This is a genomic window from Hanstruepera sp. CR43, assembly GCF_055227665.1.
In genome coordinates, this window is sequence record NZ_CP200078.1 from 173,014 (window position 1) to 230,684 (window position 57,671).

At 34.8% G+C, this 57,671-nt stretch carries 59 protein-coding genes and 1 pseudogene (2 of these 60 only partly in view); 35 read left to right on the forward strand and 25 right to left on the reverse strand.

The genetic code is table 11. The features are described from left to right. The 4 genes in view from ACKXGU_RS00705 to ACKXGU_RS00720 are tightly spaced (at most 3 nt apart) and all read right to left on the reverse strand, a layout consistent with a single transcriptional unit that may run on beyond the window. A protein-coding gene (locus ACKXGU_RS00705) for an O-antigen ligase family protein (protein ID WP_463466166.1) crosses the window boundary here: on the reverse strand, positions 1–553 show its beginning. 563 nt of this gene lie to the left of the window's left edge; the window shows 553 of its 1,116 coding nt (coding positions 1–553); it begins with the start codon at positions 551–553; its stop codon lies beyond the left edge, outside the window. Between the two features lies 1 nt (position 554). Beyond that, complete coding sequence (gene murJ / locus ACKXGU_RS00710; RefSeq protein ID WP_463466167.1) at positions 555–1,901, reverse strand: murein biosynthesis integral membrane protein MurJ; 1,347 nt, start codon at positions 1,899–1,901, stop codon at positions 555–557. Between the two features lie 3 nt (positions 1,902–1,904). Next, positions 1,905–2,876 (reverse strand): glycosyltransferase family 2 protein, encoded by a 972-nt coding sequence (locus ACKXGU_RS00715; RefSeq protein WP_463466168.1) that lies wholly within the window; start codon positions 2,874–2,876, stop codon positions 1,905–1,907. Next, on the reverse strand, positions 2,869–3,966 hold the full coding sequence (locus tag ACKXGU_RS00720; protein WP_463466169.1) for a glycosyltransferase family 4 protein: 1,098 nt from the start codon (positions 3,964–3,966) through the stop codon (positions 2,869–2,871). The genes ACKXGU_RS00715 and ACKXGU_RS00720 overlap by 8 nt, the downstream gene beginning before the upstream one ends. Before the next feature lie 421 nt (positions 3,967–4,387). Between ACKXGU_RS00720 and ACKXGU_RS00725 the strand changes: the two genes are divergently transcribed. Continuing rightward, complete coding sequence (locus tag ACKXGU_RS00725) at positions 4,388–8,704, forward strand: T9SS type A sorting domain-containing protein (protein WP_463466170.1); 4,317 nt, start codon at positions 4,388–4,390, stop codon at positions 8,702–8,704. Positions 8,705–8,784: 80 nt separating this feature from the next. Here ACKXGU_RS00725 and ACKXGU_RS00730 read toward each other — a convergent pair whose 3' ends face one another. From ACKXGU_RS00730 to porX, 5 genes are all read right to left on the reverse strand, one after another. Then, entirely contained in the window at positions 8,785–9,156 is a 372-nt protein-coding gene (locus ACKXGU_RS00730) for a hypothetical protein (protein WP_463466171.1), read from the reverse strand. A gap of 27 nt (positions 9,157–9,183) precedes the next feature. Beyond that, a complete protein-coding gene (locus tag ACKXGU_RS00735; RefSeq protein ID WP_463466172.1) occupies positions 9,184–10,383 on the reverse strand; it encodes an alanine dehydrogenase in 1,200 nt (399 codons plus the stop codon). A gap of 64 nt (positions 10,384–10,447) precedes the next feature. Beyond that, positions 10,448–10,990 carry a hypothetical protein gene (locus ACKXGU_RS00740; RefSeq protein WP_463466173.1) on the reverse strand — a complete coding sequence of 181 codons (543 nt, stop codon included), beginning with the start codon at positions 10,988–10,990 and terminating at the stop codon, positions 10,448–10,450. A gap of 260 nt (positions 10,991–11,250) precedes the next feature. After that, positions 11,251–11,673: a tRNA (adenosine(37)-N6)-threonylcarbamoyltransferase complex ATPase subunit type 1 TsaE gene (gene tsaE / locus ACKXGU_RS00745; RefSeq protein WP_463466174.1), complete on the reverse strand. Its 423-nt coding sequence runs from the start codon at positions 11,671–11,673 to the stop codon at positions 11,251–11,253. A 75-nt stretch (positions 11,674–11,748) separates the two neighbouring features. Beyond that, a complete protein-coding gene (gene porX, locus ACKXGU_RS00750; RefSeq protein ID WP_463466175.1) occupies positions 11,749–13,302 on the reverse strand; it encodes a T9SS response regulator signal transducer PorX in 1,554 nt (517 codons plus the stop codon). A gap of 36 nt (positions 13,303–13,338) precedes the next feature. On the opposite strand from porX, the gene ACKXGU_RS00755 reads away from it, so the two are divergent. From ACKXGU_RS00755 to ACKXGU_RS00810, 12 genes are all read left to right on the forward strand, one after another. Continuing rightward, on the forward strand, positions 13,339–14,568 hold the full coding sequence (locus ACKXGU_RS00755) for an HD domain-containing protein (RefSeq protein ID WP_463466176.1): 1,230 nt from the start codon (positions 13,339–13,341) through the stop codon (positions 14,566–14,568). Positions 14,569–14,593: 25 nt separating this feature from the next. Beyond that, complete coding sequence (gene lpxD, locus ACKXGU_RS00760) at positions 14,594–15,622, forward strand: UDP-3-O-(3-hydroxymyristoyl)glucosamine N-acyltransferase (RefSeq protein WP_463466177.1); 1,029 nt, start codon at positions 14,594–14,596, stop codon at positions 15,620–15,622. Next, a complete protein-coding gene (locus tag ACKXGU_RS00765) occupies positions 15,609–17,015 on the forward strand; it encodes a bifunctional UDP-3-O-[3-hydroxymyristoyl] N-acetylglucosamine deacetylase/3-hydroxyacyl-ACP dehydratase (protein ID WP_463466178.1) in 1,407 nt (468 codons plus the stop codon). Before lpxD ends, ACKXGU_RS00765 begins: the two co-directional genes overlap by 14 nt. Positions 17,016–17,109: 94 nt before the next feature. Then, positions 17,110–17,895, forward strand: coding sequence for an acyl-ACP--UDP-N-acetylglucosamine O-acyltransferase (gene lpxA, locus ACKXGU_RS00770; RefSeq protein WP_463466179.1), 786 nt, complete (start codon positions 17,110–17,112; stop codon positions 17,893–17,895). A 3-nt stretch (positions 17,896–17,898) separates the two neighbouring features. Continuing rightward, positions 17,899–18,465, forward strand: a complete 567-nt coding sequence (efp, locus tag ACKXGU_RS00775; protein WP_463466180.1) for an elongation factor P — start codon at positions 17,899–17,901, stop codon at positions 18,463–18,465. Between the two features lies 1 nt (position 18,466). After that, a complete protein-coding gene (locus ACKXGU_RS00780) occupies positions 18,467–19,402 on the forward strand; it encodes a UDP-3-O-(3-hydroxymyristoyl)glucosamine N-acyltransferase (RefSeq protein WP_463466181.1) in 936 nt (311 codons plus the stop codon). Continuing rightward, on the forward strand, positions 19,403–19,792 hold the full coding sequence (locus tag ACKXGU_RS00785; RefSeq protein WP_463466182.1) for a nuclear transport factor 2 family protein: 390 nt from the start codon (positions 19,403–19,405) through the stop codon (positions 19,790–19,792). It begins immediately after the preceding gene. Positions 19,793–19,875: 83 nt separating this feature from the next. Beyond that, the gene (sucD, locus tag ACKXGU_RS00790) at positions 19,876–20,748 is read left to right on the forward strand and encodes a succinate--CoA ligase subunit alpha (RefSeq protein ID WP_463466183.1); all 873 of its coding nucleotides are present in this window, start codon (positions 19,876–19,878) and stop codon (positions 20,746–20,748) included. Positions 20,749–20,856: 108 nt separating this feature from the next. After that, positions 20,857–21,603, forward strand: a complete 747-nt coding sequence (gene fabG / locus ACKXGU_RS00795) for a 3-oxoacyl-[acyl-carrier-protein] reductase (RefSeq protein WP_463466184.1) — start codon at positions 20,857–20,859, stop codon at positions 21,601–21,603. Between the two features lie 264 nt (positions 21,604–21,867). Continuing rightward, entirely contained in the window at positions 21,868–22,926 is a 1,059-nt protein-coding gene (locus ACKXGU_RS00800; RefSeq protein ID WP_463466185.1) for a hypothetical protein, read from the forward strand. Then, on the forward strand, positions 22,919–23,656 hold the full coding sequence (locus ACKXGU_RS00805; RefSeq protein WP_463466186.1) for a hypothetical protein: 738 nt from the start codon (positions 22,919–22,921) through the stop codon (positions 23,654–23,656). Before ACKXGU_RS00800 ends, ACKXGU_RS00805 begins: the two co-directional genes overlap by 8 nt. Positions 23,657–23,670: 14 nt before the next feature. Continuing rightward, positions 23,671–24,486, forward strand: a complete 816-nt coding sequence (locus ACKXGU_RS00810) for a prohibitin family protein (protein ID WP_463466187.1) — start codon at positions 23,671–23,673, stop codon at positions 24,484–24,486. A gap of 75 nt (positions 24,487–24,561) precedes the next feature. Here the strand turns inward: ACKXGU_RS00810 and ACKXGU_RS00815 are convergent, their stop codons facing one another. After that, positions 24,562–24,993: a hypothetical protein gene (locus ACKXGU_RS00815; protein ID WP_463466188.1), complete on the reverse strand. Its 432-nt coding sequence runs from the start codon at positions 24,991–24,993 to the stop codon at positions 24,562–24,564. Between the two features lie 197 nt (positions 24,994–25,190). Here ACKXGU_RS00815 and ACKXGU_RS00820 point away from each other — a divergent pair, with 197 nt between their 5' ends. From ACKXGU_RS00820 to ACKXGU_RS00845, 6 genes are all read left to right on the forward strand, one after another. Further along, positions 25,191–25,874 carry a tRNA pseudouridine synthase A gene (locus ACKXGU_RS00820; protein WP_463466189.1) on the forward strand — a complete coding sequence of 228 codons (684 nt, stop codon included), beginning with the start codon at positions 25,191–25,193 and terminating at the stop codon, positions 25,872–25,874. 171 nt (positions 25,875–26,045) lie between these two features. Next, a complete protein-coding gene (locus tag ACKXGU_RS00825) occupies positions 26,046–26,552 on the forward strand; it encodes a Dps family protein (protein WP_463466190.1) in 507 nt (168 codons plus the stop codon). 102 nt (positions 26,553–26,654) lie between these two features. Then, a complete protein-coding gene (locus tag ACKXGU_RS00830; RefSeq protein ID WP_463466191.1) occupies positions 26,655–26,819 on the forward strand; it encodes a DUF1328 domain-containing protein in 165 nt (54 codons plus the stop codon). A 42-nt stretch (positions 26,820–26,861) separates the two neighbouring features. Then, entirely contained in the window at positions 26,862–27,041 is a 180-nt protein-coding gene (locus tag ACKXGU_RS00835) for a hypothetical protein (RefSeq protein ID WP_463466192.1), read from the forward strand. Positions 27,042–27,088: 47 nt separating this feature from the next. Next, a complete protein-coding gene (locus ACKXGU_RS00840) occupies positions 27,089–27,646 on the forward strand; it encodes a hypothetical protein (protein ID WP_463466193.1) in 558 nt (185 codons plus the stop codon). 79 nt (positions 27,647–27,725) lie between these two features. Continuing rightward, positions 27,726–28,403, forward strand: a complete 678-nt coding sequence (locus ACKXGU_RS00845) for a DUF2461 domain-containing protein (protein ID WP_463466194.1) — start codon at positions 27,726–27,728, stop codon at positions 28,401–28,403. Here ACKXGU_RS00845 and ACKXGU_RS00850 read toward each other — a convergent pair. Both ACKXGU_RS00850 and ACKXGU_RS00855 read right to left on the reverse strand, forming a co-directional pair. Continuing rightward, complete coding sequence (locus tag ACKXGU_RS00850) at positions 28,396–28,842, reverse strand: transcription elongation factor (RefSeq protein WP_463466195.1); 447 nt, start codon at positions 28,840–28,842, stop codon at positions 28,396–28,398. The genes ACKXGU_RS00845 and ACKXGU_RS00850 overlap by 8 nt on opposite strands. Then, a complete protein-coding gene (locus tag ACKXGU_RS00855) occupies positions 28,843–29,244 on the reverse strand; it encodes a glyoxalase (RefSeq protein WP_463466196.1) in 402 nt (133 codons plus the stop codon). 173 nt (positions 29,245–29,417) lie between these two features. Between ACKXGU_RS00855 and ACKXGU_RS00860 the strand changes: the two genes are divergently transcribed. Then, positions 29,418–30,305, forward strand: a complete 888-nt coding sequence (locus tag ACKXGU_RS00860) for a DUF72 domain-containing protein (protein ID WP_463467394.1) — start codon at positions 29,418–29,420, stop codon at positions 30,303–30,305. A 3-nt stretch (positions 30,306–30,308) separates the two neighbouring features. Next, entirely contained in the window at positions 30,309–30,698 is a 390-nt protein-coding gene (locus tag ACKXGU_RS00865; protein ID WP_463466197.1) for an acyl-CoA thioesterase, read from the forward strand. A gap of 1 nt (position 30,699) precedes the next feature. On the opposite strand, the gene ACKXGU_RS00870 is transcribed toward ACKXGU_RS00865, so the two are convergent. Both ACKXGU_RS00870 and ACKXGU_RS00875 read right to left on the reverse strand, forming a co-directional pair. Beyond that, positions 30,700–31,947 carry a mechanosensitive ion channel family protein gene (locus tag ACKXGU_RS00870; protein WP_463466198.1) on the reverse strand — a complete coding sequence of 416 codons (1,248 nt, stop codon included), beginning with the start codon at positions 31,945–31,947 and terminating at the stop codon, positions 30,700–30,702. A gap of 6 nt (positions 31,948–31,953) precedes the next feature. Continuing rightward, positions 31,954–32,229: a DUF3817 domain-containing protein gene (locus ACKXGU_RS00875; protein WP_463466199.1), complete on the reverse strand. Its 276-nt coding sequence runs from the start codon at positions 32,227–32,229 to the stop codon at positions 31,954–31,956. A gap of 180 nt (positions 32,230–32,409) precedes the next feature. On the opposite strand from ACKXGU_RS00875, the gene ACKXGU_RS00880 reads away from it, so the two are divergent. Beyond that, positions 32,410–33,774 carry a T9SS type A sorting domain-containing protein gene (locus ACKXGU_RS00880; RefSeq protein WP_463466200.1) on the forward strand — a complete coding sequence of 455 codons (1,365 nt, stop codon included), beginning with the start codon at positions 32,410–32,412 and terminating at the stop codon, positions 33,772–33,774. Here the strand turns inward: ACKXGU_RS00880 and ACKXGU_RS00885 are convergent. Then, positions 33,771–35,957, reverse strand: coding sequence for a T9SS type A sorting domain-containing protein (locus ACKXGU_RS00885; RefSeq protein ID WP_463466201.1), 2,187 nt, complete (start codon positions 35,955–35,957; stop codon positions 33,771–33,773). The two genes, ACKXGU_RS00880 and ACKXGU_RS00885, sit on opposite strands and share 4 nt — an antisense overlap. A 121-nt stretch (positions 35,958–36,078) precedes the next feature. Here ACKXGU_RS00885 and ACKXGU_RS00890 point away from each other — a divergent pair, with 121 nt between their 5' ends. The 4 genes from ACKXGU_RS00890 (at position 36,079) to ACKXGU_RS00905 (ending at position 41,853) form a co-directional block, all read left to right on the forward strand. Next, the gene (locus ACKXGU_RS00890; RefSeq protein ID WP_463466202.1) at positions 36,079–38,919 is read left to right on the forward strand and encodes a M16 family metallopeptidase; all 2,841 of its coding nucleotides are present in this window, start codon (positions 36,079–36,081) and stop codon (positions 38,917–38,919) included. Positions 38,920–38,986: 67 nt separating this feature from the next. Then, on the forward strand, positions 38,987–39,667 hold the full coding sequence (locus tag ACKXGU_RS00895) for a hypothetical protein (protein ID WP_463466203.1): 681 nt from the start codon (positions 38,987–38,989) through the stop codon (positions 39,665–39,667). Between the two features lie 16 nt (positions 39,668–39,683). After that, a complete protein-coding gene (locus tag ACKXGU_RS00900) occupies positions 39,684–40,907 on the forward strand; it encodes a class I SAM-dependent rRNA methyltransferase (RefSeq protein WP_463466204.1) in 1,224 nt (407 codons plus the stop codon). 10 nt (positions 40,908–40,917) lie between these two features. Further along, complete coding sequence (locus ACKXGU_RS00905; protein ID WP_463466205.1) at positions 40,918–41,853, forward strand: EamA family transporter; 936 nt, start codon at positions 40,918–40,920, stop codon at positions 41,851–41,853. Here the strand turns inward: ACKXGU_RS00905 and ACKXGU_RS00910 are convergent. The 4 genes from ACKXGU_RS00910 to ACKXGU_RS00925 are packed head-to-tail and all read right to left on the reverse strand — an operon-like array spanning position 41,825 to position 46,926. Next, positions 41,825–43,222, reverse strand: coding sequence for a TolC family protein (locus ACKXGU_RS00910; RefSeq protein ID WP_463466206.1), 1,398 nt, complete (start codon positions 43,220–43,222; stop codon positions 41,825–41,827). The genes ACKXGU_RS00905 and ACKXGU_RS00910 overlap by 29 nt on opposite strands. A gap of 4 nt (positions 43,223–43,226) precedes the next feature. Continuing rightward, entirely contained in the window at positions 43,227–44,579 is a 1,353-nt protein-coding gene (locus ACKXGU_RS00915) for an HlyD family secretion protein (protein ID WP_463466207.1), read from the reverse strand. 2 nt (positions 44,580–44,581) lie between these two features. Beyond that, entirely contained in the window at positions 44,582–46,249 is a 1,668-nt protein-coding gene (locus tag ACKXGU_RS00920) for a peptidase domain-containing ABC transporter (protein WP_463466208.1), read from the reverse strand. Positions 46,250–46,254: 5 nt separating this feature from the next. Continuing rightward, positions 46,255–46,926, reverse strand: a complete 672-nt coding sequence (locus ACKXGU_RS00925; RefSeq protein ID WP_463466209.1) for a TetR/AcrR family transcriptional regulator — start codon at positions 46,924–46,926, stop codon at positions 46,255–46,257. Between the two features lie 135 nt (positions 46,927–47,061). On the opposite strand from ACKXGU_RS00925, the gene ACKXGU_RS00930 reads away from it, so the two are divergent. The 4 genes and pseudogenes from ACKXGU_RS00930 to arsB all read left to right on the forward strand — a co-directional run bounded on the left by ACKXGU_RS00930 (position 47,062) and on the right by arsB (position 49,581). Continuing rightward, complete coding sequence (locus ACKXGU_RS00930) at positions 47,062–47,397, forward strand: ArsR/SmtB family transcription factor (RefSeq protein WP_463466210.1); 336 nt, start codon at positions 47,062–47,064, stop codon at positions 47,395–47,397. Positions 47,398–47,446: 49 nt separating this feature from the next. Then, positions 47,447–47,914 carry a DUF6428 family protein gene (locus tag ACKXGU_RS00935; protein WP_463466211.1) on the forward strand — a complete coding sequence of 156 codons (468 nt, stop codon included), beginning with the start codon at positions 47,447–47,449 and terminating at the stop codon, positions 47,912–47,914. An 18-nt stretch (positions 47,915–47,932) separates the two neighbouring features. Beyond that, positions 47,933–48,550, forward strand: a complete 618-nt coding sequence (locus ACKXGU_RS00940; protein WP_463466212.1) for an arsenate-mycothiol transferase ArsC — start codon at positions 47,933–47,935, stop codon at positions 48,548–48,550. Between the two features lies 1 nt (position 48,551). Continuing rightward, positions 48,552–49,581, forward strand: a pseudogene (gene arsB, locus ACKXGU_RS00945) (ACR3 family arsenite efflux transporter). A gap of 60 nt (positions 49,582–49,641) precedes the next feature. Here arsB and ACKXGU_RS00950 read toward each other — a convergent pair. The 4 genes from ACKXGU_RS00950 to ACKXGU_RS00965 form a co-directional block, all read right to left on the reverse strand. Beyond that, complete coding sequence (locus tag ACKXGU_RS00950; protein WP_463466213.1) at positions 49,642–50,451, reverse strand: hypothetical protein; 810 nt, start codon at positions 50,449–50,451, stop codon at positions 49,642–49,644. A gap of 18 nt (positions 50,452–50,469) precedes the next feature. Then, on the reverse strand, positions 50,470–51,006 hold the full coding sequence (locus ACKXGU_RS00955; protein ID WP_463466214.1) for a hypothetical protein: 537 nt from the start codon (positions 51,004–51,006) through the stop codon (positions 50,470–50,472). 200 nt (positions 51,007–51,206) lie between these two features. Then, positions 51,207–51,746 (reverse strand): peptidoglycan DD-metalloendopeptidase family protein, encoded by a 540-nt coding sequence (locus ACKXGU_RS00960; protein WP_463466215.1) that lies wholly within the window; start codon positions 51,744–51,746, stop codon positions 51,207–51,209. Beyond that, positions 51,679–52,128 (reverse strand): hypothetical protein, encoded by a 450-nt coding sequence (locus ACKXGU_RS00965; protein WP_463466216.1) that lies wholly within the window; start codon positions 52,126–52,128, stop codon positions 51,679–51,681. The genes ACKXGU_RS00960 and ACKXGU_RS00965 overlap by 68 nt, the downstream gene beginning before the upstream one ends. Positions 52,129–52,400: 272 nt before the next feature. Here ACKXGU_RS00965 and ACKXGU_RS00970 point away from each other — a divergent pair, with 272 nt between their 5' ends. Beyond that, positions 52,401–53,015 (forward strand): dioxygenase family protein, encoded by a 615-nt coding sequence (locus tag ACKXGU_RS00970; RefSeq protein ID WP_463466217.1) that lies wholly within the window; start codon positions 52,401–52,403, stop codon positions 53,013–53,015. A gap of 6 nt (positions 53,016–53,021) precedes the next feature. On the opposite strand, the gene ACKXGU_RS00975 is transcribed toward ACKXGU_RS00970, so the two are convergent. Both ACKXGU_RS00975 and ACKXGU_RS00980 read right to left on the reverse strand, forming a co-directional pair. Continuing rightward, a complete protein-coding gene (locus ACKXGU_RS00975; protein WP_463466218.1) occupies positions 53,022–54,479 on the reverse strand; it encodes a serine hydrolase in 1,458 nt (485 codons plus the stop codon). A 20-nt stretch (positions 54,480–54,499) separates the two neighbouring features. Continuing rightward, positions 54,500–55,030, reverse strand: coding sequence for a hypothetical protein (locus ACKXGU_RS00980; protein ID WP_463466219.1), 531 nt, complete (start codon positions 55,028–55,030; stop codon positions 54,500–54,502). 183 nt (positions 55,031–55,213) lie between these two features. Here ACKXGU_RS00980 and ACKXGU_RS00985 point away from each other — a divergent pair, with 183 nt between their 5' ends. The 4 genes from ACKXGU_RS00985 to ACKXGU_RS01000 form a co-directional block, all read left to right on the forward strand. Next, a complete protein-coding gene (locus tag ACKXGU_RS00985) occupies positions 55,214–56,077 on the forward strand; it encodes a winged helix-turn-helix domain-containing protein (protein WP_463466220.1) in 864 nt (287 codons plus the stop codon). Positions 56,078–56,105: 28 nt separating this feature from the next. After that, a complete protein-coding gene (locus ACKXGU_RS00990) occupies positions 56,106–56,750 on the forward strand; it encodes a DUF1801 domain-containing protein (RefSeq protein WP_463466221.1) in 645 nt (214 codons plus the stop codon). A gap of 42 nt (positions 56,751–56,792) precedes the next feature. Next, positions 56,793–57,380, forward strand: a complete 588-nt coding sequence (locus ACKXGU_RS00995) for a DUF6134 family protein (protein ID WP_463466222.1) — start codon at positions 56,793–56,795, stop codon at positions 57,378–57,380. Between the two features lie 95 nt (positions 57,381–57,475). Beyond that, positions 57,476–57,671, forward strand: the start of a protein-coding gene (locus ACKXGU_RS01000) for an NAD(P)-dependent alcohol dehydrogenase (RefSeq protein ID WP_463466223.1). It continues 863 nt past the right edge of the window; only the first 196 of its 1,059 coding nucleotides appear in the window; the start codon lies at positions 57,476–57,478; its stop codon lies off the right edge, out of view.

Consider the following 57,671-nt stretch of genomic DNA (forward strand, 5'->3'; position numbering starts at 1 on the left):
TAACTAAAAAAAGAATAAATGATCTTGAAAGGGTTAGAATGCCACAAACTACAAACACGAGTTGCGCCACAAGCTTGAGCTTATACTTCTTTATTGAGTAAGTCAGGGCAAAGCCAAAAAGACAAATAAAACCAGCTTTATTTGGATTTATATAGAACCCGCTATATCTACCGTAAGCATTAGAAAAGAAAACGGTATTTATAAGAATACTAAAACTACCAATAATCAAAAATATTAATAGTTCCTTGCTACTTGTTTCTCTGCATAATTGATTAATACAAAAAATGAATAAAAAGAAGCGTATAAAATCTTTTAAATAGTCACTGGTAACACCACTATAGTTAAACCCAGAAAGGCTAAAAAAGATTAAGCCTAATGCAATAAAGGGTAATGCCAGTCTAGATTTATCAGAAACAACAAAGTAAGCAGCAACAGAACCGAACAGCATAATATTTGTAAGTGCACCATAAGTTGAACCCATGTTTTCCAAGCTAAATGTTGGAATATTGAATAAAATTAAAGATAAGGCTATGTATTTTAAATACTTCTTCATACTAGGCTTTCAGCTTTACTAAAATACTTTTTTGTTTATTGGTATAGCTGTAAAAAACAAATATTTTAAGAACATGTATAATAGTTGTACACAAAGCTATACCCATTAAACCGTACCATTTCATAAATATAAAATCAAAAATAATGTTCAATGCCATACTTCCTAGTGAGACATAGGCCATAAAGGCGTTTTTGTTTATACTGGTTAAAAATTTAACAAATAGATTACCACAAATAGCAAAAGGAACTCCTATTAAGAATACTATTTGCAATTGGGATACTATAACTGTATCACTTGCGGTGAAATTGTTCCTTTCAAACAGGAATGATACTATTTCTGTAGAAAATAGACTTGCAACTACTACAATAGACATAAGAGATACAAATGTCCATTTAATTATTTTATAAAGGTTTTTGAAAGCCTTTTTTGGTTCTTCAATCGATATCTTTGAAAAATAGGGAAGCAGTACGTTCCCCAATGCAATAATTAATATTGTAGTAAAAAAGGCAGGTATCTTCATACCATAATTTAATGCTGCAATTGAACCAATTACCAACTGACCGGCAAAAAACTGATCGGTTACAGGAATTAAACCTGTGAGGAAACCTGATGTAACTTTAGCTGGCACCTGTTTAAACATAATGATGGCACTAGGGCTGTTGAAATCAGGAAAATCAAATTTTAAAATTTTACGATATAGAGATACAAATACTAACAATAGAGCTTGAATTACTGCTCCAATAAGCATTCCAATGGCTAAAACATTTTCACCTAGTTCATTTCGGTAAAAAACAATACTTATAACCATGCTCACCGAAGTAATAATGGGATAAAGTGAAGAGAACATAAATTCCTTGTATATATTTAATAAACCACTTAACAGAGATGTCAATCCCCAAATTAAAACACAAGGCAACAAATAATAAAATTGTGATTTAATAAGAATATAATAGTTGTCACTTTTTCCGGGGAATAATATTTCTAAAAACACATCTGTTACCAAATAGGCCACTAGCATAAAAAACAAAGATGCCAAAATGGTTATGACAAAACTTGTAGTCTGAAAAGCACCAATGTTTTTATTGATTTTTTCTTCAGCGATGTAATTTGGGATGAAAACGGATTTAAAAGCACTTAAGAAAACATTGTTAATAAAACCAGGAATTAATAAAGCTATCAAAAAAGTGTCCAATACTTCTGAAAGCCCAAATTCACTAGCTATTACAACTTCTTTATAAAATCCAAAAACCTTAACCGCAACAGTTATGCAAGCAACAATAAAAATGTTTGCAACTACTGCATTACCTTTTAACGCTTTTATAAAATTACTAGCTTTTTTAGGATACACGGGTTAGGATATTTTATTGAAAAATTTTCTAAACGGCCAACCAATTGAAAATACCATTTTTAAAATATTGGAATCAATTGCTTTCCAGTACTGAACAAAACCAAAGTCCAGGTAATGAGCGGCTCTTAACAATGTAAAAACACGTTTAACGAATAGCTTTGGAGTTTTTTTTAGATAACAGCCATAAAACCAATTCATTATGCAAAGCGAATAAATTGCCATACCAAAAGCATCCTTTCTGTGATTTTGATTTGAAATGGCATTTTCGGTGTCTAAATAATAGATTCGTAAAACATCATTGATGTACTTGGTTTGAAAATCAAACTTTGAAAGTAATTCCCAAATAATGCCTTCAGGGATATAGCCTTTTGAAAACATTTCTTTATTAATCTTGATTCCTTTTAAAATTTGAGTTTTTGTAAATCCCCATTTTTCAGTCGCTTCAGTATGTTCTAATTGTCGTTTAAAAGTATTGCTGTATAAAGGTTGAATTTTGAATTTTTCACCAATCAATTCACCGTGTTGGTTTTTGCACAGACAAGTTATACCACTTATTTTGGGCTTTATGTCATCTGGTATTTTCAAGTACTCATTGTTAAACACATCCAATGCATTTTGGGTGCATGTATCATCAGAATCAAATGGCAATAAAAATTCACCTTTCGCAATTTCAATAGCCTGAACAAAGCATGCCATTTTATGCTGGTTTTTTTTATTGTTTATATAAGTTGTTGGAAAAGGAATATCTTTTATTAAATCAGTGATGACGCTATGGGAATTATCTGTAGAACCGTCATTGATTATTATCCATTCAAAATCCTTGAAATTTTGTTCTAAAAGTGATTCATAAACTCTCCTTATAGTATTGGCCCTATTATAAACAGGCGTAAAAATTGTAAACCTATAGTTTGGTTTAAAATCGTCATACTCATAATATTGAGGAATAAAATCCTTTAAGGAAAGCGTATTAATCATTTAGAATATTATTGATTAAATTAGACCATTGTAAGGCCACAGTTTTTGGTAAGAATTCATCAACACTTTTCATGGCTTCTAAACCAATTTTTTCTCTAATTTCTGAATTTGAAGTTAATTGGATTAATCTTTCTTTTAACATTTCCTTGTCGCCAACCGGAATTAAATAACCATTGCTGTTATTCTTTATTAATTCTGAAGGGCCATATGGACAATCAGTAGAAATACAACACATACCAAAAGCCATAGCTTCAGTCAGAGCGTTTGGAAATCCCTCAAAGTTAGAAGTAAAAGCAAAAATACTTGCCGTATTATAATAATCGTGCACGTTTTTAACACTGCCTATCAATTTGACACAGTCATTTAAATTATGAGCTTTAACATAATCTTCATAATCAGCTCTTTTTTTTCCATCACCAATAAAATATAATTGCCAACCATTCAATTTAAGATCTTTAAAGGCATCAATCAATAAAATCTGGTTTTTGTTAGGGCTTAAACGACCAACGTTTAATATTATTTGCTCTTTAATGGAATTGGGATTTCTTTTTTCCAATAGGTCATTGGTTAGAGGATTGTTTATTACTTGTAGCTTTTCTTGATTCAAAAATGATAAAAAGTAAGATTTAGCATCATTTGTTTGAACAATTACTTTTGAGGATAATGGATATATTTTTTTTCTAGCTATTGACCAAAAGTTTGATAAACTACTAAATTTTGGGTGTGTCCTTTCACTGACAATACATGGAATTTTTGCAAGTTTAGATGCAACAATACTATAGATATTTGTTGTGGTCATAAAACCAATGGTTATATCGGTTTTTTGCTTTTTGAGTATTCTATATATTTTAGTAGTAATTTCAATTTGAGAAATTATTGAAAGTAATCTTGTTTTTTTTAATTCATAAGATTTTAAGCAATAGAATATTTTTATCCTTTCGTCTAGCTTGTAAAATGGTTTTTCCTTGAATAAAATAATAATTGATACTTCGTAATGTTCAACTAAATTGTTTGCCAAATTTGTAACTACGCGTTCAGCACCACCTGCGGATAGGCTCGATATAACAAAAGCAACTTTATTCTTTCTCAAATTTTAACAATCCCTTAATTCAATATTAAAAGTAGATATTTTTTGTATCTATACCTTAATCAAACTGTGATATTAGATTAAATACCATATTTAATGTACTAACTGTATTTGTAGTAATTTTTATGTTAAAATATTTTCACTAACTATTTTGTTTATAAGGTGTTAATATCTTATTGTGTTAAAAAAACTTAAATAAGATCCAAAACTGATTTGTAGACGTATATTTGGCAATTCTTGTTTTTCAGAGAATAGCTATTATCAATATTTTATCGATTAAATACATAAAAACACCTATAAAATACAATTTTTGTAGTATTTGTTTTACAATAATTATGTATTTCATCGAATTTTCACCCTTTAATATAATTTAAAAAAAACTGAATATATAGTTTAGCCCTAATTAATAGCAAAATAGCCCCAAATGAAGAATCATTATTTCAAATGGGAATTTCTGAAAATCAGGAATTTCATTATAGCCTTGTTTTTGTTTTGTACAATTTTATCGACAAACGGTCAGAATTATCCGACGCAAGACCAGTTGCCTAATGTAAACTATCAAAATTATCAACCTCCTTCTGAATCCATTCCAGGGTATTTAGAACCTTTTAATGAAGGAATGTCAGGTAGTAGCATCATGCGTATAACTGATGCGAATGTTTTTGGAGTTAATAACCAAAGGCTACGCCACAACTATTCCAAAGACCAAACTTGGAATTCCGATGAGACTTTAATTAAAATGGCAGGCTATCCAGCTGCAATTTTGGATGCACAAACGTATGAATTTCTGTATTGGAGTAATATTCCAAGTTATGGACGTTGGAGTAACACGCAACCAAATATAATTTACGGGTCTTCAGGGAATTCATTTGTTTCTCATAACATCAATACAAACCAACGTACAACGCTTCATACTTTTTCGGATTACAGTAGTATTGACTTTGGTTATGGTGAGGGCAATCAGGACAGATTTGATCGCTATGTAGGATTAATAGGCCAGCACAATAGTGGTAACAGGCATCTTATTGTTTATGATATTCAAAACGATGTGGTAACTGGTGTTAAGGATGTTGGTACTTCAGGGAACCTAGATTGGTTTTCAGTATCTCAATTGGGAGGCTATGCCGTGGCGCAATGGGTAACCAATGGTACTGGTCCCAAAGAGGGCATTAAGTCTTATGACATCAATATGCAAAATGAAACCCATGTTTATGAAATTACCCAACATGGTGATTTAGGTGTAGATGCTGAAGGCTATGAGGTTATTATAGAGTATGGAAATGAACCTGAATGGAACTCTGAACATAGTTTATATATGGCGCGTTTGGATGGTTCTCGTTATACGCCGTTATTTCCTTACATCAATGGGCGTGGAATTTGGGGAGGACATATTAGCTGCCGGAACTTCGACAGACCAGGCTGGGCCTATATCAGCGAACAGTGTTGCTCATCAAACCCAGTTGCTCCAAGGGAAATGTTTGCTATTAAGCTGGACGATTCTGGGACTATAGAGCGTTATGCTAAACATCATGCAGCCCCATCAACATATCTGCATGAAACACAACTGGTGCCTAATAGAAATGGTACCAAAATTATTTTTGCAAGTAATTGGAGTGATCCAAACGTTATGAGCCAAAATAGTCCTCCTGCGTTTGTACTTGAATATCCGCAAGGTAATGTTGGAATGACAGTTAATGCAGGTAATGATATTACTATTTGTGAAGGTGAATCTACAAACTTAACAGCCTATGGTACTGGAGGGAATAATTTTTCTTGGAGTACGGGTGAAAATTCTCAAAACATCGAAGTTTCTCCAACAGAAACTACAATTTATACGGTTACCTTGTCCGACAATGAAGGAAACAGTGTATCCGATTCTGTAACGGTAATCGTTAATCCTTTACCTATTGCCAATGCTGGAGATGATGTGACTATAAATGAAGGAGATTCGGTTACTTTATCTGCTTCAGGTGGTACAAATTATACTTGGAGCACTGACGAAAACACACAAGATATTACCGTTAGTCCGACTGAAACAACAACCTATACAGTAACGGTCATACAAAATGGATGTATGTCTGAAGATACTGTTACCGTTACAGTCATACCAACTCCCATAGAAGCCGATGCAGGTCAAGATGTTACCATTTGTGAAAATGATAGCGTGGTATTAACTGCATCAGGAGGATCGGATTATGCGTGGAGTACCGGTGAAACAACACAAAGCATAACGGTCAGTCCCAGTGAAACGACAACTTATACAGTAACTGTAACAGAAGGATCTCAATCTGATTCAGATTCTGTGACGGTTACAGTAAACCCAATACCAGTAGCCAATGCTGGCAATGATGTAACGATTATAGCAGGGGAGAGTACCACCTTAACGGCAACAGGAGGCGATACCTACCATTGGAACACAGGTGCCAATACACAAAGTATCACGGTCAACCCAAGTGAAACGACCACCTATAGTGTGGCCGTGACCTCAAATGGCTGTACCAGTAGTGATTCGGTAACGGTTACGGTAGAGCCCAATGTTACGGTAACAGCCAACGCTGGCCAAGATGTGAGTATCTGTGAAAACGAAAGCACAACGTTAACCGCATCCGGTGGTTCCAGTTACCAGTGGAGTACCGGAGAGAGCACACAAAGCATAACGGTCAGTCCCAGTGAAACGACAACTTATACAGTAACTGTAACAGAAGGATCTCAATCTGATTCAGATTCTGTAACGGTTACAGTAAACCCAATACCAGTAGCCAATGCTGGCAATGATGTAACGATTACAGCAGGGGAGAGTACCACCTTAACGGCAACAGGAGGCGATACCTACCATTGGAACACAGGTGCCAATACACAAAGTATCACGGTCAACCCAAGTGAAACGACCACCTATAGTGTGGCCGTGACCTCAAATGGCTGTACCAGTAGTGATTCGGTAACGGTTACGGTAGAGCCCAATGTTACGGTAACAGCCAACGCTGGCCAAGATGTGAGTATCTGTGAAAACGAAAGCACAACGTTAACCGCATCCGGTGGTTCCAGTTACCAGTGGAGTACCGGAGAGACCACACAAAGCATAACGGTCAGTCCCAGTGAAACGACAACTTATACAGTAACTGTAACAGAAGGATCTCAATCTGATTCAGATTCTGTGACGGTTACAGTAAACCCAATACCAGTAGCCAATGCTGGCAATGATGTAACGATTATAGCAGGGGAGAGTACCACCTTAACGGCAACAGGAGGCGATACCTACCATTGGAACACAGGTGCCAATACACAAAGTATCACGGTCAACCCAAGTGAAACGACCACCTATAGTGTGGCCGTGACCTCAAATGGCTGTACCAGTAGTGATTCGGTAACGGTTACGGTAGAGCCCAATGTTACGGTAACAGCCAACGCTGGCCAAGATGTGAGTATCTGTGAAAACGAAAGCACAACGTTAACCGCATCCGGTGGTTCCAGTTACCAGTGGAGTACCGGAGAGAGCACACAAAGCATAACGGTCAGTCCCAGTGAAACGACAACTTATACAGTAACTGTAACAGAAGGATCTCAATCTGATTCAGATTCTGTAACGGTTACAGTAAACCCAATACCAGTAGCCAATGCTGGCAATGATGTAACGATTATAGCAGGGGAGAGTACCACCTTAACGGCAACAGGAGGCGATACCTACCATTGGAACACAGGTGCCAATACACAAAGTATCACGGTCAACCCAAGTGAAACGACCACCTATAGTGTGGCCGTGACCTCAAATGGCTGTACCAGTAGTGATTCGGTAACGGTTACGGTAGAGCCCAATGTTACGGTAACAGCCAACGCTGGCCAAGATGTGAGTATCTGTGAAAATGACAGTACAACGTTAACCGCATCCGGTGGTTCCAGTTACCAATGGAGTACTGGTGAGACCACACAAAGTATCACGGTAAGCCCAAATAGTACCACAACCTATACAGTAACGGTAAGTGAAGGCAATGTGTCTGATTCAGATTCTGTGACTGTCACGGTAAACCCAATACCTGTAGCCAATGCGGGCAACGATGTAACTATTGAAAATGGAGATTCTGTTATATTAGGAGCTTCTGGTGGTACAGGGTATGTTTGGAATACTGGAGATACATCTTCTAATATTACGGTTAGTCCGAATGAAACAACAACTTATTCAGTAACAGTTTACATCAATGGTTGCTCAAGTACCGATTCGGTTACGGTTTATGTAATCGAGCCAGTTAATGCTTCTGTTAGTGATAATAATATTGAGATTTGTTTAGGAGAAACAACAACTTTAACTGCATATGGTGGAACGGAATATTATTGGAGTACTGGAGAGACAACACAAAGTATTGATGTGTCCCCAGAAGATTCTACCACGCATTATAGCGTAACCGTTTCTAATGGTATTTCTTCAGAAACTGTTACCGTACAAGTAATTGCCAATGACTGTGAAAGTTCAGTTGAAACATCAATCGAAACTTTTTATGATACATCAATAACGGTTTATCCAAATCCGGCTAGAAACAATGTTAATATTAGACTAACAGGTTTTACGGATGTTGCAAGTTTACAATTGTTTGATCTTTCAGGAAGACAACTCATAAACAAGGTTATTCAGCCAAGTACGAGACCTGTAACGCATAAATTGGATGTTAGTGATTTACCAAGAGGTATATATCTCGTTACAGTGACCCAAAATGGGCGATCATTCTCAAAACGATTGATTTTAAAGTAATTCAAGCTATTTAGAAATACGTAATAAACAAAAAGACCTGATTATATTCAGGTCTTTTTGTTTATTATAAGTCTTATCTATTATTTCCAGATAATTTCAGTAATGGTCGCAACACTATCACAATTTTCAATTTTTAAATCTAATTTAGAATCGTTGGCAGAGTTCTCTAAATAATAAATACCACATGGTTCTTTACGAGTATCGCTTTCTGCAAAAAGCACATGGGCATATTTTAAAATTGCACGAATTTGTATTGAGTCGATTTGATTTGCGGTAAATTCTTGTTGAATATTTTGTGGTATTGCCAATGTTTTATTGTTAATACTCTTCAATACACGAGCTTCGGGACCATAATCACATGAGACTTTTTTTCCATTTAAAAAAAAAGCCAAAACAATAAGTCCAATTGAAAAGCCACCCAAGTAATAACCAATTCTGTGTAATAATTTCACGTAATGTATTTTGTGTTAAAAACGAGATTAAAAAATCAGCAAATTGATATCGCTATGTTTTAAATCAAACCATTCGCCAACAGATTTGTTGGTCAAAATGCCGTGGTAAAAATACAATCCATTTTTTAAACCTCTATCAAATCGTAAAGAATTTTCCAATCCGCCTTCTTCACCTATTTTTAAGAGATAGGGTGTGAAAATATTACTAATCGAAATGGACGCAGACCGTGAATAACGTGCCGGAATATTGGGCACACAGTAATGCGTAACCCCATGTTTTACAAATGTTGGATTCTTGTGTGTCGTCACTTCACTAGTTTCAAAGCATCCTCCCATATCGATACTCACATCAATAATAACAGCACCAGATTTCATGTTTTCAACCATGGTTTCTCCTACAATTACGGGTGCTCTATTTTTTCCACGCACAGCTCCAATGGCCACATCACACCGTTTTAATGCCTTTGATAAATTTTTAGGCTGCAATGTAGATGTAAATATGGTACGTCCTAGATTGGTTTGGATACATCGTAATTTGGTTATGGAATTATCAAACACTTTAACATTAGCCCCTAATCCAATGGCACTTCTGGCAGCAAATTCACCCACAGTACCAGCACCCAAAATAACGACTTCAACAGGAGGTACACCACTAATGTTTCCAAACATTAATCCGTTGCCACTATTAACGTTGCTTAGCAATTCCGAAGCAATTAAAACAGATGCCGTTCCAGCGATTTCACTTAAGGATCGCACCGCTGGGTAGGCGCCATCTTCATCTCTAATAAATTCAAACGCTAAGGCCGTTATACGTTTAGCTGCTAAAGCTTCAAAATATTTTTTGGTTTGCGTTTTTAACTGTAAGGCAGAGATTAGAATTGACTGCGGATTAATCAATTTAATTTGTTCCAGGGTAGGAGGTTCTACTTTTAGGATAATGGGACAGCCATAAACTTTTGCAGCATCTTTAGATATTTCGGCACCAGCTTCACTGTAATCCTTATCACTAAAATTAGCCCCTTTTCCAGCACCAGACTCCAACAGAATTCTATGACCATTGGTTACCAAGGCAGAAACGGCATCCGGGGTTAAGCAGACTCGCTTTTCCTGATAAGCTGTTTCCTTGGGAATACCAATAAACAGTTCACCTTTTTGTTTTAATATCTCTAAAGTTTCTTCTTGAGGTAATAATTGTTGTTTGGTAAACGGTGATAAAGATTTAGACATCGATTTGACTAGTTAAATGGTTAGTCAAATTACGAATTAATTTTTGAAATTATAAAGATAAGAATTAAAAATACTGCTTAATTTTACCCCAAAAAGTGGTAGGTTTAATTTTAAATTCATCTTCTAATTCTTCCATTGATTTATCAGCAGTATTTAATTTATCAAACATACGAGCTCTGAGGAGGTAAATTGATGGAACAACAATCGCCATCACAGGAACCATATGCATCAGTTGGAATTGGTCAATATATCCAATATTTTGATTGAAAATCGGAATAATTTGATATATATACATGGCTATAGGTACTAATAAAACGTGATACCACCAATGACGACAGGTAAAGAACCAAATAAATACTAACAACAAAGGAAGTAGTTTGCTTGTTAATATCCACATAGCATAATTGGCACTTTCCCAATCATGACTATCATAGGAAAATAAAAAAGTGTTCCAGACCTGTTCGTCTGGAACACTTTCGTATAAGTAAGAAAAATAAGGAGTCAAAGCAATAAATGTTGCTATAACACTCCCTAGAATTAAACTTTTCCTAGCCGTTTGCTGGGATGTCTCTTTTCTTCTTTTCGATTTTTGTTGTTTGTTGTCCATCTAAATCAATAATGTTAGTTGCTTGCGCTGTGAACAACATACCGCCAAAAATTGCGATCGCTAATACATACTTTTTTGCTTTCATCTTATTAAGGGATTAATTAATTAATAATCCAAATGTATAGCCGAAGCATGTACTAAATAGGGTCGAAATGTTAAAATTATGTTAAAATCAACGATTTCTAATTTTTTCGTTACGGTTTTTCCGTAAAACGAGACAATTTAGGGCAATTTGTTGTTTCTGATCTTATAAAAATTTCTTATTTCAGCGTTACTTTTCGTTTATTATTATCTGATATTGACAACCAAATTTCATGGTAATCACTATCAAGATGGTTTTCAATTATTTCAGGCCATTCAATAAACAACCATCCAGTTGTTTGTAAATAATCTTCGATTCCAAAATCGAAAGCCTCTTCAACAGACTTTAAGCGATATAAGTCAAAATGATAGATTATATCTTGGCTCAAAGCATATTCATTGACTAGAGAGTAGGTTGGGCTACTAACGTCATCTTCACTTCCAAGTACCTGTATTAAAGCTTTAATTAATGTGGTTTTCCCAGTTCCCATGTTACCATGAAATAAAATCGTTTTAGATTTTACAGATTTAAGGATCTGGTTAGCAACATTATCAAGCTCATCTAAACTATATTCTATAGTCAATTCACTTCTTGTTTGCATGCAATATTAAGTATAAATATTGAGAAAAACTAATAAAAAGTGTATTTCATCGGATTTTTTTTGCATTACACGGAGTTATTTCGGACTCAAAACCACAAATGGAATAATCATTTCTTCCAGTGAAACACCACCATGTTGATAGGTGTTTCTATAATAGCTGACATAATGATTGTAATTGTTTGGATACGCAAAGAAGAGATCATTTTTTGCAAAAATAAAGGAGCTACTCATGGATATTGAGGGCAAGTGAATGGTTTTTGGGTCTTTAGCCACCAAAACATCTTTGTCTTCATAGGTAAGGCTTCTACCAGTTTTATAACGCAAGTTCAGACTAGTATCCTTATCACCAATCACTTTGGATGGGTTTTTAACATTTATGGTGCCATGATCTGTAGTCATGATAAGTTTGAAGCCCAATTGTTGGGCCTGCTGCACCATTTCTAACAAAGGCGAGTTTTTAAACCAACTTTGCGTCAAAGATCGATAGGCCTTGTCATTACTCGCTAATTCCTTAACAACATCCATTTCAGTTTTGGAATGCGAGAGCATATCTACAAAATTGTAAACGACTACAGTTAAATCGTTATCCTTCAGGCCTTTAAAATTATCCACCAATTTTTTACCATTCTTTAAGTTGGTAATCTTGTAATATTCATGTTTGAGGTGTGCTAATCCCAATCGCTTCATTTGAGCTTCTAAAAATTCAGCTTCATAAAGATTTTTACCGCCTTCGTCCGTATCATTTTTCCATAAGTTCGGGTGCATTTTTTCCATATCTGCTGGCATTAATCCCGAGAATATGGCATTTCTGGCGTATTGGGTTGCAGTTGGCAGGATACTAAAAAACGGTGTTTCTTGCTCTTTCTTGTAATAATTATTGACAATTGGTTCAAAAGCCTTCCATTGATCATAGCGTAAATTATCAATAACGACCAGCAATGTGGGCTGTTCTTTACTTAATTCTGGAACCACTTTATTTTTAAACAATGTGTGCGACATTGTAGGTGCATCAACATGTGGTTCAAACCAACTCGGATAATTTTTATCTATAAATTTTCCAAATTGTGTATTGGCCTCATTTTTTTGGGATTCTAGAATTTCAAACATACCAGTATCTTCAATATCCTCAAGTTGCATTTCCCAATAAATCAATTTCTGATATAGATTGGCCCACTCTTCAAAAGAATTGACCATAGTCAAATCCATAGCAATCTTTCTAAATTCCTGTTGATAATTGGACGTAGTTTTTTCAGAAACCAGTCGGGAGTGGTCCAAATTCTTTTTTATACTCAATAGTATTTGATTTGGATTCACAGGTTTTATAAGGTAATCGGCTATTTTATTACCAATGGCTTCTTCCATAATATATTCTTCTTCACTCTTGGTAATCATCACAACAGGAAGCGTATCGCGTTTTTCCTTAATTTCATTCAGCGTTTCCAATCCAGTTAGACCAGGCATGTTTTCATCTAAAAAAACGATGTCAAAATTTTGATCATCCAAAATTTCTACGGCTTCTGTACCACTCTTACACGTGGTTACCTGATAATTTTTTTGTTCCAAAAAGAGAATATGGGGTTTTAATAAATCGATTTCATCATCAACCCAAAGAATATTTATATTGTTCATGTATATTTGTTTATATAATTAAAGTAATAAGTCAGCTTGATTCCAAAAAACAAACTTAAAATATTTAACGACCCAATTTACGGTTTTATTACAATACCAAATTCGGATATATTTAATTTAATTGAGCATAAATATTTTCAAAGACTTCGCCGAATTTCGCAAATGGGCATGTCTTATTTAGTCTACCCAGGAGCGCATCACACTCGTTTTCATCATGCGCTGGGATGTATGCATCTCATGCAAAAATCAGTCCAGACACTTCGTTTTAAAGGCGTTAGTATTTCAAAGGAAGAAGAAGAAGCTTTGTATATTGCCATTTTGTTGCATGATATTGGTCATGGCCCTTTTTCACATGCCATGGAGCATAGCATTGTAAATGGCGTGAGTCATGAGCAAATTTCCTTGCTTTTTATGGAACATTTAAATGCTGAATTTAACGGAACTTTAACGCTTGCCATAGACATTTTTAAAGGAACCTACCATCGAAAATTCTTATGCCAGCTTATTTCTGGCCAATTGGATATGGATCGTGCCGATTATTTAAAACGGGATAGTTTTTACACGGGTGTATCTGAAGGAAACATCAATACTGAGCGTTTGATAACCATGTTGAATGTGGTAGATGACTCTTTGGTAGTAGAAGAAAAAGGTATTTACAGCGTTGAAAAATTTTTAGTGGCTAGGCGGTTTATGTACTGGCAGGTATATTTACATAAAACGGGTTTGGTAGCAGAACAATTGCTGACTAGGATGTTGCAACGGGCTAAAGAACTTACCAATAATGGTATGAAGCTTCAGGCTAGTGAAGCACTAGAATACTTCTTGGAACATGATGTATCAATCAAGGAATTTGATGAAAACACCTTGCACTTGTTTTCCCAACTTGATGATTATGATATTATTTCGGCTATGAAAGCTTGGCAATTTCACGATGATTTTGTGCTCCGAAATTTATGTGAAATGATCATCAATCGTGATTTATTAAAAATCAAGATCAAAAAGAAACCCATTAAGAACCAATTACTTGAGGAGCATCTTCAAAAACTGATGGATAAATACCAAATTTCAAAAACTGAAGCTAAATATTTCGTCTTCAAAGGTGAGATTTCAAATCAGGCTTACGAAGAAAAGTCTCAAAATATCAACATTTTATTCAAATCAGGAAAAATTCAAGATATCGTTAAGGCATCTGACCAACTGAACTTAAAAGCATTAACAAAACCAGTCACTAAATATTTTATATGCTATCCCAAAGATAAAATGTGACACATTTTTTCTATTTTTGCGCTTAATGAAATTCACAGCAGAACAAATAGCCGGTATTTTAGAAGGGGACATTGTGGGTAATGCCAAAGTAGAAGTCTCCAAGCTTTCTAAAATAGAGGAGGGAACCGAAGGTTCCTTAACCTTTTTGGCTAATCCAAAATATACACCATATATATACACTACCAAAGCATCGATTGCTATAGTCAATAAAAGCTTTGTACCAGAGCATCATGTGAATTCGACTTTGATAAAAGTCGATGATGCTTATAAATCGTTCTCTAAATTATTGGAATACTACAATCAAATAAAGTTCAATAAATCAGGAATTGATCAGCCAACTTCTATTTCAGATTCTGCTAAATTAGGAGACAATATTTATTTGGGAGCTTTTACATTTGTTGGTGACAATGTGAAAATAGGTGATAATGTTAAAATTTTCCCCAACTGTTACATTGGTGATAATGTGATTATTAAGGATAACACTATTGTATTTTCAGGAGTGAAAATTTATTCAGAATGTGTTGTTGGAAGTAATTGCGTGATTAATTCTGGTGCTATTATTGGAGCTGATGGATTTGGATTTACACCAAATGAAAAAGGGGAATACAGCAAGGTTCCACAAATTGGAAATGTTATTCTGGAAGATTTTGTTGATGTTGGTGCTGCCACTACCATTGATAGGGCTACTTTGGGTTCTACAGTTATAAGACAAGGTGTAAAACTTGACAATCAAATTCAAATTGCCCATAATGTAGAAATAGGTAAGAATACTGTTATTGCAGCACAAACGGGCATAGCTGGATCTACAAAAATTGGCGAAAATTGTCAAATTGGCGGACAAGTTGGTATTGTGGGTCATATAACCATTGGTAATAATGTCAAAATCCAGGCACAGTCTGGTATCGGAAGAAATGTAAAAGATAACGAAGTGATTCAAGGTTCACCAGCATTAAATTATGGTGATTTTAATAAATCTTACGTTCATTTTAAAAATCTACCTAAACTAGTTAAAACCGTAAACGAAATAGAAAAAAAAGTAAATGGGAATAATTAATACAGGAATTAAGCAGAAAACTATTGAGAATGAAGTGTCTCTCAAGGGTGTTGGATTGCATACTGGAAAAGATGTTACGTTGACATTTAAGCCAGCTCCTGAAAATACAGGCTTTGCATTTAAACGTATTGATTTAGAAGGTAACCCAATCATTGAAGCCGATGCTGTTTATGTGACAAATACCCAAAGAGGTACGTGCTTAGAGAAAAATGGAGTTACCATTCAAACGTGTGAGCACGTGTTGGCTGCTTTAGTAGGTTTGGATATTGATAATGCCATTTTGGAATTGGACGCATCAGAACCACCGATTATGGATGGCTCATCAAAATTCTTTGTTGAGGCTCTTGAAAAAGCTGGAATTGTTGAACAGGAAGCCACTAGAGAAGTTTATGAAGTAACGGATGTTATTTCTTACACCGATGAAGATTCCGGTAGTGAAATTTTGGTAATGCCCTCAACTGAATACCAAATCACAACTATGGTTGATTTTGGAACCAAAGTTCTAGGTACTCAAAATGCTTCCATTAAAACTATTTCGGAATTCAAGGATGAAATTTCTGATTCAAGGACATTTAGTTTTCTACATGAAATAGAAATGCTTTTAGAGCACGGACTAATAAAAGGAGGCGACCTTAATAATGCCATTGTTTACGTTGATAAGGAATTATCTCCTGAAACTATGGAAAAATTGCGCATAGCTTTCAAGAAAGATAATATAGCTGTAAAGCCCAATGGCATATTGGATAATTTGACGCTGCATCATCCTAACGAAGCGGCTAGGCATAAGCTACTGGATGTTGTTGGCGATTTAGCACTTATAAGAACTCATATTAAAGGTAAGGTTATTGCCAATAAACCAGGACATTTTGTAAATACGCAGTTTGCGAAGAAAATGTCAAAAATTATTAAAAATGAGCGTCGTAATAATGTGCCCAGTATCGATTTGAATCAAGATCCACTAATGGATGTCAATCAGATCATGAATATGTTGCCACATCGTCAACCATTTTTATTGATTGATAAAATATTTGAGTTAAGCGACTCGCATGTTATTGGTGTCAAAAACGTTACTATGAATGAGCCGTTTTTTGCAGGGCACTTTCCAGGAGCACCAGTTATGCCTGGAGTTTTGATAGTTGAGGCCATGGCTCAAACGGGTGGTATTTTAGTATTGAGCACGGTTCCTGATCCTGAAAATTATCTCACCTTTTTTATGAAAATTGACAATGTCAAGTTCAAGCAAAAAGTGGTACCAGGTGACACGCTAATTTTTAAGTGTGATTTAATTTCACCAATTCGTCGTGGTATTTGCCACATGCAAGGTTATGCTTATGCCAATGGTAAACTTTGCGCTGAAGCAGAACTTATGGCACAAATCTCAAAAGTAAAATAAATATGAACCGAGCCAATCCTTATATTTTAAGTTATTCGGTTAACCTAATAGGCGAACACATTTTCTCCTATTTATCAAAAACAAAATTACGAAAATGAACCAACCTTTAGCATACGTTCACCCAGGAGCAAAAATCGCCAAAAACGTGGTCATTGAACCGTTCACGACCATTCATAACAATGTAGTGATTGGTGAAGGTACATGGATCGGAAGTAATGTCACCATTATGGAAGGAGCCAGAATCGGTAAGAATTGTAATATTTTCCCAGGCGCGGTTATATCTGCTGTACCACAAGATTTAAAGTATAATGATGAAGACACAACAGTTGAAATAGGTGATAACGTAACCATTCGTGAATGTGTAACTATCAATAGAGGAACTACTGATAAAATGAAAACGGTCATTGGAAACAATTGCCTCATTATGGCTTATTGTCATATTGCACATGATTGTATTGTGGGCAACAATTGTATTTTTTCTAATAACAGTACCCTGGCAGGTCACATTACTGTTGGTGATTATGTTGTTTTAGCAGGAATGACTGCTGTTCATCAATTCTGTTCAGTAGGGAATCATGCTTTTGTAACAGGTGGGTCTTTAGTTCGTAAAGATGTACCTCCTTTTGTAAAGGCAGCCCGCGAACCTTTGTCTTATGTAGGTATTAACTCGGTAGGATTAAGAAGACGTGGTTTTTCAACCGAAAAAATTAGAGAAATTCAAGATATATATAGAATCTTATATCAAAAAAATTATAACAATACCCAAGCTGCTGAGATCATTGAAGCAGAAATGGAGGCTACTCCAGAGCGTGATGAAATTCTTCAATTCATTAAAGATTCGCAGCGTGGTATTATGAAAGGATATTTTAAATCAAATTAATTTATGGCTAGTACTTCAGATATTAGAAACGGATTGTGCATTAGATTCAATCATGATATTTATAAAATTATAGAGTTTTTACACGTAAAGCCCGGAAAAGGCCCTGCGTTTGTAAGAACTAAATTAAAAAGTGTTACCACTGGTAAGGTAATAGATAACACCTTTTCTGCTGGGCACAAAATTGAAGACGTACGTGTTGAAACACACAAGTTTCAATTTTTGTATCACGATGGTGAGTTTTATCACTTCATGAATCAAGAAGATTATACCCAAATACGATTAATGGAGGCTGCTTTAGACAGACCGGATTTAATGAAAGAGGGTGAAGTTGTGACTATTTTGATTAATTCTGAAGATAATATGCCATTGTCAGTCGAGATGCCCGCTAGTGTTATTTTGGAAGTAACCCACACCGAGCCTGGCGTTAAAGGAAATACGGCCACCAATGCAACTAAGCCAGCAACTGTTGAAACTGGAGCAGAAGTGAATGTCCCATTATTTATCAACGAAGGTGATAAGATAAAAATCGAGACTGAAAAAGGTACTTACAAAGAGCGTATTAAGGAATAAAGTGAAATTCCCTCATAAACATACTTTAAAAGAAATTGCCAATTTAATTGATGTTGATTATGTTGGTGCGGATGATTTTCCTGTTTTGGGCATGAATGAAATTCATGTAGTTGAGCCAGGGGATATTGTTTTTGTTGATCATCCTAAATATTATGATAAAGCTTTAAATTCTGCGGCAACGATTGTCTTAATAAACAAAAAGGTGGATTGTCCTGAAGGCAAGGCCTTATTGATTAGTGATGATCCGTTTCGGGACTTTAATAAGTTAACACGCCATTTTAAACCCTTTAAATCATCATCAAGTACTATTTCTGATAGTGCGGTCATTGGAGATGGTACCATCATACAGCCCAACTGCTTTATTGGTAATAATGTTATTATTGGAAAAAACTGTGTTATTCATTCTAACGTCAGTATTTATGACGATGCCATTATTGGAGACCATGTGACTATTCATGCAGGTACAGTTTTGGGAGCCAATGCGTTCTATTATAAGAAAAGACCAGAAGGATACGACAGATTATTATCTGGAGGAAGAGTCATCATAGAAAACCATGTGGATATTGGTGCGTTGTGTACCATTGATCGTGGCGTAACAGGTGATACCACTATTGGAGAGGGCTCAAAATTAGATAACCTGATTCAGGTTGGACACGATACGGTTATTGGAAAAAAATGCCTTATAGCATCTCAAGTTGGTATTGCAGGTTGTGTAGTTGTTGAAGATGAAGTGACGCTTTGGGGGCAAGTTGGTGTGAAGAGTGGCATTACGATATCAAAAGGCACCATTTTATATGCACAGTCTGGACTAGTTAACACAACCGAACCAGGCAAAACTTATTTTGGTTCACCGGCAGGTGAAGCTCGTGAGAAGTTTAAAGAACTGGCTTACATCAAACAGATTCCTGAAATTCTAAAAAAAATTAAAGAAAAATAAATGGCTTCCAAAAAGATTATCAAGGAATTTTTCAATTCAGATTTGGCCAATGATTTAAGCTTAATTGAAAAATTTTATCATAAAGATTGTGAGGTTCATTGGAATAGTAGTAAAGGTTACAGATTTAGGGATTTCAAGGGAACATTGGCTTTTTTTAAAGGTGTCACAGAATCGTATAGTAACCTACGGTTTGATACATCCCATTTATTGAAGGATAAAAATGCTGTTGTTGCCAGATACACGCTTTATGGAACCACCATCGAGTCGGCAGATGAAATGCCACTGGCACATTATGTATCAATCATTGAGTTTAAGGATGATAAAATATACCGTGTTTACGAAATGAGTCAACCAGCAGACCAGGTTACCTTAAATTCCAATTCATTTTAAAAAAGAAATCCAAAAATACTTTTATAAATACTGTTCAAAAGATTACTTTTGTAACGTTTTAAAAACAATAAAATTTAACTTAAATGAGCGTTTTAGTCAACAAAGATTCAAAAATAATTGTACAAGGTTTTACAGGTAGTGAAGGAACATTTCACGCTGGTCAAATGATAGAATATGGAACCAACGTTGTTGGTGGTGTAACACCAGGTAAAGGTGGGCAAACCCATTTAGATAAACCTGTTTTCAATACTGTTGAAGAAGCTGTAAAACAAGTAGGTGCTGACACGACTATCATTTTCGTTCCACCTGCATTTGCTGCAGATGCTATAATGGAAGCTGCAGATGCTGGAATTAAAGTTATTATCACCATTACTGAAGGTATTCCAGTTGCTGATATGATTACAGCAGCAAATTATATTAAAGGAAAGGATTGCCGATTGATCGGGCCTAATTGCCCAGGTGTTATTACACCAGAGGAAGCCAAAGTAGGTATCATGCCTGGTTTTGTTTTCAAAAAAGGAAAAGTAGGTATTGTGTCAAAATCTGGAACCTTGACGTATGAAGCTGCAGATCAAGTTGTCAAGCAAGGTTTAGGTATTACTACTGCTATTGGAATAGGTGGAGACCCAATCATTGGTACAACCACTAAAGAAGCTGTAGAGTTGTTAATCAATGACCCAGAAACTGAAGCCGTCGTGATGATTGGTGAAATAGGTGGTCAATTGGAAGCTGATGCTGCTAACTGGTATAAAGAGAGCGGTAGCAAAAAACCCGTAGTTGGATTCATTGCTGGTGAAACGGCACCTGCTGGTCGTACCATGGGCCATGCTGGAGCCATTGTTGGAGGAAGTGATGATACGGCACAAGCCAAGAAAAAAATCATGAGAGCTTGTGGTATTCACGTTGTAGATTCACCTGCTGAAATAGGTAAAAAAGTAGCCGAAGTATTGGCTTAATATGATAACATCAAGTGTTAAAAACCTTACAAAATCTTGTAAGGTTTTTTTATTTGATGCAACTTGTATTTATTATATTTGACAAACAACTAATCTCAACAACAGAAAATGAAATTATTAGAAGGTAAAACAGCTATAATTACAGGAGCCAGTAGGGGAATTGGACGTGGTATTGCTCAAGTATTTGCTCAACAAGGCGCCAATATTGCCTTTACATATAGTTCTTCGGTAGAAGCAGCAAATGAACTGGAAAGTGAATTAAATGCTTTGGGTATTAAGGCAAAGGGCTATAAAAGCAACGCTGCCAGTTTTCAAGAAGCCCAGGATTTAGCTGAATCTGTAGTAAATGAATTTGGTTCGATTGATATTTTGGTTAATAATGCAGGCATCACAAAAGATAACCTGTTAATGCGTATCAGTGAAGAAGATTTTGATAAAGTTATAGAAGTCAATTTAAAGTCTGTGTTTAATATGACCAAAGCGGTACAACGTACCATGCTTAAACAACGCCAAGGTTCTATCATTAATATGAGTTCTGTAGTTGGTGTTAAGGGTAATGCTGGTCAGACAAATTATGCAGCATCCAAAGCAGGTATCATAGGATTTTCAAAATCAGTTGCTTTAGAGTTGGGTTCTCGTAACATCAGAAGTAATGTCATTGCACCAGGGTTTATTGAAACGGAAATGACAGCTAAATTAGATGAAGATACCGTCAAGGGCTGGAGAGATGCCATTCCTTTGAAAAGAGGAGGAACACCCGAAGATATTGCAAATGCATGTGTGTTTTTAGCTAGTGATATGTCATCTTATATTACAGGACAAACTCTGAATGTAGATGGCGGCATGTTAACCTAATCATTTTTTAATATTTAATGGGTTCATATACTCTTTTATGGATAATATTATCTGGAATTCATAGCGCTATTACTAGCGCTTTTTCAGTATTGGTATCAATCTAAAAAGCGTTCGAATACTTACAGACTGCTTGCTTTTTTACGATTTATAACATTCTTTCTGATTCTACTGCTTTTAATAAATCCAAAAGTTGAAAAAGAAACCTTTTATAATGAAAAACCCAAACTAGTTGTTGCCACAGATAACTCAAGCTCCATAGAATTTTTGAATCAAAAGAATGCGGTTTCTGGAATTATACAAGCATTAAAAAATAATAAAGATCTTAAGGATAAATTTGATCTTGAGTTTTTTGCTTTTAGTGATGATGTCACTATGACCGACAGCCTAAATTATTCAGGAGGACAAACTAACGTATCAAATGCCTTTAAAAAGCTTAAGGATATCTATAAAAGTGATATTGCACCCACCATTTTAATATCGGACGGTAATCAAACCTATGGTTCGGATTATGAATACGAATCTTTGAAATATAATCAGCCTGTATTTCCAGTAGTTATTGGTGATACAACAGTTCACGCTGATATTAAATTACAACAACTTAATGTTAATAAGTATGCTTTCTATAAAAATAAATTTCCAGTTGAAGCCATACTGACCTATAATGGAGAAAAAAACATTGCGACAACTTTTAAAATTCTTAATGGAAACACAACGGTTTGGTCTGAAAATATTGAATTCAACAAGACCGACAATTCCAGGGTTATCAATCTAACACTACCTGCTAATCAAATAGGGGTGTTTACTTATAAAGCCCTTGTAGAACCGTTGGATAATGAAAAAAATACGGTTAATAATCAGAAAGAATTCGCTATTGAAGTAGTCAATGAAAAATCAAATATTGCTATTGTCAGTGACTTTATTCATCCTGATTTAGGAATGCTTAAAAAGAGTATTGAAAGTAATGAGCAGCGTACAGCAACCATTATGGATGTGAATCAGTTTGTTTCTGAAATTTCTGATTTTCAAATGGTTATATTATATCAACCCAACAATAAATTTAGACCAGTATTTGAAGCACTTAACACGATTCCATTAAATAAATTGATCATAACTGGGACCAGAACTGACTGGAATTTTCTCAACAGTGATTCCAACGCATTCCAGCATGATATCAATTCACAAACAGAAGATTTTCAGGCTATTTCAAACACCAATTATTCTGAATTTATTTTGGCAGATTTGGACTTTCAGTCATTTCCGCCTCTAAAGAGGAAAATTTGGAAACCTAAATTTTTCAGTTCCATTTCAAACAATCTTGTTTAAACAAATTGGTAGTATTACCACTGAAGACGTTTTGTTAGCCACCATGGAACAAAACACAAACAGACAGGCTATTTTACTTGGAGAAGATTTATGGCGGTGGCGAGCGCAGAGTTTTTTAAATAACGATTCTTTTGATCAGTTTGATGATTTTATAGGTAAACTTATTCAGTATCTAGCTTCAAAAAAAAGAAAGGAACGATTGAATGTAGAGTTTGAGTCTTTTTATAACGGTAATACGAGCGTTATAATAAGTGCTCAATACTTTAATAAAACATATGAATTTGACAATAGAGAGAATTTAATTATTGAGGTTACCGATGATATTTCGGGCGATAAGCAATCATTCCCATTTATATTGAAGAATAATAGCTATGAAGTTAATTTAAGTAATCTAAAAGCTTCTGATTATAGTTTTAAAGTGACAGCGGTCAACAATAACATCTCAAAATCCGGAAAATTTAAAATATTAGCTTATAATATTGAAGAGCAGTTTTTGAATGCTAATGTTTCGAAGTTAAATTCTACGGCAATCAACACAAATGGAAAACTCTATTTTCCTGATACCTTCTCAAAATTAATAGATGATTTATTGAATGATAGCCGTTTTGCTACTATTGAAAAAAGTACAAAAAATACAGTATCTTTGATAAGCTGGAAATATCTTCTGGCTCTAATTGCCTTATGTTTAGCTTCAGAATGGTTTATTAGAAAATATAACGGACTTATTTAACTAAAAATTTAACAATGGAAAAGTTACCAAAAATTGGCATACCAATTATTGCCACAATAGTATTCTTATTGATTTTGATTGCAAAATCTGCAGTAACCATAGATTCTGGTCATGCAGCTGTTCTATATGAAACACTTCGAGATGGTGTGGATTCTGAAAAGCCACCTTTAGGACCAGGATTTCATATTATAGCTCCTTGGAACCGTGTCATTGATTATGAAACACGCCAACAGGAAATTCCAGAAAAAATGTCGGTGCTATCTTCAAATGGTTTGGATATTAAATTGGATGCTTCTGTGCTTTATGAGCCAGATGAAATAAATTTAGGTAAATTACATAATGAAAAAGGAGAGGACTACCTAACAAGAGTACTTCAGCCTGCCATTAGAAGTGCTGCTCGTAGTGTTGTTGGACGTTATACGCCAGAGCAATTATATTCTAGTAAACGAGACGCTATTCAAGAAGAAATTTTTGAAGAAACCAAAAATATTGTTCAGAGTCAATATATTCAATTGAATAGTGTTTTGATTAGAGATGTCACGTTGCCACCAACAATCAAAGAGGCCATTGAAAGAAAATTAAAACAGGAACAGGAATCTTTGGAGTATGAGTTTAGATTGGTTACAGCTCAAAAAGAAGCCGAACGCCAACGAATAGAAGCACAAGGTAAAGCTGATGCCAATAAAATTTTAAGTGCCTCCTTAACCGATAAGATTTTACAGGACAAAGGGATAGAAGCAACAATAAAATTATCTGAATCAAACAATAGTAAAGTTATTGTGATTGGTTCTGGCGATTCGGGAATGCCTATTATTTTAGGAAATCAATAGCATAGAATAAATTTTAAACTAAAAAAAGGCACTAATGAATAGTGCCTTTTTTGTTTATTAAATTCAATATTTTATTTACGAAATCCAACCTTTAACAGCACTCTTTCTCGAGAACCAAACTAATAGTGCACAAACAACAATAATCATGATTGGCATAGTGATACCTGAAAATTGATCCATAGTAGATGGTCCATCAGTTGTGAACCACCAAATTTGTTGTATGGTAGCCGTTACAAATGACAAAATTAAAACAGTTGTCGCAAGTTTTTTCTTCAATAAAAGCAATAGACAACCAATGGCACCAGCAAATACAGCGATGGCAAATAATGCTGTTGCCCAAGCGGGTCTGGCATCGAGTAGAGCAATTTGCTCTGGTGTTAATTGAGACATTAGAGCTTCTGTTCTGTAGGCTTGCTGGATGTAGGCATTAACACCCATAAGATTCCATAGGAGCGCGATAATACTAACAATCCAAAACCAGATTGCAGGTTTGTTTGATTCTGTCATAATTAAAAAATTTAGTTAGTTTATATATAACAAGTTATAAAAAATTTGTAAGATGTTTAAAATACAGTAATTTCGAGCCTTCAAAAGCAGATCACGTGTTTGAGAACAAACGATATTATTATCTGGTAAAGTGTCAATATTTGGGTTACCGATTTCATGGTTGGCAAAAACAGCCTAATCTGAAAACCTTGCATTTGATGATCGACAAAACACTGCGATACATTCTTGAGGGCAAGAAGTTCAAAACATTAACTGCTGGTAGAACAGATGCTATGGTATCTGCTAATGAAGCGGCATTTGAATTGTTTCTTTATCATCAAATTGAGGATATTGATGCTTTTCTTGAGTTATTTAATTTTAATTTACCACAAGATATTCGAGCATTAAGCCTTATTGAAGTATCAGGTGATTTCAATATCATACAAGGATCAAAGGTTAAGGAATACTTATATGTTTTTGCATTTGGGGGGAAATTCCATCCGTTTTGTGCTCCCATAATGACAACTATTTTAGTGGATTTGGATATTGAACTCATGAAGGCAGGTGCCAGGCTTTTTCAAGGTTCTCATTATTTTAAATCATATTGTTTCAAACCCACGGATAAAGGTATTTATGATAGAGAAATTGATGTTTGCGAAATAGTTGAGAACACCCAATTGACAGCTAATTTTTTTCCTGAAAAATCATACATTTTGCGTGTAAAAGGCAAAGGATTTATGCGAAACCAAATCCGATTGATGATGGGTGCTCTCATTAAGCTTGGCAAAGGCGAATTGACGCTTCAGGATATTGAAGCGAGCTTACTTCCTAATAACAATATAGCCATAGATTATATTGCTCCAGCTTCAGGTTTAATTCTCAATAAAGTTGATTTTCAATAGAAAATAGACTTTGTACTCTGTTAAAATCCATTAAGAACCTCTATTAAGATTTAACATAATTTATGTTAAAAAAACCTTAAATAGGTTAAAGCTTGTTAAATCACTTGACTTATCTCATCCAGCCCATAGTTTATAAGCGTAATTATTTATAAATCAGCAAAACAAACAATTATGAGTTATTTAAACATGAAAGATGAAAAGTTAATACCTGTGGTGGTGGAATTAAATACATTGTTAGCAGATTATCATATTTACTATCAAAAATTACGAAGCAACCATTGGAATATTCTTGGTAAGAATTTTTTTGATCTTCACAACAAATTTGAAGAAATGTACAATGATGCTAAAATCAAGATTGATGAAATAGCAGAGCGTATTTTAACATTGCGGTTTCATCCTATGAGTACATTCAAGGATTATTTTAAAGTATCGGCCATTACAGAAAAAGAAAATTTAAACACGGATCTAGATATGGTCAAGGATACATTACACGATCATAAAATTCTTCTTAAGCAGATGACTAAAGTTATCGAAAAAGCTGAAAGTGTTTCAGATGAAGGTACTATCGATTTGATAGGTGCCTATATAAGAGAGTTGGAAAAAACAAGCTGGATGTTAGATGCTTGGACCAGAGACACCAAAGACTCCCTTCATAAAACTCCCGTAGAAGCTTCATAGCAAAGCATCAAAATTGCCCTAGAAAAAGAAAAGTATTATTTATCCCTAAAAGTTAGGGTAGGCTATCTTTTGTAGTCATTTAAGAATTAAAAACAATAAATTATGTTACGTTGGACAATCACATTTGTAGTAATCGCAATCATTGCCGGAATTTTAGGCTTCGGTGGAATTGCAGGAGCATCGGCTGGAATAGCTAAAATATGTTTCTTTATTTTTCTAGTACTATTTGTATTATCACTCTTAAAAGGAGGCTTGAGTAAAAAATAATTAGAAAACATTATAAATTATTAACCTTTAAAAATTATAACAATGAAAAAAGTCATATTAGCCTGTGTGTTTTTGTTCACACTTTCAACAGTGTTTACAGGATGCAGAGATGAGAAAGAACCTGGAGAAAAAATTGAAGAAACTGTCGAGGATGTCGGAGATGGAGTTGAAGATGCCGCCGATGATGTAGAGGAGGCAGTTGAAGATATTACTGACCAGTAATAAACTTTAGGTTAAGAAAGAATTATTAACCCTTAAAACTAAAAACAATGAAGAACTTAATATATATCAGCATATTTCTAGTTTCCATGAGTTTTTATGCTCAAGATGAACCTAGAAGTATGTCTGAAACGACAGAAGTTAAAACAGTAAAAATTGACAACGGTAAGGAAGTTGTTGAAAATAAAGTAAAAGTGACCACAAGAGAGGAAAAAAGCATCAAACTAGATAAGAAAGATGCTGGCAAGGTAAATCAGGATATGGTGGTAGACAATGATAAAACCCTTACTAAAACCATAGAAATTGACAATGATAACGATCCCTTTTATGATTCTGAAATAGAATTGGTTACTTACATAAAAAATGATAAAGAATATAGTTTCGTCAAGAATGCCAATGGATTTTCAGTTACTGCTAAAATGACAAAGAAGAATATAGGTACAGCTTATCGATCCAATCTAAATAGCAATTATTATATTTTTAATAATCCAGACTATTCAGGTGTTGGTTATTTTGATGGAGATGATAACTTTATTATTGAATATTATGATGCCAATAGCAACTCATTATTGACAACAAAGTTTGTGACTGTTAAAGAATCCAAATAGTCATTATTTTGATTGATGAATAAAGCCTCAATTTAATTGAGGCTTTTTTTATAACTTTAGCTAAATAAAAATTTAAGCTATGAACGAAACAGTACCAAGAGAAGCCTTTGATTTTTTTAAAAAATTAGAAAAAAACAATAATAGAGAATGGTTTCATGAAAATAAAAAGGCGTTCAAGGAAATCGAATCCGAGGTAAAGCAAGTCTATAATCAATTATACAACTTGCTAAATGAACATGATGATATTGATAAAATGAAAATGTTTCGGATATATCGTGATGTTCGGTTTTCGAAAAACAAATTGCCCTATAAAACACATTTTGGAGGTTCCTTTCACAGAAGAAAACCTGAACTAAGAGGTGGTTATTATCTGCATATACAACCAAATAATGAATCGTTTATAGCAACGGGCTTTTGGGAGCCAGTCAAAGAAGATTTATTGCGAATACGTAAAGAGTTTGAAATGGATGATCAGGAAATTAGAAATATCATCTCCGATAAAAAATTTAAATCCATTTGGGGAGAATTTGTTGGCGACGAAGTCAAAACAGCTCCAAAAGGATTTAGTAAAGAACATAAAGCCATAGATTTAATAAAGAAAAAGCAATACATCTTTATTCGAAAATATACAGATAAGGAAGTTATTTCCAATAATTTTATTGAGGATGTAAACAAGTCATTTAAAGCAGTCAGACCTTATTTTAATTATATGAGTGATGTGCTCACGACTAATTTAAATGGTGAATCCATTATTTAATTTCTACAATAGTGTGCTTATTGCCATTGAACTCAATGATATCTCCAACCTCCTTGTTTTTGAGTAATTGCCCCATAGGGGAAAGAAGCGATATGCCAAAATAAGTTGTACCGTTTAATTCTATTGAACCAATACTGATTGAAATGAAAAAGTTCGCATTATTGGTTTTTACGATACTGCCTAAAACCACACTGGTGTGATTAGTTTTTGGATTAATCAGTTTTAACGTGTCTAAAGTTTTAAGCGCTTCTGTTAAGTGTTGGGCATTTTTTTCTAAATCATTAAAAAGCTTTCCATTGCCAGAATCATCATCTTCGTCATTGCTCTTGTCGTTGTTTTCAATAGATTCTTTTATGGTTTCTATTTCATCTCTATAGCTAGCTATACGCCTACTGGCGTAGTTTTGACAAACAGCTAGTAATTCCTCTTTAACAGTCATTTAAGCAACCAGTTCCTGAAAAACTTGAATATTATCTATTAAACGCTCTTTTACAATATTCATCATACGCTTATTTAACGCCGATGAATTCGTAATATAAAAACGGTATTCATCTACAGTAAATTGACCAATGACCATACCCTTTAACGAATTCCTGAATTTCATATCCTTTTGAATGGCATTTTCTATGTAGTCTATCTGCTTTTCAATGGATAAATGATAAAATACATTTTTGTGTTTTTCGACATAATTTTTGAAAACTTCAATGAATAAATCATTTTGAAATTTTATGACTGGACGAAGTGTCGCATTCTGAAAACGTTCATCGGGACTCATCGTATCAAAGAATAATGCCGTAGAAATTTCTGGTCGGCATTGCAATAGGTTTGTAGATCGGTTCATGATTTAAGTTTGATTAAAAATAAAAATTACATCATCCATTTGTAGTTCAAATGATTTAGAATATTAACAGCGTTATCAACAAATAGGTTTTTATCATCATTGCATTGAACATTCTTATACCAACCGTTTTCTACTACAATCTTTATAAACTATCTTTGATGAAAACACGATATATGAAGTTTGGAAGTGTAGACAACCCAGAATTAATCGATTTCACATTACCGGCAGACCATATTGACACTGCAAGAGTGCTTAATCAGGTTAAAGATGATAATCTGCCTGAAGTATATGTTGGATGTGCTAAATGGAATAAAGCCGATTTGAAAGGGTTCTATCCGCGTGGGACTAAAGATGAATTAGGCTATTACTCCAATCAATTTAACTCCATAGAATTGAATGCGACGTTTTACAGAATTTTTCCTGCGGAACAATTTGCAACATGGCATCATAAAACACCTAAAGGTTTTAAGTTTTTTCCAAAATTGAATCAGGAAATTAGCCATTGGAAAAGATTGAATGACGTTCAGGCAGTTGTAGAAAACTACTTATACAATGCATCTAACCTTAAAGAAAAATTGGGAACCATATTTCTACAGATGCATAATAATTTTGCTCCAAAAGATTTTGATAGAGTGGTGCACTTTGTTGAAAATTGGCCAAAAGAGGTTCCGCTAGCTATAGAATTTAGGCATACCAATTGGTATAATGATGAAGTGGTTTCCAACCAACTTTATGATTTATTAGAGTCAAATAATATTTCGAATGTCATCGTAGATACTGCTGGCAGACGGGATTTAATGCACATGCGATTGACCAACCCAACAGCATTTGTACGTTATGTGGGAGCAAATCACCCATCGGATTATTTACGATTAGATGATTGGGTTAAAAGATTGGAAGAGTGGCAGGATCAAGGTATCAAGGAAATTGATTTTTTTATCCACCAAAATATAGAAAAGGAGTCGCCATTACTTTCTGCTTATTTTATTAAACGATTAAACAAGGCTTTAGGAACTTCTTTAAAAATTCCTAATGAAGACCAACAACAAAAACTATTATAACTAATGAGATTTCACACAAGAAAATGGGTGAAACCCGAAGATTTGAATCCTAACGAGACCCTTTTTGGAGGTCGGTTATTAGCTTGGATAGATGAAGAAGTGGCATTATATACGTTAATACAATTGGAAAACAAACGCATTGTAACAAAATTTATGTCTGAAATCAATTTCATGAGTTCGGCCAAGCAAGGTGATATTGTTGAGTTGGGAATTGAAGTTGTGCGTTTTGGTAAGTCATCCTTAACTCTCAAATGTGAAGCCAGGAATAAGATGACACGTGAAACCATATTAACAGTAGATAATATTATTATGGTAAATCTTGATGAAAATGGTAAACCAAAACCTCATGGCAAAACCCAGGTAGAATATGTAAGGGATCGATTAGAAGATTAAACTAATTACCGGTATTATCAATTCCTGCGGTTAGTTCATATACTTCCAAATCAAAATATGGTACAGCTGCAAGTGCATGATCAAAAATATCAGACATAATATACTCATAGTTTTCCCAACGCTTATCACTGCTAAATGCATAAATCTCCAATGGTAATCCTTGAGCAGTGGGTGCTAATTGCCTGACCATAATAAACATATCCTTGTTGATGGCCGAGTGGTTTTCGATGTAATTATTTAAATACTTTCTAAAAACACCAATATTAGTCAGGTTTCTGCCATTAATCAGAGTAGACTTGTCAATGTTATTAGAGTCGTTGTAAGATTTAATATCCTTTTGCCTTTGATTCAGGTAGTCCGTTATTAAATGTATTTTTTTAAGTTTTTCAATATGGTCATCGGTCAAATAATGGACACTTTTAGCTTTTAATATAATGGCGCGTTTAATACGCCTTCCACCTGATGATTGCATGCCTCTCCAGTTTTTGAAGGAATCCGAAATAAGTGCAAAAGTTGGAATATGGGTAATGGTCATATCAAAATTTTGTACCTGAACGGTTGATAGGTTTATTTCTATAACATCACCATCGGCTCCATATTTTTCCATGGTGATCCAGTCACCAATTCTAACACTATCATTGACTGCCACTTGAATACTGGCAACAAAGCCCAGAATGGTATCCTTAAAAATCAACAGTAAAATAGCAGACGCAGCACCTAAAGTTGTAAAGAATTTAATAAATGATAGATTAATAACCACGGCAAGACAGGAGGCGATGGCAATAATCCAAACGAACAGCATAACCACTTGAATATAACTATCGATGGGTTTGTCCTTAAGTCTGGGTAATGTTTTGAAATAGGATTCAAAAGTTTTAAGAATACTCCGTATAATCCATACTGTTAAAATAATACCATATACCTTTAGTACGGTAACTATATAACTTTCAAAATGAGGAAAGTCATAAAAAACAAAGGGAAAAAGTTTGATGGTTAGAACCAAAGGAACAATATGGGCTATGTTTCTGGGTGCTTTATGATTAACCAATAAATCATCAAAATGAGTTTTAGATTTTTCCGAAAACTTGCCAAACGCATTAATTAACAGTTTTCTGGTTACGAAATCTGTAATAAAAATAACAACAAATAACCCAATTAAAAGAACTAATAAATTTAAATATTTGGCCGTATTGGCACTAACATCTAATGAGATTAGGTAGTCATAGAATAAACATTGAATATCTTTCATAAAATATTATGGTTTCAAAAACTTTTTATCTACATAAAATGTTCCAAACGGTATTATGGATGCCAATAATACAGTCCGCATTACTTTGGAATTCCATTTTAAATTACCACCAATAATGATGGCTAAAACAATGTATGCTATAAATAGTAAACCATGCGGCATACCCAATAGCTTAACATATTTTGGTTCGTTCATAAAATATTTAATAGGAGTGGCAATAAACAGAAGTAAAATGTAGGATACGCCTTCAAGCAGCGCTATTATTCTAAATAGTGGTAACATATTATGTTTTGGTTTCGGCAAAAATACAATTCATTATACTATTATTTTACACTTTTTACAAATTACATCTTCTAAAATTCGGTTTTACAGTTTTATGTTTTAAGTAGCTTAACGATAAAAAGTTACAAATAACGATTTTAATCTTTGAGTAAGCTATTTAATAATACTTTTAATCTGTAAATGATATTTTATTATAGTTTGGCCTCAACAAAATCTACAATAAATTTTAGAGTAATCGTTACTTTATGTGCGATAGCTTTATTGTGTTTAAAAGCTTCAGCTCAAACAACTTCCATTCCTGATTCAAGTTTTGAACAAGCGTTAATAGATTATGGTGTAGACACCAATGGTCTTAACGGTAACATATTGAACAGTGATGCGGAAAGTGTGATAACTCTGAATATTTTCAATAAAAACATTACTGATTTAACGGGTATTGAAGCCTTTATTAATTTAAGGTATTTATACTGTTATTATAATAATGTCCAGGAATTGGATTTACAAAATAACCTACAATTGGAGGTGTTGGATATTGAAAATAACAGCTTGACTGCTCTGAATATTTCTGCTAACACTGAACTTAAGGAACTCTACATTAGTAATAATTGGTTATCCAATTTAGATGTATCAAACAATCTAGATTTAGAAGTCCTGTCATGTAATTTAAATAACTTAAGTGATTTGAATGTAGACAATAATATTAATCTATCTGTGCTTTGGTGCTACTCAAATAATTTACAGAATTTAAATCTAGAGCAAAATACATTGCTGGAATCATTGTTTTGTGGTGATAACAATTTAATGGCTCTGGATATTACTAATAATTTGTTTTTGGAAACAATTTCATGTAGTCAAAACAGCCTAACTGAATTGGTTTTTGCCCATTGTCAAGATTTGACATATTTGGATATAAGCGGAAATAGTTTTTCACAAATAGATATAAGTTCTAATTCGTCATTAAGACGTTTATTATGTAACAATAATAGTTTTCAAGAGCTTGACTTATCGCAAAACCCAGAACTATTATTGTTTTATGCAAGCTTCAATGCCTTACGTAACATTGATTTGTCAAATAACAACGAGCTTAAATATATCAGATTAGAAAACAATGAGTTGGAGGATTTGGATTTAAGAAATGGGGAGAACGATATTATATCCGATTTCAATGCTACAAATAACCCTGCACTAACCTGCATTTACGTCGATGATACAAATGCTGAATATTTAACTAATTGGGATATTGACAATTCATCCAACTTTGTGGAAGATGAGTCGGCTTGTAATGCATTATCTATTGAAAATATAAAAACGGATGAATTAGCTTTTGAAATGTATCCAAACCCAGTGATTGATTATATGAATATCACCGTAACAGATACCAAAAGTACAGTAAGTTTATATACCTTAAACGGGCAATCAATATTTAAGTCCAAGCTATCTTTAGGAACCAATAGTATTGATTTAAGCAATTACAGCTCTGGAGTTTATTTAGTTGAAATCACAACTTCAAATAAAAAAGCCATTAAGAAACTAATTAAAAGTTAGTTTTTAATTAGTTTCTCTATAGTTAGTACGTCATTATTTTCATTAAACACCTTCAAAAGATACAAACCACTTTGAAGCCCTTCGATCTTCAATGTTACTATTGGATTATTATTGGAATTTTCTGAATGAATCAATTTACCATCTAAACCATACAATTGAAAACTTAAGGACTGATTGTTGTAGTTATTAATGTTTATATCATTAGAAAATGGATTTGGATAAATACGAATGCTGTTTTCTGTTACAAATTCTTCAGTACTCAATGTGGCATTAAAGTATTGTTCGGCTAAAGTATATGCCTCAACACCAATTTCTGCTCCAATGATTCTACCAGGAATATCATCAGTAGGAGGGTGGATACCGCCCCAGATCCTGGACAAGCTAGTTTGTTCTGAAGCATCACGATATGTGGCCCATTGCAATTGAAATGTTTCACTAGGTCCTTCTTCAAACACTAAAAATTCATTTTGTACCACATCAAAGGTTCCCATACCTCCGGGGAAAAATGCATCTCCTGTTAGTAAGGTTAATACTTCTGCTGCCGCTCTGGAAAATGTTGAATGACCCGAAACATAGCCCGCAAATGGAGGTGTTACAAATGTTGGACGCTGGTAAGGCCACCAATGTTCGCCTAATACCCAATCGACACCGGCAATATCGACATCTGGATCGGTAATAAAATCTGGTCCCCTCCATGCATAAATTTTCACTCTTCCAACGTTTTCATCAGAATCACCAGCTAAAGGATCTCCTGATTCAATTAATTCTATACGACCTGGTACTAATGGAATACCATGTGGATCATAATTAGGTAACGACATATCCGAACTTTGACCTTTTCCTGCCATGTAGCGAATGGCCGAAATAGGTCTGATATAATCATAATACCCCTTAATTCCCCAGGTAGTTACTGCGCAATCATGCATAGCGCCACCTAATGCCAAATAACATTTTACATCCCATTCCAAATCACTTAAAACGGGTCCTTGTCCATTGATTCTTTTTACGACTAATGGATGATCACTAACATAATTCATAATGGTAAACCAATGTCCGGGAGGAGTTTCAGAGTTTGGCCCATCAGCCCAAAACTCGGCTAAAACCCGGGTGTAATCACCGCGTTTGACCATTTGAGGTGTGTAAGGTGCATTGGTGTATGGGTTTAGAGCATGTCCTGATCCAGGGTCGCCACCTTCCATATAGTCATAAAAGGATCGAAACTCTTCAAAAGTCTGGGGTAAATCAGCAAAGTCAACATTTCCCAATCCATTGGGAGAAATATCGATTAATGTGGTATCATCAGGATCTAAATGAGAGGACCAGGAAGCCACAAGCGTGAAATACCATTTATAAGGATCGTCAAATCCATCTTCGTTAGAGTTTTGAATATATGCTGGATCTCCTGGATTATGATATAGATAGGAATCAAATCCATTGTTCAATATTTCCAATTCATCAGTTGTTAAGCTAAAGGGAGCAACTTCACCCCATTCCGGACTTACAAAATCAGGGGTGTTTAAAGGGTAAACATTACCGCTTTGATCTATAAAAACGTCAAAAGCTAATGGCTGCCAACGATTTGGATCAATACCCGTATTGTCTTCGTATAATTCCAATACTAAAGGCTCATTTACGGAATCATAATATAAATTATTATAACCACTTTGTTCATGAGAACCGTCCTGTAGTCCAAAAGCAATTATTTCACTCGCTAGATAGTTTCCTAATGCGGCATATGATCCTGTAATATAATCCGTTGATGTAAAATTCTCATCATATCCTAAAGAAGCTAAATATGAACTAAAGGAAGCTAGTGATTCAGCAGAGCCAGGCGAATTTTGGAACCTATGACTCAACAACCTAAACATGGCATAGCTAATCACTTCGTGCCTTGCTGCATCAATATCAGTTGGTGTATCAATACCTGAAAACGGACAATCAAAACCCCTAAAGGATTTTCCTAAAAATACGGTTTCAGCTTGTTCATCAAAAATGGCCCAAGCATCATACATAAGCATCGACGTGTGAAACAAATTTCTAGCATGAACCGTAGGTCTGGCAAAATCAATCCGAATGGCATCCAATAATTGCTCATTCCATTCTCGAGCTATGGAATGTTGTGAATGGCTTTGAAAAGATGAAAAAGTGAATATAAAAACGAGGAAATATGTAATTTTTTTCATGAACTTTTGGTTTGTATAAATGTATAAAAAAATGTTAATAATTGCTTTTATTTTGTGATTCTATCTATAAATGATAGAAATTTATAGATTCAGTTTTAATTCAATCAAAAATTATTAAACCATGCGTATTTTAAAATTATGTTTATTGGCTTTTTCTTTCGTTGTTATTTCCTGTAAGGACGATAAAGAAAATACCCAAGCCCAAGTTGTTGAAAAGGATTTCGCAATAGATTATGAAAAGTTTACTTTAGAGAATGGATTAGAAGTTGTTCTCCATCAAGACAAAAGTGACCCGATAGTTGCCGTTGCAACCATAATGCATGTGGGTTCCAATCGTGAAAAACCTGGTAAAACGGGTTTCGCGCATTTTTTTGAACATATGAGCTTTAATGACTCCGAAAATGTTCCCGTAGGTGCCAACAGAAAAATGATACCGGAATGGGGAGGAAGTCGAAATGGCGGAACTTCAAATGACTACACAGTGTATTATGAAGTAGTACCTAAAGACGCTTTTGAGAAAATCATGTGGATTGACTCCGATAGATTTGGATACATGATTAATACGGTCACAAAAGCAGCACTAGAACGTGAAAAACAAGTGGTAAAAAATGAAAAACGGCAGCGTGTGGATAATGCGCCTTATGGTTATACCGATGAAATAATCAGATCCAATTTGTATCCTGAAGAACACCCATATAACTGGACTGTAATCGGTTCGCTTCCTGATTTACAGGCTGCTACTATTGATGATGTAAAAGAGTTTTATAATAGGTATTACGGTGCTTCAAATGCGACATTAGTTATTGCTGGTGATATTGATTTTGAAGAAACCAAAGCTTTAGTAAAACAATGGTTTGGTGAAATTCCAAGTGGTCCTGAAGTTGAAATTCAGAATCCAAAACCGGTTACTTTATCGGAAACAAAATCATTGTACTTTGAAGATAACTTTGCAAAATTACCAGAATTACGCATGGTTTACCCAACCGTGGAAGAATATAATAATGATAGCTATGCCTTGCAGATTTTGGGGCAATTATTGAGTGGTAGCAAAAAGTCACCCTTGTATCAAGTGGTTGTTGAAGAGGAAAAATTAGCGCCGAATATTGGCACATATCAATCTAGTAGTGAATTAGCTGGCGAATTTATATTTAGAGTTCGTGCTAACGCAGATGTCAATTTGGATTCCCTTAAAATGGCGATAAACAAAGGCTTGGAGCGCTTTGAAACCAATGGTGTAAATGAACGCGATTTAAAACGCATTAAGGCGGAATTGGAAACAAATCTGTATCAAGGCATTAGTACCGTATTAAATAAAGCTTTTCAGTTGGGTATGGATAATGAATTTGGTGGAGACCCAAGTTATATTACAAAAACAGCCAAGTTAACCAATGCTGTTACAGCAGACGATGTGATGCGCGTTTATAATAAGTACATCAAAGGTCAAAACTATGTCATGACCAGCGTCGTTCCGAAAGGGCAATTGGATTTAGCTGTTTCGAATGCTGAAGAAGCCACAGTATGGATTGAAGAGGTAAAACAAAATGTTGCCAATGAAGAAGTCAGTCAAGGTGAAGAAGCTGAATATGAAAAAACACCATCAAAATACGATAGAAGCGAGCCTCCTTTTGGAGATTTACCAAAGTTTACAACGCCTAAAATCTGGACTGCTGAATTGGAAAATGGCATGAAACTGTTTGGTATTGAAAACAATGAGATTCCTTTAGTACAATTTGATATCACCATCCCTGGTGGGCATTTACTGGATCCTGAAAATAAAGCAGGAGTTGCTAATTTAGTCAGTGATTTAATGATGGAAGGCACTGCCAATAAAACACCGGCTGAATTGGAAGAAGCCATAGGTTTATTGGGTGCTAGCATTAGTATGTACAGTACCAATGAAGATTTTCACATTACAGGTTCTTGTCTGACAAAAAAATTTGATGAGACAATTTCTTTGGTTAAGGAAATCCTTTTGGAGCCTCGTTGGGATGAAACTGAATTTACAAGATTAAAACAAGCTTTGGAAACAGCCTTAAAAGATCGAGAAGCCAATCCAAATGCTATTGTAGGATTGGTATATGATAAAATTCTCTATGGTGATAATCATCCATTTGCGGTGCCTGCGAGTGGGACTTTAAATACAGTGAATGATATTACCATGGATGATTTAAAAACGTATTACACTAATTTAGTTCCAGCTCAAGCATCATTCCATATAGCTGGTAGTATCACTCCAGAACAAACAAAATCAGTTTTAGCAACGCTCAATGATTGGAAAGGAGAAGCAGCTGCTATTCCTGAATATACTATAAATGGCAATGCTCAAAAAGACCTGTTGTTTTTTATTGATGTTCCTGATTCCAAGCAATCCGTGTTGAATATTGGTAAACTAGCGCTATCTGCAACGAATCCCGACGCCAATAACCTAGATTTTGCCAATGAAATTATTGGAGGCGGTTCCAGTGGTCGTTTATTCCAAACATTGCGGATTGAAAAAGGCTATACCTATGGTGCATATTCTGGTGTTGGCAACAGTTTAGAAGTAGCACCTTACACCGTTCGCTCCAGTGTTCGTGCTAACGCCACATTAAAATCCCTAGAGATTATAGAAGACATGTTGGCTACTTACGCTGATAGTTTTGGTGAGGATGAAGTCACCTTAACCAGAGAAAAATTATTGAAGGCTAATACACGTGCCTATGAAAGCTTGGGAGCTAAATTGAGCATTTTACGTAATATTAGTAAATATGGTTATGCGCAAGATTATATAGAAAAGGATCAGGAAGAATTAATCGCTATGACGGTTGAAGATTATAAAAACATCATCCAAAAATATCTAACAGAAGATGATATGATTTATGTGGTTGTTGGTGACAAGGCAACACAATGGGATGAAGTACAAAAATTAGGAAAAACAGTAATAGAACTCGATATATTTGGAAATCGCGTAGTCTCTCAATAAAAGAAAATGAAATAATTTACAATGCACAGCGATATTCTTGCTGTGCATTTTTTATTTTTACATACTTATGAATAAAATAAATCTAATACTGTTATTTGCCTTTATCTTTAGTAAAGGATTGTCTCAAAACAATGGTTTAATTTATCCTGATTTTATTGGAGAAACATTAGAATCCATTCATAATAACTTACAGTGGAAAGTACTTGTAAAAGCAACAGGTGACTTAAACGATGACCACCTTATCGATTATGCGTTAGTTCTTGAATCAAAGGATAGTATTCTTGAAAAAAGATGCCCCAGTTGTAAGCTATCAAAACAAAAGCCAAGAATAATCTTGGTTCTCATTAATGAAAATAATACTGCAAAAGTGATGGTTCAAAATAATAAGTTCATAGCCAGAGGAGATGAAGGTGATATGTCTCCATATATCGATCCTGAATTATCGATTGAAAATAATCTGTTAACAATTTTCTATCAATTTACACGCTCTAATCAGTCCTATGTTTTTGAATTCAATAAAAGTGATTTTATAATAAAAAGTGCAAAAAGTGTGGGTGTTCATGCGGCAAGTGGAAACTTTAGTAGTGACCTTTATGATTTTAATGCAAATATTATAACCTGCACAACAGGCCATATATCTAACGATATGGAGAACACAAAATTGATTGAAATAAAAACCAAGCCTAAAAAACTTTCTGAATTTGGAGAAATGTATGAATGGGAGGTTGTAGAAAACAAGTACTTATAATTCAAAAGCAAAAAAATTGTCCAACTCTTTAAACATTCCAGACTATACCAAACCCATTTCTCGTTTGGCTATCAAGCTAAACAGTAATGGTGAACGCATTGTGTTACAAGGGCATCCGTGGGTATTTGAAAACAGTATTATTAAACAGAACAAAGAGGGGCAATCAGGTGATATCTGTATCATTTTTAGAAAGCGCGATGATGCTGTTATAGGCATTGGCTTGTTGGATAAATCGTCACCAATTCGCATCAAAATGTTGCATCATGGTGGTTCTCAAAAAATTGACGAAGTCTTTTTTAGAAATGCTATTCAAAATGCTTATTCCAAACGAGTACATTTATTAAAAACCAACACCAATAGTTATCGATTGATTTTTGGTGAAAATGATAGTTTTCCCGGTCTGATAGCAGATGTTTATGCTAATGTATTGGTGGTGAAACTATATTCTGAAATTTGGTTTCCCTATCTAAAAGTCATTCTATCAAGCTTGATTACTGTTTCCAAAGCAGAAACGGTTGTTTTACGCTTAAGCAGAAATTTGCAACAATCTCATTCTGAATTTTCAGATGGACAAGTCATTTATGGTACATTAGATCATGAAGTCGTCCAATTTGTTGAACATGGTGTACATTTCTCTGCTAATGTTATTAAAGGACATAAAACGGGTTATTTTTTAGATCATAGACATAACCGAAAGCGGGTAGGTGAGTTAAGCAAAGGTAAAACGGTGTTGGATGTTTTTGCTTATGCAGGCGGTTTTTCGGTTCATGCATTGGCTAATCAAGCAAAAGAAGTCACTAGTTTAGATATTAGCCAGCAGGCTTTAGCAATCGCCCTAGAAAATGGTAAACGCAATGACTATTCTGGAAAGCACCATATTATTTGTGGTGATGCGTTTGAAGAAATGGAAAAACTCATTCGTGAAGAAAGGACTTATGATGTGGTCGTCATAGATCCACCAAGCTTTGCCAAACAGCAATCTGAAATAGCATTGGCTAAAAAGAAATATGCACAGTTGGCTAAACTTGGGGAGAAGCTCACTGCAAGAAAAGGGCTTTTGGTTTTGGCGTCTTGTTCGTCTCGAGTGAGAGCTGATTCGTTTTTTGATATTAATCAGCAAGTGTTACAGGCGACTAATCGCCCGTTTAAAGTGATTTTAAAAACCCAACATGATGACGATCATCCCATTGGTTTTCCAGAAGGCGCTTATCTGAAATGTGGGTATTATAGATTGGATTAACTATTTAAGCATGAAACAAATTCCAAGATATAAACTACTCATCATTCTGTCCTTCTTTGCTATTTATGTGATTTGGGGTTCTACCTATTTATTTAACAAAATAGCTGTTTCTGAAATTGCTCCCTTGTTGCTGGCAGCCTATCGATTTATAAGTGCAGGTTTACTGGTAATTATTATCGCCCTTATTCTAAAACTCAATCTTAAAATCAGCAAAAAACAAATACTCAATTCAGCCATTGCAGGGTTTTTATTTCTGACTTATGGAAATGGCATTTTTGTTTGGGCTCTTAAGTATGTCGACAGTGGATTTGCAGCATTAGAGGCAGCAACACAACCCTTGTTCGTTATTTTATTAATGCGCTTACTGTATGGAGTTAAAATGGCAGCTAAATCCATTTTAGGGGTCTTTTTGGGAATATTGGGGATGTTTTTATTAGTCTATCAAGACGGATTGGATTTAAACAGCAATAGCATCATTGGCATATTGATGATTTTATCGGCAGTTTTAAGTTGGAGCTATGGTAGTATTTTTGTTTCGAAAGCCGATTTGCCATCCAATTTTTTTGTTAGTACCGCTTACCAAATGATTTTTGGTGGTCTGATGCTTTTGATGTTGAGCTTTGCTCTGAATGAAACTTGGACAATACCTGAATTTTGGAGTTTTAAAGTTCAAACGTCCATGGTTCTTTTGGTTATTTTTGGTAGTATCGTTGCTTTTACAGCTTTTAATTATTTACTAAAAGTGGTTTCTACTGAAAAAGTGTCTACTTCTGCCTATGTCAATCCCGTTATTGCGCTGATTCTCGGATGGTATTTTCTGAACGAAACAATTACGATACAATCCATTATAGCAGCAGTTGTTTTACTGCTCGGTGTATATTTTATCAATTCTAGAAAGACAAGTATTCTAAAAAAAACTAAATTGGCAAAACGGATAAAATATTAAATAGTTTCGCCTTGGTTTCGAAAAATTTATATTCTAGATCTATAGCTTTTAATTTAGCGTCTATAAGTTTTGATTCTCGGCTATTTACTAAAAATATTGAGCTTTCCCCTATGAAAAATTTGCGCTCCTCTGCTGATAATAAGGTCTCATAATCTGTAACAATATTGGTGTTAAATTCATTCTGAACGACAAATGAGTTTATTTCTTGATTGATTGCTGAAATCTTATTTTTAAGGGTAACTTTTGTTGATTCCATCTGAAATTCCGTGTCTTGCATTTTAAGTTTAGCTAGTTTCAAGTCAGCACGCTCCTTCCTTAAAAACAATGGTAAACTCACATTAAGACCGCTCTTATAATTACTGCTGTTAAACGAATTAATGACGTCAGGTGTTTGCGACAGAAAATTATATTCTAGGTTTATTCGAGGCAATAAATTGTTTGCAGCTAGACGTCTGTTGATATCCAAACCTTCGTATTTATATTCTAGCGATAGTATTTTGGGATGTGTATTGATGTCAAAACCAGCCAAGTCAAATTCAGACGTATTAAAAACCGTATCAATGTTTAAGGAGGTATTGGTATCGGGAAGGATATTATCTTGTAATTCAATGGGCACATTGTTTTCTAACCACAAATAATTGGATAAATCCAAAGTAGCTTTAACGTAATTAATTCGGGCTTTTTCAAAACTCAAACGTCTGTTATTTAAGGCTATACGTGCTTCTGTAGTGTCAATCGCTGCGCGTTCACCAACTTCATAGCTTTTTTTGACCCCTTCAAACCGTAGATTGGCATTTTCAACAAATTCCTGGTAAACCTCTTTTTCATTGTAGGCTCTTAACCAATTAAAATACGTGACTGAAGCTTGATATAGTATATCATTTACCAATAATTGCCGATCCATGGCTGCTTGTTGAGTAAATAATTTAGCTTGTCTTAACATAGACATGCGCTCATTCATAATTAAGCCTTTGGCAATGTCAATAGAAACACCAACACTATATAAACCTTCTTCAGGAATGTTGGCCTCTGGATTCAAATAAACTCCTTCATTTTCTTCAAAAGCACCTTTAAACTCAACGCCATACCAGGTTGGTATTTTGAAAGTAGCGTTCAATTTATCGTAATATTCCGTGTTTTTGAATTTTTTCCGATTGTAATCCACTTCCAATTTTGGGTCAAAGGCACCACGCGATTTCAAAAGTTTTAATTCGCTCTCATCAACCATCAGATTGGCTTGCTTAACAATGGGGTGAAATGATTTTACAAACCCAAGGTATTCGGACAAGCTCATGATGCTATCTGTTGCTTGTTGTGGAAAAGTCAAGCTACAGAATGAAAAAAACAATCCTGTTAAGAAATACTTCATAATTCTATTTGCTTTTATCTTCTGATCCATTTATTTGAGGTGTATAATATTCGGCAGGGAAACTGTTTAATTGTCTCCATATTTCATACCATATTGGCACATCATTCAATAAGGCTATAGTTCTTGCGCCAGAACCAACCCGAATGCCTTCTGGCCATTTATAATCTGTTTCATCTGGCGCCAATAAGACACGGTATTTGCCGTTAGTACTAATGAAATTTTCAATAGCGACAATTTGGGCACCATAAGTACCATAAGAGGCATTGGGCCAACCACTAAAAACAATGGCAGGCCAACCATCAAACTGTACACGAACCTTTTCACCAATATGAAGTAGCGGCAAATCAATAGGTCTGACGTAAGTCTCTACAGCTAATTCAAATTCAGCAGGCATAATGCCAACCAATTCTTCACCTTCTTTAAAGGTCACACCAATTCCACCGCGCAACGCTTTATTAATGTAACCATTTTGGGGAGCCGTTACATAAAGCAAATCATTTCGCTTTTTATAATTAGTGTAGTTATTTTCCAATTTGGTTACTTGTGCTTGAGCATCAAATTGATTAGACTGTGCGGTAAACTTATCGCTTTCTGCTTTTGAAATTTTATCAGAATATTCTGCACGCGTACGGGTTATTTCCATTTCAGCATTAAAAACATCGTTGATACTCGCCAACAATTTGTTTTCCTGCGAAATCAATTTGGCTTGATTTTCTTGCAGTATTAGGCGTTTTTCTTCAACATCCTTAACAGCCTTTAAACCCTCTTCTTGTAGTGTTAGTGTTCGGTTGTATTGACGTTCAGCGATTTCTAAATTCGTGTTAGCCGCTTTAAAATCAATACTATCACTTTTTACCTTGAGTTTGGCTTGCAACAATTTGTTTTCAGCTTGCTTTAGTTTTAGTTGCTGCTCCTGTTTTAAGGCAATAATCTGTCTATTTAAAGCTTCAACTTTGCCTTCATAAGCGGAGACTGAAGAAGTCTTAGCATTGATTTGATCACCTGTACGCTCCACTAAACGCTCATCAAAATATTCACTTTTGACTTCTGAAATTCTTAATATTGTATCTCCTTTATTGACGTAATCCCCTTCTTGAACAAACCATTCTTCAATGCGACCAGGTATTTGTGATTGGATAGTTTGCGGTCTCTGATTTGGCTTTAATGTGGTCACTTGTCCTTGAGCTGTTATATTTTGCGTCCACGGTAAGAACAAAATGATAATGAGAATAACAGAAAAAGCAATTAAAAACCTGTTTAAAATTTTGAAATAGTTTTTATCCAATACCATTTTACCTGATTGAAAATCAGTTAATGGTATTTTTTTATTTAATTCGTTCTTGGATATATTTAACATGACTACTTGGTGTTACTTTTAATATTTCCGTTTGCTAACTCAATAATCTGGTTACAACCTTTTTTCCACTCGTCATTTCTACTAACAACAATCAATGACCAAGGATTTTCTGCAGCAGTCAAAAAATCAATGATTTTTGTCGTTTCTGATTGACTAAACTGATCTAAAGGATCCTCTAATATTAATACTTTAGGCCTGTTAACAATAGCCCTAGCTAATATGATTTTTTTAGACGTTGTATAAGACATTTGCCTGCCTTCAGGGTGTAAAATGGTTTGCAAGCCATGATCCTGCTCCTTGATAAAATTTGATAATCCAACTTGATCCAATGCCCAATAAATGGTTTTGTCAGAAATGTTTGGATTACCAAACGTGATGTTTTCGCGTATGGTCCCAATAAATGGGGTTTCTTCAGACAACGACATGCCTAAATGCGATCGATAATGATTCAGGTTAATACTTTTTAAAGATTGGTTATTAACAATAACTTTTCCAGTTGTTGGCTTGATAATCCCCGATATTAAACGGAGTAGGGTAGATTTACCTGAACTACTTTCACCTCTAACCAAAATTCTACTTTTGGGTTTAATGGTGATATTAATATCATTTAAAATTGGTTGTTCTCTGTTTTTAACACGGTAACATACCTGATCAATTTCAATAGTAAAGCCATCATCAAGGACTGGTTTTTCACCTTCTTGTGACTCCATGGATTTATCCACGACTTGACCCAATTTTTCAAGGGACGTTAGGGCATCATAAAAAGATTCCAACCCCAGAATCAGTTTTTCAACTGAAGCAATAACCAATAGAATAATAATTTCCGCAGCTACAAATTGACCAATATTCATTTCTTGATTCAGTACAAGTGCCCCACCAATAGTCAAAAGACCGGCTGTTACAATAACTTTAAAGCCAACCATTTGAATAAATTGTGTTATCAATACCCTAAAGTGACTTTCTCTGGCTTTTAAGTAATCTGAAACATAGGTGTCGTTTTTTGTAACTGCTAAACTCGTATTACCAGATAATTTAAAACTAACGACAGTTCTAGCAACTTCCTGAATCCAGTGTGCTACCATGTATTTATGTTTAGATTCCTCTAAACTGGTCTCTAAACCTTTTCTGGCCGTAAACTTAAATACGATGTAAACCAATAGTAAAAGAAAAAGTCCGAATACAATAAAAAACGGATGATAGAATGATAGCAAGATTAAGGCAAACAAAATTTGCAATAATGCCGCTGGTACATCAATTAGAATTTTCGACAGACTCTTTTGAATGGTTAATGTGTCAAAAAATCTATTGGCTAATTCAGGCGGATAATAATCGCGTAATTCAGTCATTCTTATTTTAGGAAATCGATAACTAAATTCAAAAGAAGCTCTGGTAAATATGCGCTGTTGGATGGTTTCAATAATACGCAGTTGCATCAATTGTAAGGCCCCTGAAAACACCACGCCTAAAGTGACCAAAATGACCAAAACAATCCAGGATGTTGAGACTTGGGCACCTTGAATCAAATTAATGATAGCTTGGATTCCTAGGGGTAAAGACAATCCAACAATCCCTGAAAAGATAGCATAATAAAATATTTGAAAAATATCTTTTCGGTCCAATTGCAGTAGTCCCAGAAAACGGTTCCAAGGGGTTAAGTTTTTATTTTTCATAGTATTTATTGTATCGCTTTAAGTGTTAATTCAACAAAGAATTTTGAAGGTGAACTTGTTTTGCTAATATTGGTCAATGATGAAAAATGATCCTTCAAAAAATGCTGATATAAAGCACCTTCCGTAATGTTACTGGCCAGACTTAACGGATATTGATAATTAGGATTTATAGACAGTATAATATCATTGAGTCTGGATATGATACGTTTATAGGCCACAAAATAACCCTCTTGATTTTCCTGATCCACTTGCTTGGTCAAAAATGATTTCGAGTTTTCATTAATGATAATTCTATGGAGAACAATCTCGTTGATATGGGTAAATGTGGTGTCTTCCGTAACAGTTCTGGTTAGTACCTCAATAGCTTTTTGTAACTTTTCTTTAGTGTCTGAAATATTATTGGTTTCAAATACCAATTTGTATTCCAGCCATCCCCAATACCAAGATGATAAATAGAGTAGCAGTTTATGTTTACTCTCAAAGTACCTATAAATAGAGCTTTCATTTGATTTGATTTGACTCCCTAATTTTTTGAAAGTAAAATCATCAAATCCAATCTCATCAATTAAGATAATACTGTGCTTAATGATGCGCTTGCCCAATTCCGATGTTTCAGGGTCTTTAAGGTAAATTTTTTCGGGAACAACAATTTTAATATTTGAAAACAGCTTATCCATGTTATATTATTTTAATTGCAAATATAATAGTAATACTATTAAAAAAGAAATATTAACTTTTATTTAATAAAGATTTTGATAAAAGGTAAGGTCAGAATTTATATTTATCGTAATATTGCAATATATAAATGAATTATGGGTATAACGAAATCTGAAATATTCACTGAAACTCAAAATGAGATTGCTTTAATAGCGAAAGCTATGGGGCATCCAGCACGTGTCGCTATTATTCAACATTTGTTTAAAATAAATGCATGTGTTTGCGGGGATTTAGTAGATGAAATTGGTTTGGCACAACCCACCATATCACAGCATTTAAAGGAGTTAAAGCAATTAGGTATTATTCAAGGCACCGTAGAAGGGACAAGCGTTTGTTATTGTATTGATCAAAACAAATGGCATCGCATTAAAGAGATACTGAAGAGTTTCTTGGATATGGATACTTCTAAATCTCAAAATGATTGCTGTTAAAAAAATTTAATCTTATTAATCGGTATATTACAATTAAATAATTATTATCATGAAACTATCAGAAATAAAAAAACATTTGTCACAATTGGAAACCATTTCGTTTAAACTACCCAATGGGTCTTTAGTTCCCAGTCATTTTCATGTGACAGAAATAGGTAAAATCAATAAGCATTTTATTGACTGTGGTGGTACAGTCAGGGAGGAAGAAGTCATTAATTTTCAACTCTGGAATGCCAATGATTATAATCATCGTTTACACCCTGAAAAGCTTGTACATATTATTAATTTATCAGAAAAAACATTAGGACTGAACGATTCTGAAATTGAAGTGGAATACCAAGGGGAGACTATTCAGAAATTTGCTTTGGAATTTGATGGAATTAATTTCCTATTGACTTCAAAACATACTGATTGTCTTGCTAAAGACAACTGTGGCATACCTAAAAGTAAACCCAAAGTGCGATTGTCTGAACTACAAAACGAACCTTGTTGTTCTCCCGATGGTAATTGCTGTTAAATTCATTTTAGATTGTTCATGTACACAAAATTATTAGCCACTATAGAGGAATTAGACACCGACTCTATTCCAAAAGAACGTCAATTAATATTAAAATCTTTAATGGATTTTATTCAAGACAAAGTGGATATCAATCAAGAAATACGTTTAAACTTTATCTGTACACATAATTCCAGAAGAAGTCACTTGTCGCAAATATGGGCTCAAACCATGGCATCATATTATCATTTGAAAAATGTTGCCTGTTATTCTGGAGGAACAGAAGCCACGGCTTTATATCCTGCAGTTACAGAAACATTAAAACAGACTGGTTTTCAAATTCAAGAATTGTCAATAGGAGAGAATCCCGTTTATGCGATTAAACATTCAGAAAATGAAAATCCCATTATCGGTTTTTCCAAACGTTACGATAATACCTTTAATCCGAAGAATCAGTTTGCTGCCATAATGACCTGTTCACAGGCCGATGAAGGCTGTCCCTTTGTATTGGGTGCTGAAAAGCGAATTACCATAACCTATGACGACCCAAAGGCCTTTGACGACACTGCGCAACAAATGGAGAAATATATGGAGCGTAGTCTTCAGATTGCAACAGAACTTAAATATGTGTTCTCGCAAATACGAGTGAATTTATAATATGAAGAAATTAAGTTTTTTAAATAGAAATCTGACCCTTTGGATTTTTTTGGCTATGATAGTAGGCGTAGGACTGGGTTATTTTATTCCCGCCTTGCCAAATATTATAAACTCTGTGGCTTCAGGTTCTACCAATATTCCTATTGCTATCGGGTTGATTGTTATGATGTATCCACCATTGGCAAAAGTCGATTACGGCCTCTTGCCCAAAGTATTTAAAAATGTCAAAATACTATCCATTTCATTAATCCTCAATTGGATTATAGGACCAATTCTCATGTTCGTCCTAGCACTAATTTTTTTAGGTGATTACCCAGAATATATGGTTGGCTTAATTTTAATTGGCTTGGCAAGATGTATTGCTATGGTATTGGTATGGAATGACCTTGCGGAGGGTAGCAGTGAATATGGTGCAGGATTAGTAGCACTCAATAGTATTTTTCAGGTATTTGCCTATAAGTTTTTATGCCTGGTTATTTATCACCAAATTACCACCTCTTTTCGGTTATGAAGGTGCGATAGTCGACATATCCATTGAAACTATTGCTGAAAGCGTGGCCATTTACCTGGGTATTCCTTTTTTATTAGGCATGGTTAGTCGTCTTGTTTTAGTGAAAATGAAAGGAAATCATTGGTACAACAACTCCTTTATACCGGCCATTTCGCCATTAACTCTAGTGGCTCTTTTATTCACTATTGTGGTCATGTTTTCATTAAAAGGGGAACTTATTGTGAACATCCCAATGGATGTACTATTAATTGCTGTGCCTCTGTTGATTTACTTTACGGTCATGTTCATTATAGGTTTCTTTTTTACCAAAGCAATGGGAGGGGAGTATGACAAAACAGCAGCTGTTGCCTTTACGGCAGCAGGAAACAATTTTGAATTGGCTATTGCCGTCGCCATTGCGGTTTTTGGACTGAACTCTGGTCAGGCCTTTACAGGAGTCATTGGCCCATTGGTTGAAGTTCCTGCCTTAATACTTTTGGTAAGGGTAGCTTTTTGGTTGCGAAGAAAATATTACAATTAAAAAAAGCGCAACCTAATTGAGGTTGCGCTTCTTATGAATAAAAATTTAATCTTTATGAGACTACTCACAATTATGTGAGTTTTCTATTCTAGCTAAATAGTAATCCTTACTGTAAGTTTTTATACATTGTTCACGTTTACTATCCCACCACAATTTGTAGGTCACTCCATCTTCTTGAAAGGTTTTGGTATTAGCAAAACCATGTTGTTCTAAATTAGCATATGCTGCTTTAGCTTTCATACCCTTCAAACTACTGAAATTATACCATTTGGATGAATTATTCTGATTACTTGAGTAATGATGATTGTTATAGTTATGATAATTATGATTGTCGTTGTGGTAAACATTCTCATAACCGCCGGCATAATAACTATCCATGCGTTTATCGGCTTTACCATCATTATAACCTTTATTGTAAGCGTTTATTTGAATTTCAGAAGAATAATTTTCGTTTCTCCTTAAATTTCGCTTACCATCATGGTAACCTCTTCTATAAGATTGTTTTTCATCATCATTTCTATAATTACTATTATAACCATAATCGTTATAATTGTAACTACGGCCACCTGAACTAGCAGATTTTCCACAATCTGCGGGTAAAGAAGAAACAACAGACTTTACACGTCCATCACTAACACGAGTAACTACACATTTCTTTTTTGAATTACTCCACCAATAGCCATAGCTACCAGCAGTGCTCTTATCTGTTTTAATGTGTGTATAACCTTTTTCATTCATTTGGTAATCTAACGAGCTGGCTCGCATGTCCACCAATGATGATAAATCTCTTGGCGTATCTTGTGCTTGAAGACTAGTAAAACCTATACAGAGGAGTAAGGTAAAAACTATTTTAAGATGTAATGTTTTCATGACTTATTGATTTTTGGTTTATTTACAGTTATGAGAGTTTTCAATTCTTGCTATGTAGTAATTCTTACTGTAAGTTTTAACACAATGGTCTTTTTTGCTGTTATACCAAAGCTTGTAAGTGACATCATCTTCTTGGAACGTTTTTGTGTTATCATAGCCATGTTGCTCCAAACTGGCATAACCTGCTTTGGATTTCATGCCTTTTAATTCATTAATATCAAAACCTCCATGATTACCTGAATGATGATCATCATGACCTCCGCCTTTACCACAATCAGCAGGTAGTGTACTAACTATTGAAGCAACCCTTCCGTTATTGGTTCTGGTAGTGATGCACTTGCCTTTACTACTGTTCCAATAGTAGCTATAACTATTTGTATCGCTTTTTTCATTTTTGATAAACTTATAACCTTTGTCGGACAGATTATCATCAAGATAAGCTGCTTTCATGCCAACTAAATCTTTTAAGTCACTTGGAGTGTTTTGGGCCTGCGTACTGAATACAACAAAGAAAAGTAGTATTGCTAAAGTACTTTTGAAATGAGTGTTTTTCATAATTTAAAAATAATTGATTAATAGAAATTTGGTTTCCACTAATTTACAACATTTTTACAATATATTTTTTGAAAAACAGACAATTAAAACTTATTACATATCTATTCATTTTGATATGCAACAAAAAGTAATGAGCGCTGAAAACAAATCAAATTAATTAATCACTCTTTTTAGCAATATCGAAGGGCTATGAATAGTAATTAAAGGGTTTTCTCAATGACAAGTTTTTGTCCAATACGAAGCGTCGCGTTTTTACGAATGTGATTGGTTTGACACAAGGCCGCAATACTCACATTATTTCGAGCAGAAATTCTGGATAAGGTATCTCCTTTGCGCACAACATATACTTCTGTTGGTCTTTCCAGATAAGCTTCCAATTCCTCTTCAGTAGTCAGTAAATCCAATTTACTTTTGCGCTTGCTACTATGTAATTCAGGTCGGGTCCATTTTTTAGTAACCCAGAGTTCCGAAGCATTAACATCATTATGTTCATCAAACTTTAAGAGGTACTCTGGATTGATATGAACACCTCGATAGGTCATCTCTAAATGTAAATGGCTACCACGTGCATTCCCTGAACGGCCACCTTTACCCAAAAAATCACCTGCTTTAACAGTATCATTGGCTTTAACACCATAACTCGATAAATGGGCATATAAGGTTTCTAATCCATTATAATGTTCTAACAACCACAGTACGGCCGTGTCCTGAAGAATAATTTGCAAAACGTACAATACCATCAAACATGGCATATAAACTATCACCCGTAATTAAATCAATGTCAATACCTCTATGAGCACGACCCCAACGCCAACCAAAACGTGAAGTAATGACTTTGTCTCTTCCTATTGGTGAAACATAAACCGAATCTTGAAATGAGAGTTGAAGTGGAAAATCAACTGGATTATCATAGTCAATCTTAACATTTTCAGTATCCCAGTTTTCAGCTGTGATATCGTAAGCAGCAATGTGTTGATTGTAATCAACATTAACATCCATTGGCTCAATATCCATATCTTCAAAAAGGTCCAATATTTTATGAGCTTGTTTTAGTTCTGGGCTACTTTGGGCAAATCCGGATAGCGCAAAACCTATGAACAGTAGGCTAAATAATGATTTCATTTGCTATTAATCTTTTTAATTTGATTGATGATGATTCTTGGTTGATTTAATTTTTAGTCGACGAAAATAATAAAAAATTCGATAAAGGGTGTTAAAATACTGTTAGAGTTTAGGGTTTTTTAAAATTTTAACAATCTTTTGCCAGCACGTATTTTATCGATGATTTTGACTTCTGTTTTCTATTTAACGAAAATATTATGTGTTCATAAGGTTTTTTATCACATAACAAGTTGGATGACATAGTTTTACATGAATTTAAAACCTACTGTACCATGAAAAATCTTATTCGCCTTTTAGTATGTATACTTGTTTCTTTAGCTTTTCATACGCTCAATGCCCAAGATTCTGCTAATGTTTTAGAAGAAGTTCCATTTGATTACCTAACAAGAAACCCAATCTATGACTACGATGCTGAAATGTTAAGTAATACGGATACGATTCCAGATTTCGAAAGTCAAGAATCCAAATTAAAAATTACGGGTACTGTTTACCAAAGTGATGGTGTCACACCAGCCAAAGATGTCATTCTGTATATCTGGCACCAAGATGCCAATGGATACTACGATATGAAAACCGATAATCACAAGCGATATGTCAATCACAGAGGTTGGATAAAAACGGATGCTGATGGTCAATATACTTTTTATACATTTTTCCCTGGCTCATATCCTCATAGTAAAGAAAAGCGCCATATTCACCTAGAAGTTAAAGAAGCTGGTAAAGCGGATTATGCTTTAAATGGATTCCTGTTTGAAGATGATCCATTTTTATCGAAAATCTGCCGTAAACGTCTTGCAAAAAAGGGTATCAATAACATCCTGTCAACTCCTAAAAAAGGTGATTTGCACGTGGCTAACCACGACATCATTTTGAAAGCTGATAACTAGTAATATTTAAAGATTTTCCAACTTTTTGAGCATGGCGACAGCGTTGCGATTATTCGGATTAAGTTCTAAAGACTTTTTATAGTTTTCTTTAGCCTCTTGATTTCTTCCTAAAGTCATAAGCGCTTCAGCATAACTGTCATAAGGATTATCTTTTTCAGGAAACGCATCAATACTCAATTCGAATACTTTGGCTGCAATACTGGCTTGACCTACTTCTAAATACCGATAACCTGCAACGATTAATTCTTGTTCACTTAAATAATAATCGGTATTATCTCGATTCCGTTTAAAAAATGAAATGCCCGCTTCAATACCATTTTGGTCGATGGTTTCCGTTAGAAACTTGGCTAAAGGCATTTTAGGAAAGTCATAAGGCTCATCATACAAGATGCCTGTAATGGCTGTTGTCATATTGTTCAAAAAAGCACGTCGCGTATTATTCAAAAAAATAATGGTTGTTTGACTTGAGGGAATATACGTATACAAAGCGCAAAATCCATCAATGGCACCACTATGTCCAATAGTTTCAATTAGTTTTCCCGTATTGCCTATCGGTTTTTCCAAAAGTTCCCAGCCATATCCATAATAACCGCTATATCCCGAGTCTGGTATCTGCTTGTCAAACATAACCTTTAATTGTTCTTCGGACAGTAATGTCCCATCATGCAACGCCTGATTAAATAGAAATAAATCTTCGACTGTGGCATATAAACCTCCGGAGGCATAAGCTGTTGATTTATTGGAAAGTTCAATATTAAAATAATCTCCAAAGCCTTTATAGTAACCTGAAGCCATATTTTTAATTATAGGTCTATTCCTAAAGTAACCCGAGCTTTCCATTCCCAATGGATTAAATATCCGTTCTTGTAAGGCTTCCTCATAGGTTAATCCAGTCACAGTTTCAACTAGGTAACCCAAGATATCGTAGCCAGCATTGCTGTATTCAAATTTTTCTCCAACTAGGAATTCTAATGGCATGGCCAATATATCACTCACTATGTCTTTGGGGTTATTACTATCACTGACATTTTTAAAATCTCGAGATATGCCCGACGAATGTGTTAGTAAATGGTGAATAGTAATGTCGTTTGCATGGTTATATTCAGGTAAATAATTAGAAATGGGTTCATGTAAATCCAATTTACCTTCAGCAATCAATTGCATAATTAAGGTAGCTGTAAACGGTTTGGTAAGTGAAGCAATTTGAAATTTGGTTTCTGATGTATTCGGAATCTCCCAGGAACGGTTGGCCAAACCATAACCTTCTTTAAAAATAACCGTTCCTTCATGGGCTACCAATACCGAGCCGTTGAATCCTTCATAATCGGCGTATAATCCAACTAACGAATCAATTTTATGGGCTTTTGTATGGGATGCTGAAATTGGTGATGTTTCCTGACCGCATGATAAGCTCATAGCAATCAAACTAATCGCTATGAGCATCATGAATTGTTTTTTAATCATAAGTAAGTAATTATTTCAGCTTAACAACCAAAGAATTCAAATTTCAGAACACCATCGTTCTGCTTGATTATAAATGGGATCTTTTCTAAAGTACACGCAGGTTCAATGGTGAATTGAATATAACCATGAACTTCAAATGAGTTTTCGGTATTCAATTGAATTTGTTGGGTGTAAGTGGTGTTTTCACGAACCCAGTTTACAGGACCATTAATAAAAGGATGCAAATCTATCTCCTCTTTAGTTAATGGGTTTTCAATGAGCTTTCCAATGACTTCAAAGGCATCCGTATCATCTATTATCATAGTAAATTTACCGGAGAATTCACCGGTAGCATTAGGTGATACAAAGTGTCCTCCATCTTTCAAGCGCATATCCACAATTAAATTATAAAGGGAATGACTTTGTGCTTCGGCGCGAAACGCCACAGCGAAAAGTTCCCGGTTTAAATCGGGTTGATCAAACAAAGAGTATTCAAGAGGTCCTTTTTTGCAGGTCAGCACCGCGTCATTCTTGGTGTCAGTCATAGCTAAAGCCAAATCCTGTGAAGTCATTGACTGGTTTTGGCAACTCAACATAGTGAGTAGGCAAAGGGTTAAAATAAATCTAGTCATAATGTTCGTTTTTTTAATTCATCATAAAACTAGGGCTATCAAGTGTTTAAAGTGTCAAAAAAATGTAAAAGAAGTGCAAACAGTTTCAAAAAGTCCTAAAAATGTGTGTAATTTACACCTGTTATGAATAAAAAAATTATTTATAGTACTGTTGGATTGCTTTTGGCCATCATATCAGTAATTAATCTACTACGTCCCGAATCTCACACCGATAATTTTCCTGAAAAGGTTAAAATAGCGTTGCGTGATGCTGGCAATCAATTGCTGTTGGCCAATCAGGATTCTACCTCGCTCATTTTGCCTATAAAAGAGCTGGAACCATTTAAATATGAATTGTCTTTTGAAAGACCCCTTAAAATAGAGCCCGACAGTCTGGTTAGTATATTGGATAGGAGTTTGAAAAAAACGGAACTCCCCAATGACTATCTTACCGAAGTGTTGCAGTGTATAGATAATGAAGTGGCTTATAGCTTTGATATGAAGAAAAGTATCGATACAGATGTGATTCCTTGTCGCGGTCGGGACTTGCCCAGTAATTGCTATACCATTACAGTGCTTTTTACAGCTGCACAAATGGCAGAAAGTAACAGCTATTTATGGTACTTATTATTAGTACTGGGTTTTATACTGATGGCATTCGGCTTTTTCAATAACAAAACAACCGCTATAAAAGCACAGTCCACAGGTGACCACTTGGAACTTGGAAGCTTTTATTTTTATCCAGAACAAAATAAACTGGTCAAGCAAGCCACTGAAATTAACCTATCTAAAAAGGAATGTGAAATATTAGCATTGTTTGTAGAACGCCCCAATCAAATAATTAAACGCGATGAACTCACCAAAACAGTTTGGGAAGATAACGGTGTGTTTGTAGGACGCAGTTTAGATACCTATATTTCCAAACTCCGTAAGAAACTTAAAAGTGATAAGTCCATTAAGTTAACCAATGTCCATGGTGTAGGCTATAAGCTGGAAGTCAACCAGTAATTTGTTTATATTTACCTAAAAACATCTAATGGATCCACGCGTTGAAGATTACTTAAATCAACAGAAGCATTGGCAAGACGAACTCCGTTTGCTACGCCAAATAGCATTGGATTGTGAACTTTCAGAAACCATAAAATGGAAACAACCTTGCTATGTGCATAATGGCAAAAACTTACTATTGCTGGGTTCATTCAAAGCCCATGCCTTCATGAGCTTTCTCAAAGGAGCTTTGATTGATGATGTTCATAATATTTTAACCAAACCAGGTAAAAATACTCGTAGTGGTCGCATAGCGGCATTTACCAATGTTACTGATATCAAGAAACATACGAATGCGCTTAAAGCCTATATTTTTCAGGCAATAGAATTAGAAAACAAGGGAATTACCTTTCCTGCGTCATCAAAATCTGTGGAAATCCCTGAAGAGCTGGAAGCTGTTTTTAAATCAGATTCAGATTTTAAAGAAGCTTTTTTTGCCTTAACACCTGGACGCCAAAGGGGCTATGTAATCAACTTTACAGCACCTAAACAAACCAAAACCCGAACAGCCCGAATTAAAAAACAGCGAGACCGTATTTTAAAAGGCAAAGGTATTCACGATTGCGTTTGCGGTCATTCCAAAAAAATGCCTAATTGCGATGGTTCCCACAAGTTTCTCAATAAGGTTAATTAGTTGATCCGTCTTCCTTATATTTATAGAATAAAATTTAAATACATGAAAAGGTTAATATGCTTATTGTTTTTTATTGGCACTATAATGGTACAAAGCCAGACCACAACCCATGATTTTGAGGTATTGCATGACAGTCGCCATTTAGGTACATTACATGCTACCAAAACCGTTACCGGTAATCAAGTAGTGTATAACAGCCATACGGAAATAGCTTACCAGCTTATGGTCAATATTGAAGTAACCTATGACTATGATGTAACCTTTGTTGGAGGAGAACTCAAAGAAGCTAGAGCTCATATTACGGTGCGTGGAAATGATAAAACCAAAGTCAATACCATAAAAAAGGGTACTGGCTATGAATTCTATTCTGAAGGGGAGTTGACCAAAACTATTAAAGGCAGTATTACCCATAGCATCATTCAGTTATTGTTTGATGAACCTTTGGGTGTCACCAGTATTTATGCTGAAGAACACGGGGAATACCATGAATTGCGGGAATTAGCCGATCATACCTACCTTAAAACAGCACCCAGTGGTAAAAAGAATACCTATTTCTACAGAGATGGTGAACTCCAGAAGTCTGATGTCAATGCTGGCATCATCAAGTTTTCTATAGTCAAAAAAGACTAACAGTTTCGTAACATAATCCTCCGTTTTTTTCAGTATCTTTAGGATTCTGGGTTTCAGAATGGAACCAGCTGTGCAACCAAAAACTATTAATCCTGATGAATACTAAAAGTGTCAAGGCCTATGGAACGGAGTCTCCTGAAGCCGACTTAAAACAATTACAGATAGACCGTCGTACCGTTCTATCAAAAGACGTAGAAATCGATATCCTATACTGTGGCGTTTGCCACTCCGATTTACATTTTGCCCGAAACGATTGGGGCATGACCCAATATCCAGTAGTACCTGGCCACG

Excerpts from the sequence above, each read along its gene's own strand:
- ACKXGU_RS00840 (WP_463466193.1), top strand. The coding sequence starts at position 27,089 with ATGAAGAACTTAATATATATCAGCATATTTCTAGTTTCCATGAGTTTT.
- ACKXGU_RS00830 (WP_463466191.1), top strand. The coding sequence starts at position 26,655 with ATGTTACGTTGGACAATCACATTTGTAGTAATCGCAATCATTGCCGGA.
- ACKXGU_RS00975 (WP_463466218.1), bottom strand. The coding sequence starts at position 54,479 with ATGATTAAAAAACAATTCATGATGCTCATAGCGATTAGTTTGATTGCT.
- ACKXGU_RS00905 (WP_463466205.1), top strand. The coding sequence starts at position 40,918 with ATGAAACAAATTCCAAGATATAAACTACTCATCATTCTGTCCTTCTTT.
- ACKXGU_RS00865 (WP_463466197.1), top strand. The coding sequence starts at position 30,309 with ATGAGATTTCACACAAGAAAATGGGTGAAACCCGAAGATTTGAATCCT.
- ACKXGU_RS00920 (WP_463466208.1), bottom strand. The coding sequence starts at position 46,249 with ATGAAAAATAAAAACTTAACCCCTTGGAACCGTTTTCTGGGACTACTG.
- ACKXGU_RS00880 (WP_463466200.1), top strand. The coding sequence starts at position 32,410 with ATGATATTTTATTATAGTTTGGCCTCAACAAAATCTACAATAAATTTT.
- ACKXGU_RS00980 (WP_463466219.1), bottom strand. The coding sequence starts at position 55,030 with ATGACTTCACAGGATTTGGCTTTAGCTATGACTGACACCAAGAATGAC.
- efp (WP_463466180.1), top strand. The coding sequence starts at position 17,899 with ATGGCTAGTACTTCAGATATTAGAAACGGATTGTGCATTAGATTCAAT.
- ACKXGU_RS00995 (WP_463466222.1), top strand. The coding sequence starts at position 56,793 with ATGAAAAGGTTAATATGCTTATTGTTTTTTATTGGCACTATAATGGTA.
- ACKXGU_RS00875 (WP_463466199.1), bottom strand. The coding sequence starts at position 32,229 with ATGTTACCACTATTTAGAATAATAGCGCTGCTTGAAGGCGTATCCTAC.
- ACKXGU_RS00955 (WP_463466214.1), bottom strand. The coding sequence starts at position 51,006 with ATGAAAAACACTCATTTCAAAAGTACTTTAGCAATACTACTTTTCTTT.
- ACKXGU_RS00815 (WP_463466188.1), bottom strand. The coding sequence starts at position 24,993 with ATGACAGAATCAAACAAACCTGCAATCTGGTTTTGGATTGTTAGTATT.
- ACKXGU_RS00825 (WP_463466190.1), top strand. The coding sequence starts at position 26,046 with ATGAGTTATTTAAACATGAAAGATGAAAAGTTAATACCTGTGGTGGTG.
- ACKXGU_RS00870 (WP_463466198.1), bottom strand. The coding sequence starts at position 31,947 with ATGAAAGATATTCAATGTTTATTCTATGACTACCTAATCTCATTAGAT.
- ACKXGU_RS00725 (WP_463466170.1), top strand. The coding sequence starts at position 4,388 with ATGAAGAATCATTATTTCAAATGGGAATTTCTGAAAATCAGGAATTTC.
- lpxD (WP_463466177.1), top strand. The coding sequence starts at position 14,594 with ATGAAATTCACAGCAGAACAAATAGCCGGTATTTTAGAAGGGGACATT.
- ACKXGU_RS00715 (WP_463466168.1), bottom strand. The coding sequence starts at position 2,876 with ATGATTAATACGCTTTCCTTAAAGGATTTTATTCCTCAATATTATGAG.
- ACKXGU_RS00930 (WP_463466210.1), top strand. The coding sequence starts at position 47,062 with ATGGGTATAACGAAATCTGAAATATTCACTGAAACTCAAAATGAGATT.
- fabG (WP_463466184.1), top strand. The coding sequence starts at position 20,857 with ATGAAATTATTAGAAGGTAAAACAGCTATAATTACAGGAGCCAGTAGG.
- ACKXGU_RS00965 (WP_463466216.1), bottom strand. The coding sequence starts at position 52,128 with ATGAAATCATTATTTAGCCTACTGTTCATAGGTTTTGCGCTATCCGGA.
- ACKXGU_RS00850 (WP_463466195.1), bottom strand. The coding sequence starts at position 28,842 with ATGACTGTTAAAGAGGAATTACTAGCTGTTTGTCAAAACTACGCCAGT.
- ACKXGU_RS00885 (WP_463466201.1), bottom strand. The coding sequence starts at position 35,957 with ATGAAAAAAATTACATATTTCCTCGTTTTTATATTCACTTTTTCATCT.
- lpxA (WP_463466179.1), top strand. The coding sequence starts at position 17,110 with ATGAACCAACCTTTAGCATACGTTCACCCAGGAGCAAAAATCGCCAAA.
- ACKXGU_RS00970 (WP_463466217.1), top strand. The coding sequence starts at position 52,401 with ATGAAAAATCTTATTCGCCTTTTAGTATGTATACTTGTTTCTTTAGCT.
- ACKXGU_RS00810 (WP_463466187.1), top strand. The coding sequence starts at position 23,671 with ATGGAAAAGTTACCAAAAATTGGCATACCAATTATTGCCACAATAGTA.
- porX (WP_463466175.1), bottom strand. The coding sequence starts at position 13,302 with ATGAACAATATAAATATTCTTTGGGTTGATGATGAAATCGATTTATTA.
- ACKXGU_RS00860 (WP_463467394.1), top strand. The coding sequence starts at position 29,418 with ATGAAGTTTGGAAGTGTAGACAACCCAGAATTAATCGATTTCACATTA.
- ACKXGU_RS00960 (WP_463466215.1), bottom strand. The coding sequence starts at position 51,746 with ATGGTATTGTACGTTTTGCAAATTATTCTTCAGGACACGGCCGTACTG.
- ACKXGU_RS00845 (WP_463466194.1), top strand. The coding sequence starts at position 27,726 with ATGAACGAAACAGTACCAAGAGAAGCCTTTGATTTTTTTAAAAAATTA.
- ACKXGU_RS00785 (WP_463466182.1), top strand. The coding sequence starts at position 19,403 with ATGGCTTCCAAAAAGATTATCAAGGAATTTTTCAATTCAGATTTGGCC.
- ACKXGU_RS00820 (WP_463466189.1), top strand. The coding sequence starts at position 25,191 with ATGATCGACAAAACACTGCGATACATTCTTGAGGGCAAGAAGTTCAAA.
- ACKXGU_RS00985 (WP_463466220.1), top strand. The coding sequence starts at position 55,214 with ATGAATAAAAAAATTATTTATAGTACTGTTGGATTGCTTTTGGCCATC.
- ACKXGU_RS00890 (WP_463466202.1), top strand. The coding sequence starts at position 36,079 with ATGCGTATTTTAAAATTATGTTTATTGGCTTTTTCTTTCGTTGTTATT.
- ACKXGU_RS00735 (WP_463466172.1), bottom strand. The coding sequence starts at position 10,383 with ATGTCTAAATCTTTATCACCGTTTACCAAACAACAATTATTACCTCAA.
- ACKXGU_RS00990 (WP_463466221.1), top strand. The coding sequence starts at position 56,106 with ATGGATCCACGCGTTGAAGATTACTTAAATCAACAGAAGCATTGGCAA.
- ACKXGU_RS00910 (WP_463466206.1), bottom strand. The coding sequence starts at position 43,222 with ATGAAGTATTTCTTAACAGGATTGTTTTTTTCATTCTGTAGCTTGACT.
- ACKXGU_RS00935 (WP_463466211.1), top strand. The coding sequence starts at position 47,447 with ATGAAACTATCAGAAATAAAAAAACATTTGTCACAATTGGAAACCATT.
- ACKXGU_RS00915 (WP_463466207.1), bottom strand. The coding sequence starts at position 44,579 with ATGTTAAATATATCCAAGAACGAATTAAATAAAAAAATACCATTAACT.
- sucD (WP_463466183.1), top strand. The coding sequence starts at position 19,876 with ATGAGCGTTTTAGTCAACAAAGATTCAAAAATAATTGTACAAGGTTTT.
- ACKXGU_RS00895 (WP_463466203.1), top strand. The coding sequence starts at position 38,987 with ATGAATAAAATAAATCTAATACTGTTATTTGCCTTTATCTTTAGTAAA.
- tsaE (WP_463466174.1), bottom strand. The coding sequence starts at position 11,673 with ATGCAAACAAGAAGTGAATTGACTATAGAATATAGTTTAGATGAGCTT.
- ACKXGU_RS00855 (WP_463466196.1), bottom strand. The coding sequence starts at position 29,244 with ATGAACCGATCTACAAACCTATTGCAATGCCGACCAGAAATTTCTACG.
- ACKXGU_RS00740 (WP_463466173.1), bottom strand. The coding sequence starts at position 10,990 with ATGGACAACAAACAACAAAAATCGAAAAGAAGAAAAGAGACATCCCAG.
- ACKXGU_RS00765 (WP_463466178.1), top strand. The coding sequence starts at position 15,609 with ATGGGAATAATTAATACAGGAATTAAGCAGAAAACTATTGAGAATGAA.
- ACKXGU_RS00835 (WP_463466192.1), top strand. The coding sequence starts at position 26,862 with ATGAAAAAAGTCATATTAGCCTGTGTGTTTTTGTTCACACTTTCAACA.
- ACKXGU_RS00950 (WP_463466213.1), bottom strand. The coding sequence starts at position 50,451 with ATGAAAACATTACATCTTAAAATAGTTTTTACCTTACTCCTCTGTATA.
- ACKXGU_RS00925 (WP_463466209.1), bottom strand. The coding sequence starts at position 46,926 with ATGGATAAGCTGTTTTCAAATATTAAAATTGTTGTTCCCGAAAAAATT.
- ACKXGU_RS00940 (WP_463466212.1), top strand. The coding sequence starts at position 47,933 with ATGTACACAAAATTATTAGCCACTATAGAGGAATTAGACACCGACTCT.